This window comes from Tateyamaria sp. GN1-10, assembly GCF_055693845.1.
In genome coordinates this window covers 882537-939136 of record NZ_JBVFUR010000004.1, presented here as the reverse complement: position 1 = coordinate 939136, position 56600 = coordinate 882537, and the positions used below count along the sequence as shown (strand labels likewise).

The window sequence follows — 56600 nt, the reverse complement described above, 5'->3', positions numbered from 1 at the left end:
CATCCAATAGCGCGCCATGTTCTGCGGCAGCTTGCGGTCCTCCCACCCCGTTTGAGTGAAGAAGAAGGCCAGAAAGAACAGGGCCAAACCCGCCATGAACAGGGAAAAGATCAGATCCCCCCGCCCGCGCCGGAAATCGGTGATGTCGCTGACATTGATCTTGCTGTCTGGCGGGCAGGCACTGGCAAAGGCGCGCCCCGTGGTGTCTGACCGTAAGGGCAGCACCACCGTTGCGCTGCGCGGCGCTGGGGATGCTGACCGTGACTTCACGCCACCTCGGCCATGGCCTTCAGGCCGGTTTCGGTGGCGGACAGTATTTTCTGTACGTGCCCCGCATCGATGACCAAGGGCGGTGAGAAGATGGCGTTGTTGCCTGACACCCGGATCATCACACCGTCCTCATAGGCCGCCTTCTGAAACACCAAAGGCAACGCCTTGCCAATCGGGGTCTTGTTGCCTCGGTCGCTCACCAGCTCGATGGCGCACATCAAACCTTCGCCCCGCACATCCCCGATGTGATCATACCGTTCCGACAAAGCGTTCAATCCGGCCTTTAGCTCCGGCCCGCGCGCCCGCGCATTCTCCCACGGTCGAATGCGCATTGTCTCTTCCACCGCTGCAACAGCAGCCGCTGCGCCAACCGGGTGCCCCGAATAGGTATAGCCGGAATCGACGGACCCGACCCCGCTTTCATCATCTTCAAACACAGCCGCGACATGATCAGCGATCATCACGGCCCCGAAAGGAAAGTAGCCATTTGTGATGGCCTTGGCCGTGCACATCAGGTCCGGCTGCACGCCCCAATGGCGCGATCCTGTCTCATCCCCTGTGCGCCCAAAGGCGGTGATCACCTCATCCGCGATCAAGAGTACACCGTGCTTGTCGCAGATGTCGCGCACCATGGGCATGAAACTGGGGTGCGGCGGGATCACACCGCCCGCGCCCTGCACCGGCTCCATCACAAAGGCAGCAATGGTGTTGGCACCCTGAAAGGCGATCTCACGCTCCAACATCACCGCACTCAGGTGCGCGAGTTCCGCGGGATCGTCCGTGCCAAACGGATTGCGATACAGGTAAGGCCCGGGGATGTGGTAGCACCCTGCCATGAGCGGCTCATAGGAATTGCGGAACTTTGCATTCCCATTGACCGATGCCCCACCGAAATGCGTGCCGTGATACCCTTTGTCGAGGCTGATGAACTTGGTCCGCGCACCCTCGCCCCGGATGCGGTGGTACTGGCGGGCCAGCTTTAGCGCGATCTCGATACTGTCCGACCCGCCACTGGTGAAAAAGCTGCGCGTCATGCCATCGGGACGAAAGAAGTCGGCCAGCAAATACGCCAACTCAATCGCCTTGTCGTTCGACGTACCTCGGAACGTCGAATAGTAGGGCAGCGCATCTAGTTGCCCTGCAATCGCGTCCTTCACCGGTTGGCAGGAATAGCCCAGATTGACGTTCCAGAGGCCGCCAACGGCATCAATGCTGCGGTGACCGTCCACGTCGGTGATGAACACCCCATCGCCCCCCGTCAGGATCGTGGGTGGGTTCGCCATGCTGTCGGCGGGGTGCGCCATGGGATGCCAGAACTGGCGAGCGTTGTGTTCCTTCAGAAAGTTGCTGTCCTTCATGACGCGGCCCTTTCCTGTGCCGGTGTCCAAAGCTGGACGATATGGGATGGCACGGAGCCGCCCAGGGCCTGACTGATCTCTTCCCCGCGCGCCATGAGCAGACGCGCCAAATGCGCCTGGGTCGCCTTGCCGCCGCGACCCGTGGGATAGGCAATGGAACAGGTGGCAAAAGCCCTGCTGGCAGCGTCAAACAACGGGATGGCAACCGACGACACGCCGAGGCGCAAGGCATCGCGATTGCGGGCATATCCACGCTGCGCGATCTGCTTCAATTCCCCCTCGACCTCCATCCGGTTCGGCGCCGGCGCGCCCGGCAACTGCGTGCGTGGGTCAGCCAGGGCAAGGTCCAACAGCCCGCCCGGGGCAAAGGCCAGATACGCCTTGCCTGACGCTGTCGCAAACAGGGGTGGCAGGCCATAGGCATCGAAACTGACCCGCACTGGATGATTGTGTTCCTCGGCGTGGTGCACATGGACCAGGTCAAAGCCCTGCAAACGACTGACATGCACCAACTCACCTGCATCGCGGCTAAGATCGTCAATGACGCTGCGCAGCATCTCGACCTCGGGCACGGTGCGCACGCGCACCCCCGCCAGCCGGGTCAAAGCAGCTCCAAGGCGGTAGGCCCGCGTGCTTGTGTCCTGCTCAAGAAACCCCGCCTGCTCAAGCGCTACAAGGTGACGATGCACCGTCGCCTTGTCCCGCCCGGTCAGGCGCTGCACGTCGGACAACCCCAAACGGGGCCGGGCATCACTGAACAGGTCCAACAGACCCAAGGCCTTGGCGATGGTCGACATGGGATGAAGCTTGACGCACCTGCCATCCCCTTGCAATATATTTTTGCATCCATCGGTTCACTATGTGAACCAACAAGAAGAAAGAAAGCATGTCAGCGCTGCACGACAACATCGCAAATCTGGCCCCACACCTGACCCGGATCGGGGAAACGGGCATCCTGAACCATATCAACGGACAGGCCGTTCCCGCCGCATCCGGAGCATGGTTCGACACGACATCACCCGTGGATGACAGCATGATCGCCCGTGTTGCCCGCAGTGATGCGCAAGACATCGACGCAGCCGCCCAAGCGGCCAAAGCCGCTTTCCCCGCATGGCGCGACATGCCTGCCGCTGACCGCAAGCGCATCCTGCACGCCATCGCCGACGGGATCGAAGCCCGCGCCGGAGAAATCGCACTGTGCGAATGCTGGGACACAGGCCAGGCCCTGCGCTTCATGTCCAAAGCCGCCCTGCGCGGCGCCGCCAATTTCCGCTTCTTCGCCGACCGTGCACCAGCGGCCCGCGACGGGCAGGCGCTTCCCTCGCCCACACTGATGAACATCACAACCCGCGTGCCAATTGGTCCTGTGGGCGTCATCACCCCGTGGAACACGCCCTTCATGTTGTCCACTTGGAAGATCGCCCCAGCACTCGCTGCTGGCTGCACGGTCGTTCACAAACCCGCCGAACTCAGCCCCTGGACCGCTCGCATCCTGATCGAGATCGCCGAAGAAGCAGGCTTGCCCCCGGGTGTCTGGAACCTGGTCAACGGGATGGGCGAGGACGCAGGGCGCGTCTTGACCGAACACCCGGACATCAAGGCCATCGCCTTCGTGGGCGAGTCGAAAACCGGGTCCGCCATCATGGCCCAGGGTGCGCCCACCCTGAAACGTGTGCACTTCGAACTGGGCGGCAAAAATCCCGTGGTGGTCTTCGAGGACGCCGACCTCGACAATGCGCTCGATGCCGCAATCTTCATGATCTACTCGCTCAACGGCGAACGTTGCACCTCATCCTCGCGTCTGCTGGTGCAAGACACGATCGCCGACGACTTCGAAGCCAATCTCGCGGCTAGGGCCAAGGCAATCAAGGTGGGCCACCCGCTGGACCCCGCAACCGAAGTTGGTCCCCTGATCCATCGGGGACACAGGGCCAAGGTCATGGCCAGCTTCGACACGGCCAAAGCCGAAGGGGCCACAATCGCAGCAGGCGGCACACGCGTTGGAGACACAGGCCAATTCGTGGCCCCAACCCTCTTCACCAACGCGACAAACGACATGAAAATCGCCCAAGAGGAAATCTTCGGCCCGGTCCTCACCTCCATCCGATTCCAAACAGAGGAGGAGGCCCTGCACATCGCCAACGATACGGCCTACGGCCTGACCGGCTATGTCTGGACCGCGGACGTCACCCGCGCCATGCGGTTCACCGATGGGCTCGAAGCCGGTATGATCTGGGTCAACTCCGCCAATTTCCGGCACCTGCCCACGCCGTTTGGCGGTATGAAAGCCAGCGGCATCGGACGCGACGGCGGCGATTGGTCGTTCGAATTCTACATGGAACAGAAACATATCGGCATCGCCACCGGTGACCCGAAAATCCCCCGGCTCGGCACATGACCCTTCTTCTGGCCGGAAATACCTCAGGGAGTTTGAGGGACAGCGTCCCTCATTCCCCAAAAAATGAATCGCGCGCGGCGCAGCCGCCCCATTTAGGAACAGCCGATGCCGATCCCTCCGCCCGAGCTTTATCCGCCGTTCAACATCGTGCGGCTCAGCCACGTGGAATACCGGGTGGCGGACCTTGCAGCCTCGCGCGCCTTCTACGTGGATACACTCGGCCTGCAGATCACACATGAAGACGATCAGTCGATCTACCTACGCGCGATGGAGGAGCGTGGTCACCACTGCATCATCCTGACCCAATCGGGCAGCGCCAGTGTGGCAAGGCTCGGCTTCAAGCTCTACGACCACCCCGATCTCGACAAGGCTGAGGCGTGGTTCCGCACCCAAGGTCAACCCACTGCATGGATCGACCGCCCCTTCATGGGCCGCGTCCTGCAAACCACCGATCCATGGGGTGTGCCTCTCGAATTCTATGTTCAGATGGACCGCCTGCCGACCATCGCACAGAAATACGCGCTCTATCGGGGCGTCAAACCGCTGCGCATCGACCATTTCAACCTGTTCTCATCCGATGTGGATGGGGCCGTGGCCTTCTACACACAGATGGGGTTCCGCACGACAGAATACACCGAAGATGCAAAGACAGGTAAAACCTGGGCCGCATGGATGCACCGAAAGGGCGGCGTGCATGACATCGCCTTCACCAACGGCACAGGGCCGCGCCTGCACCATTCGGCTTTCTGGGTCCCTACCCCGCTCAACATCATTGACCTGCTCGATCTGATGAGTACGACGGGCTACCGCGAGAACATCGAGCGCGGCCCCGGGCGGCACGGCATCTCGAACGCCTTCTTCCTTTACATCCGCGACCCCGATGGCCACCGGATTGAGATCTACTGCTCGGATTACCAAACCGTCGATCCCGACCACGAACCGATCAAATGGGACCTCAAGGACCCACAACGCCAAACCCTTTGGGGCGCCCCCGCCCCGAGCAGTTGGTTCGAGGAAGGCAGCCTGTTCGATGGCGTGGACACGTCCGCCCCCTTCTCAAAGCACAGCCCATCGTGGCACCCTGACCCCGGCGGAGGACACCTCCGCCTTACCCTCCGTAAGGCGCACGTGCCGTGCGCCCCGCCCGAAAGGACGAGACCATGAGCTGGGACGATTTCGCCAAACACGCCAAGGATGCTGCCGATTGGGGGGTAAACTACCACAACACCCTCCGCGATCGCCCGGTACGCGCGCAAACCAAGCCGGGAGAGATCGCCGCGCAACTTGCAGACGCACCGCCAGAAGATGGAACTGATCTGGCGGCGATCCTGGAAGACTTCGAACGCATCGTGATGCCGGGGATCACCCATTGGCAACACCCACGCTTCTTCGCGTACTTCAACTCGAACGCAGCACCCGCGTCGGTGTTGGCCGAATTTCTGACATCCGTTATCGCGCCGCAATGCATGCTCTGGCAAACCTCGCCCGCCGCGACCGAGATGGAGACGCGCATGATGGACTGGCTGCGTCAGGGTTTGGGCCTGCCGGATGGCTATCAGGGCGTCATTCAGGACAGCGCCTCATCCGCCACGCTCGCCGCCGTCCTGACCATGCGCGAACGCGCGCTGGAATTCCGCGGCAACATCGAAGGGCTGCAAGGACAACCGCAGCTGCGTATCTACTGTTCAGATCAGGTACACACCTCCATCGACCGCGCCATCTGGGTCGCGGGCATAGGCCAGGACAATCTGGTCAAGATCCGCACCACCGGCGATCTGCGCCACATGGACCCGCTGGATCTGGAAGCCGCCATTGCCGAGGACAAACAAGCGGGCCGAATCCCGGTGGGGATCATCGCTGCGACCGGCGCCACCGGCATGGGCGCCAGCGACGACCTTGAAGCGGTCGCCGCCGTGGCCGAAGAACATGGCATCTACACCCATCTCGACGCTGCATGGGCAGGTACGGCCATGATCTGCCCCGAATTTCGTGCCCTCTGGACCGGAGCGGACCGCTTCGACAGCATCGTCTTCAACCCGCACAAATGGCTGGGCGCGCAGTTCGACTGCGCTGCACACTTCCTGCGTGATCCGGATCAACTGCGTCAGACCCTCGCCATCCGCCCTGAATATCTGAAAACCCATGGGGCCGAGGATATCATCGACTATTCCGAATGGTCGATCCCTCTCGGTCGCCGCTTCCGCGCGCTCAAACTGTGGTTCCTCATGCGCCACTACGGGATGGAAGGGCTACGCACCCGCATCCGCAACCATGTCAAATGGAGCCAAGCCTTGTGCGAGCGGCTGCGGGCCGAAGATGATTTCGAAATCGTGACAGAACCTATTCTGTCGCTCTGGACCTTCAAACTCGCAGGCTCAGCTGACGACGACACGCAGCGCCTTGTGGACGCCATCAACGATGACGGCCGCATCTACCTGACGCAAACGCTGGTCGATGGGCAAAAGGTCATCCGCTTTCAAGCCGGGCAGTTCGATTGCGAGGAACGGGATTTCGACACCGCCTTCGACACGATCACCGGGATTGCGAGGAGCCTATGAGGTTCGCTACCTACACCACCGCCGGAAACCAGTACTACGGCGCGGTGGCAGATGACGGGATGATCGCCCTGTCCCCCAACTTTCCGCAGTGGACCACCCTGCGCAACGTGATCGAAAACGACGGCCTGCACGCGCTTGCGAAAGCCGCCCAAGGCCGCACCGCCACGCATCATAGCGTCACCTATGATGTCCCCATCCCCGACCCGGAAAAGATCATCTGCGTCGGCGTGAACTTCCCTGACCGCAATGCCGAGTACAAAGACGGGCAAGAGGCACCGCCCAACATGTCCCTCTTCCCACGCTTCCCACGCAGCTTCACGGGTCACAACCAGCCGGTCATCCGCCCCCCGGAAAGTGAGAAGCTGGACTACGAAGGCGAGATCGCCATCGTGATCGGCAAGGGTGGGCGGCGCATTGCCGAGGCTGACGCCTATGACCACATCGCGGCCCTGAGCCTCTGCAACGAAGGCACCATTCGCGACTGGGTTCGCCATGCCAAGTTCAACGTCACGCAGGGCAAGAACTGGGACGCCTCCGGCGCCATGGGCCCATGGCTTGTCCCCTTCACCGCAGCCGCTCAACTGGACGACATTCGGCTGACAACCCATGTGAACGGCAAGCTCCGGCAAGACGACCGCACCTCTCGCATGCTTTTCCCAATCCGCCGCCAGATCGCCTACATCTCGACCTTCACCACACTGGTGCCCGGCGACATCATCGTGACCGGCACGCCCACCGGCGCAGGTGCACGGTTCGATCCCCCGAAATTCCTGAAACCCGGCGACGTGGTCGAAGTGACCGCCGAGGGCATTGGCACGCTGCGCAGCGAGGTGGCCGATGAAAGTTGAAGACCACAAGGCAGCGGCGGCGGCACTGATCGAGGCCGAGCAAACCGGTCAACAAATTGGCCTTCTGTCCGTTGCGTATCCCGACATCACGATGGACGACGCCTATGCCATTCAGGCTCAGGTCGTCGCCGCCAAGGTCGCCGCAGGTGACCCGGTGGTCGGCTGGAAGATCGGCCTGACCAGCCGTGCCATGCAGATGGCACTGAACATCGACATCCCGGACAGCGGTGTGCTGACCCAGTCCATGCAGTTCGACAGCGGCGCGACCATTCCAGCCGGCCACTTTATCCAACCCCGGATCGAGGCCGAGATCGCCTTTGTCATGTCCTCGGATATCGGGGGCGCAGACGTAACCCGTGACGAGGTACTGGCGGCGACAGACTACGTGGTGCCAGCCCTCGAAATCCTCGACACTCGCATCCGGCGTGCGGACCCGGACACGGGGCAGCCGCGCAAGGTTTTCGATACCATCGCCGATAACGCGGCAAATGCGGGCATTGTCGTTGGCACCCAACGCAACGCGCCGGAAAACCTGCGCTGGGTCGGGGCCATCGTGAAAATGGGCAACACGGTCGAGGAAACGGGGCTTGGTGCGGGTGTCCTGAACGATCCGGTGGAAAGCGTGGTTTGGCTCGCGCGGCGCATGGCGCTCTACGGCAACACGATCAAGGCAGGCCAGGTGATCTTGTCAGGCAGCTTCATCCGTCCAATCGAATGCTCGCCGGGCACCAACATAGAAGCCGATTTCGGCAGCTTTGGACGCGTCGATCTAAGCTTTAGCTGACGCGCGCCAACAACCGCGCGGCGCAGCCGCCCAAAGCGACGGTGTCCGACACGAACAGAAACGCCGGAATACGGGCGAACTGCCCGTCAAAGCTGCTGTCAGCACGCAATGGGGCTAGCACGCGCTCCCGCCGTTCCGGCGCCATCAGGAACTTCGCCAACGACCCGTTGAAGTACAGCCCCGCCCGCGGGAAATAGGAATAGGCCAATTCACGCACCATCAGGCCAAAGGCCTCGGTACAAACCTCAAGCGCTTCGCGGGCACGGGGATCGTCGGACTTGGCCAATTGCTCGGCACTATCGACATCCACACCAATGACATGGGCCAGACGCAACAGGCCAACGCCGGAAAACAGGTTCTCGACACTGTCGAAACGCGCCGTGTCGGGCATATGCGCCTGCAGGATCGACATCACGCTTGACGGCAGACTGGCATGGCCCTGCTCAGACGTGAAAACGGTGCCGCTCTCCATGTTGACGGCAGACACGTTGAACCCCGTACCAAGGCCAACCACCAGCGCCTGCCCGGCGCCGCCAAGAGCAGCGCCGTCGTGCAATGGCTCAACCGCATCGGGTGCAACGGTGGGCACCGCCTGTCCCAACGCCTCAAGGTCGTTGATCAAAACCACCTCGTCAGCACCGAAAGCGGCAGCAAGAGCACCCGCATCGAAATCCCAATTCCGGTCTCGTCAGACGAGCGCGATCGCCTGCCACAGGACCAGCCACCGCAATGACAACATGCGGCGGCGGGGTGCGGCCATCCAGGTAGTGGGTCGCAAGATCAAGAAAGCTGCCGAAATTCGCGTTGGGGCACTTGACCACCGTGTCCGCTATGACTCCATCCCGACCAACAAAGGCCATTCGCGTATTCGTCCCGCCAACATCAGCAACAAGGCCAATAGCCCGATCCTGCCCACCCGCATCCTGCATTACGATCTCGCCCGGCTTCTTACCCAAGATGATCATTCCGAGCAGGTCATCGTCCGTCACGTCGGCAACGTCAACAGTCCCAACCAGCTTTCCGTTTTTCATCACGGACGCGCGGTCACACAGCTCCATCACATCATGGATGTCGTGACTGATCAGGAAGATGCCGATGCCTTCAGCCTTCAACTGCTGGATCAGTTCCGACACCATCTGCGTCTCGTGTGGACCAAGGGCGGCGGTGGGTTCATCCATGATCAGAATGCGCGCATTGAAATACACCGCACGGGCAATCGCCACCGACTGACGCTGACCACCCGACAAGGCACTGACCGGATCCTTGAACTTTTTGAAGTTCGGGTTCAGCCGCGCCATGATCTTGCGGGTCTCGGCCTCCATCGCGTCATCATCGACAAAGCCCATTGACGACACCAATTCGCGTCCCAGAAACAGGTTCGACGCTGCATCAAGGTTATCGGCCAGCGCAAGCGTCTGGTAGATCGTCTCGATGTTGTAGGTCCGCGCGTCACGCGGGTTGTTGATGGTCGCCTTTTCGCCGTTGATACGGATTTCACCCGTGTCCATGGCATAGGCGCCCGACAGGATCTTGATCAGCGTCGATTTGCCTGCACCGTTGTGACCCAGGAGGCCCACAACTTCGCCCGGCTTCAGGTCGACCGACACGTGGTCTACCGCCTTGATCCCGCCAAAGCTGATCGAGATGTCCTTCATTTCGACAAGAGGTGTTGTCATATCAAAGTCCTCCCTCAGACGCCCGCACGGCGGCGATAAACGATGTCGATCCACACCGCGAGCACGAGCACAAAGCCCACCACGATGTTCTGCAAAGGCGCATCGACCCCGACCGAGGCCATGCCCGATTGCAGCGATTGCATGATCAGCGCACCAATGACAGCACCGTAGATCGTACCCGCGCCACCCGACAGGGCAGTGCCCCCGATGACAGCAGCGGCAATCACGCGCAGCTCGTCCAGTGTGCCCAGACCCACGTCTACGGCGTTCAGACGGGCCGATGCGATGATCGACGCGATGCCGGTCAGGGCCCCCATCAGGGCAAAGACCTTGACCGTCAGAAGGCGCGTATCGATGCCCGACAGCGATGCCGCTTCCGGATTACCACCGGTGGCATAGACATAGCGGCCAAAGCGGGTGCGCGTGGCGATGATGGTCATGACGATCGTGACGGCCAGCAGGATCACAACCGGAATAGCGATACCATGGTTCCAGACCATGCCGTCAGTATACTCGATACCGCGCGCTTCGGTCATGCGGCGCATGGCGCCCCGCGGGATCGGATAGCTGTTCATGATCCAGACAAAGGCAATGATCAGACCAGCGGCCATGGCCATCAGGATCCCTTCGGCCCAGACCGGTTTGACGGTAAAGCCGTGGGTCGCCTTGCGACGCCGGCTCAGCAGCATGATGCCAACGGCAACAAGCGCGGCGATGGTGCCGAACACCCAGCTCAGCGTTTCACCCAGCGTGCCCTCGGCGCCGCCACCCAGTAGGCGGAAGACAGGATCAAGCGGCGCTTGGGTTTGGCCCTTGGTGACCCACCACATCGCACCGCGATAGACGAGGAAGCCGCCCAGCGTCACGATGAAGGCAGGCACGGTCAAATAGCCGATGACCCACCCTTGTATCGCGCCCAAGAACGCGCCCATCAAGACTGCGGCAATCACAGCGATGACCCAGATCATAGGATGACCTAGACCCAGCATAGATGGCAGCCACTGGACCTGCAGCGCCGCCACGGTCATACCGATAAAGCCCAAAAGCGAGCCTACGGACAGGTCGATGTTGCGTGTGACGATGACGAACACCATGCCCGTTGCCATCACGGCAACGGATGCTGTTTGAACGCTCACGTTGAAAAAGTTGCGCGGGGACAGAAAGCGCCAGTCGGTAAAGAAACCGAACACGAGCCAGATGACGACAAGCGCCCCGATCATCCCCAAAAGCCGGGCATCAAGGCCCAGCTTGTCCATCATTGATTTGGCCTGGTCTTCCATGCGCCCTGCCCTTTGTTACCCGGTTGCGGTGGCACAATGTCCCCGGCGACAGGCAAGCCTGCCGTCACGATGTGCCGAAATGTGTGGTGAGTGTGGTCATGTGCCGCCCCGGCGCGCAACAGGCGCCGGGACGTAACTTGGTGCGCTCTTATTCGCAGGCGGCCAGCGAGGAGCCCGCGCACAGCGCGTCTTTTTCGATCCAGCCTGCGTCCAGAACAACGTCCAGGTTGTCGGCTGTCACCGGAACCGGCTCAAGGAAGATCGAGGTCATTGTGGTGCCACTGGGCGATGTCCAGTCGGCTGCGCCTGCAACATCTTCGCCCTTGGCCAGGGACACGGCGATCTCGCCTGCTGCCTTGCCAAGCGCACGTGCGTCTTTCCACACGGACACGGTCTGCGTACCGGTTGCAACGCGGTTCAGAGCAGCGTGGTCGCCGTCTTGACCGGACACTGGAATACCTTCCATGCCTTGCGCGGTCAGAGCGGCCACAACACCACCCGCGGTGCCGTCGTTGGACGCGACAACGGCGTCAACTTTGTTGTCGGCTGCGGTCAGGATCTGTTCCATGTTGCGCTGCGCGTTCGCAGGCACCCAGCCATCGGTGTAGGCTTCGCCAACGATGGTGATGTCACCGGCGTCGATGGCCGCTTGCAGCACCTCTTGCTGACCGCCACGCAGGAAGTCCGCGTTCGGGTCGGTGGGCGAGCCCTTGATCATGACGTAGTTGCCCTTGGGCTGCGCGGCCAGAACGGCACGGGCCTGCATGCGGCCAACTTCGACGTTGTCAAAGGTCAGGTAGAAGGCGCGGGCGTCTTCGATCAGACGGTCATAGGCAACGACCGGGATATCTTCGTCGGCAGCGGCTTGCACGGCTGGGCCAATGGAAGATGCGTCCTGCGCCAGAATGATCAGCGCGTTTGCGCCCTGTGCAATCAGGCTTTCGATATCTGCCAACTGCTTGGCCGACGACGATTGCGCATCAGCGGAAATATAGTTTGCACCAGCGGCATCCAGCGCGGCCTTGATCGCGGCCTCGTCAGTTTTCCAGCGCTCTTCCTGGAAGTTCGACCAGCTCACGCCCACGGTCACTGCATGACCGTCAGCCAGAACTGGCGAAGTAAGCATTGTGGCAGCCGCCAGGGCGCCAAGTAGCGTGCGTCGTTTCATAGGTGTCCTCCCAAAGACATGCCCGTCCGTCACGATTTTGCGGCGGGTGACCCATTGTTAGCAACTTAAATTCGAAAAGCAAATTAAATTGGACAGCTTTCAAAAAAACCGGCATCATCATCCTTAAGGGTCGCAGGCATTGACCGCGGCGGGAGGAAAAAAGAGAATAAAATCATGGTATTCGGTCATCAGAAGATCGAAAGCAGACGGCTGCTTTTGCGTGAGATTGCGCAACGCGGGCCCGTCCCACGCATCGATCTTGCGGAACATACCGGCATCAGCCGGGCCACCGTCACGTCCGTCACGGCCGACCTTTTGCGCGGCAGATTGATCGAGGAAGTGCCTCGCGAATCACGTAGTGACGAATCGGCACGCGGACGGCCCCGGGTCGATCTGAAGATCGCCGGCGACGCCCATCTGATCGCCGGCCTCAAGGTGTCGGACAGGTCCATTTCACTGGTTCTGATGCGGTTTGACGGCACCCATGTCGCGGACCACGAATGCCCCATCCCGACAGGACGTCTGACGCCAATCGACCTGGCCACACATATCCGCGATGGGCTAAGGGCGCTGGCTGAAAAGGCGGGCCATGATCTCAGCGATATCTCGGGCGTAGGCGTCGGGCTGGCGGGCGTTGTGGATGCGGATCATGGGCTGGTCTACTGGTCGCCATCGCTGGATCAACGCAACGTCCCCTTCGGCGAAGTGCTGCGCGACGCGCTTGGAGTGGCGGTCTACCTCGACAACGATGCAAACCTTGTCGCAATGGCCGAACTGACCTTTGGCTTGGGCAAATCCCATTCCGATTTCATCGTGATCACTATCGAAAGCGGTGTGGGCATGGGCATGGTGCTGGGCGGCCAACTCTATCGCGGCACGCGCGGCTGCGGGGCCGAATTCGGACACACCAAGGTGCATCTGGACGGCGCGCTCTGCCGGTGTGGGCAGCGCGGTTGTCTAGAAGCTTATGTGGCGGACTACGCGCTCGTGCGCGAGGCCTCCAGCGTCGGAGGCATGAGCCTGACGACACCGACCAGCCAAGCCGTCAGCACCGTGCTGAAAGCGGCCAAAGACGGTGACCCAACCGCACGCACAGTTGTGGAACGGGCGGGCAAGATGTTTGCGATGGGCCTTGCCAATCTAGTGAACATCTTTGATCCCGAACTGGTGATCCTTGCAGGCGAGCAAATGCAGTTCGACCACCTGTATGCAGACACGGTGATCGAGGAAATGCGCAAGAGCATCGTGGAAATCGACAAACCCGCGCCCGAGGTTGTTGTCCATAAATGGGGCAACCTGATGTGGGCGCAGGGGGCAGCAGCCTACGCGCTTGAGTTTGTACAGGATACAGCGGTGGGGGCTCTGGAAGATGCGTGACGAGGCCAGATTTTTCAGAAAGTCTGACGAGGGGTCGGGGCGCGCTGCTGCGCAGCGCGGGGGCCTCGTCGCCTTGCTCTTTGGTTTGGCGACACATGCAACCGCGTCCGAAATCACATTTGAACCGATCAATGTGCCTGAGCATGTCTATGACGGCGGATGGGAACATTTTGTGGGCGGGGGCCTCGCCGTTCTGGACTGCAATGGAGATGCACGGCCCGATCTGTTGGCAGCGGGTGGGTCAAACCCGCCCTTGTTGCTCAAGAATATATCTGACGGCGGGATTGCCTTTGAGCCGATACAGGATCCGGCGCTCGATCTAACGGGCACAACCGGGGCCTATCCGCTGGATATCGACAATGACGGTCATCTTGATCTGGTGATCCTGCGTGTTGGCCCCGATACTATCTTGCGAGGGCGCGGCGATTGCAGCTTTGAACCGATGCCCTTTCACTTCGATGATCGCTGGAGCACGGCCTTTTCGGCCACGTGGGAGGCGGGCCAGACCGCCCCAACACTCGCCTTTGGTCATTATGTAGACCGCAGCGATCCCGACGGGCCGTTCGAAGCCTGCGACATAAACCATCTGTGGCGCCCGGACGGGGCAACCTATGCAGTGACCGACCTCAGCCCGGGGTTTTGTGCGCTGTCCATCCTCTTCACCGATTGGTCCCGCACCGGCCGCGCCGACCTGCGCGTGTCGAATGACCGCCACTATTACATCCGCGACGGCGAAGAACAGCTTTGGGCGATGGAGGATACACCCCGGCTCTACACTGACGAAGACGGTTGGGTGCGCCACATGCTGTGGGGCATGGGCATAGCTGCGCGCGATCTGGACCGCGATGGCCGGGACGAGGTGTACCTCTCCTCGATGGGCGATCAGCGGTTGATGAAACAGGTCGGCGACGGCCCGAGCTTCGAAGACGTGCCCTTTGACATGGGCAGCGCCGCGCACCGCCCATATGTGGGTGGTGATGGGCGTCCGTCGACCGGCTGGCATATCGCTTTTGGGGACGTGAACAACGATGGTCTTGATGATGCCTTCATCGCCAAGGGCAATGTGCAACAGATGCCGGGCAGTGCCATGGAAGACCCCAACAACCTGCTGATCGGTCAGGCGGATGGCAGTTTTGTCGAAGCCGGAGATGCGGCGGGCGTCGCCTCAATGCACCGCGGGCGCGGCGCGGCCCTCGTCGACTTCAACGCGGACGGATTGCTGGACCTTGCCGTCGTCAACCGACGTGCACGGCTAGAGGTGTGGCAGAACGTAACAGAGATAACTGGCAACTGGCTCTCGGTGTCTGTGATCCAGGAAGGAACAAACACCCAAGCCGTCGGCGCGTGGATCGAGGTCGATGATGGCACCGCCGTTCAAGCACGCGAGATCACCGTTGGTGGCGGCCATGCAGGCGGTGTTGCCGGGCCACAGCACTTCGGGTTGGGTGATGCTGAAGCGGTGCGACTACGCGTGCGATGGCCGCATCAGGGTTGGAGCGATTGGCAGGAGGTGCAGGCCAACGCCACGGTTGTGATCGCGCGGTGAGCCAAGGGGCTCTGCCCCTCGGCCTGCGGCCTCACCCCGTCGTATTTGCAGTCAGAAGAAGCCAGGACTTCGGTTACTGATCCACCGGCAGTCCACTTGGCACCGATGCCGGCACGCCAAGCGCGCCACGGATGCTTTGTGGGTCGGTGAGTGCGTTCAGGAAGGCGAGGATGTCATCCACCTCGTCATCCCGAAGCGTGATTGGCGCCAGATCATTGGCTGCTGCGATCCGCTCCACCTCGGCCGGGTCGGACAACACGCGCATGTCGTCTGCGTCAAATCCCGGCATGATCGATTGGGCAATGTCGTAGCTGCGCAAGCTGCTCACCGGGTCAAGATGGTGACGCACCACACCTTCGAGCGTCGCATAGGCACCGCTGTGTCCGTACGGAGCTGTCTGCGCAACATTGCGCAAAGGTGGGGTGCGGAAGGCATACGCATCCTCCGCATCCCCCGTCACCCGCATCCGGCCTGTATCCTGCGCGTGGCTTTCAAACCGGGCGGCCTTGCCGGGCCCGATCTGGGGCATAGCGATGGCGTGGAAATCATGATCCGTCTGAAAGCGGCCGGAATGACATGTTGAACACTGCGCATTGCCATAGAACAGATTCATGCCGCGCATAGCGGCGGTCTCCATCTCGGTGCCGTTGCGCAAGTACAAGTCGAACGGGCTCGCCACTCCGCGCCATTCAAAATCGAGAAACGCGGCCACCGCGTCCGATATGTCAGTAAAGCGGATGGCTTCTTCCCCGATCACCTCATCGAAACGCGCGCGGTATTCCGGGATCGCCTCGATCCGCTGCGACAGCAGATCCCAAGCCCCACCGAACCCGGTGATCAACCCTTGGCGCACGGACTGAGAAATCTCGTTTTCACTATAGTGCCCCGCCATCTCATCCGCGGACAGCACCGGGAACATGGATTGCGCGGACAGGGCCGAGGCAAAGCCCATCTCCATCTCCGACCCCAACGGCGTCCGGATACCCGACGGCCGACTTGAATCCTCCTCCAACCGTCCATCATGGAAAAAGACCGTGAACTCGGTTGCCCCAAGATTGAACAAGGGCGGTGCATTTCGCGGAATGCGTTGCTCCGGCATGTTCTCAGGATCGGCCACACGGTCAGGACCAAGCCCCTTGGCCCCGTCACCAAGGCCAAGCGAAACGCCATCGCCGGTGGCAAATTTCGGATGGTGGCAGGTGGCGCAGCTGACCGTTTTCGACCCAGACAGGATCGGATCGTAGAACAGCAAACGGCCCAACTCGACCTGCGCGCTGTCAACCTCCGGAAACACTGGCTCGTCAAACGGCAAATCGGCGGCCCACACCGGGGCCGCCATCACCGCAAAGGCAAGCGCCTTAGACGAAACGCGAGACATAGTTCTCCAAAATCTCTTGCCGACCCGAATGGGGCTGCGGTTCGATCCCGTCGGCAATCACCCGGTCGGAAATCGACGCCAGATCGCTGCCCAGCATCGCTTGCGCCTCCGCTGTCTCCCACCCCGCATAACGCGCCTTCAACGCATCGTCCAAACCACCGTCCTCGATCATCGCAGCCGCAGATTTCAGACCCCGGGCACAAATGTCCATGGCACCGACATGGGCAGCAATCAAATCCTCGGCATCGAGGCTCTGACGACGCAGCTTGGCGTCGAAATTCGTGCCGCCATTGCCCAGACCACCGGCTTTCAGAATGTGGTAGTAGCACAGCGCCACCTCGGGCAAATTGTTGGGGAACTGATCGGTGTCCCAGCCCGATTGGTAGTCGTTGCGGTTCATGTCGATGGACCCCAGCATCCCGTCGGACGCGGCGACGGCAATCTCATGCTCGAACGAATGACCAGCCAGGATGGCATGCCCCTGTTCAAGGTTCAGCTTCACCTCATCCTCAAGTCCATACTTGCGCAGGAACCCGATGCAGGTGGCCGCATCGAAATCATACTGGTGCTTCGACGGCTCTTGCGGCTTCGGCTCGACCAGGATCTGGCCCTTGAACCCAATCTTGTGCTTGTATTCGACAACCATCGACAAAAAGCGGCCCATATGGTCCAGTTCCTGCCCCATATCGGTGTTCAGCAGTGTCTCGTAGCCCTCGCGACCGCCCCAAAGCACGTAGTTCTGCCCACCCAGCTTCAGGGTCGCATCCATGCAGCCCTTCACCGTTGCGGCCGCATAGGCAAACACATCCGGATCCGGGTTGGTCGACGCCCCTGCCATCCAGCGGCGGTGCGAGAACATGTTGGCGGTGCCCCAGAGCAGGCCCACGCCCGTCTCTTCCATCTTGGGGCCAAAGTAATCCGTGATCTCGTTCAGCCGGTCCAGGCTTTCGGCAAAGGTCGCACCCTCTGGCCGCACATCCGCGTCATGCCAGCAGAAATAGGGTACGCCGAGACGCGCGAACATCTCGAACGCAACATCGGCCTTCATCTTGGCGCGGCCCATATCGTCCTGCGGGTGCCACGGACGGATGAAGGTCTGACCGCCAAAGGGGTCACCGCCTTCCCAAGCAAAAGAATGCCAGTACGCAACAGCAAAGCGCAGGTGATCTTCCATCCGCTTGCCCATGACCATTTCGCCCGGGTTGTAGTGGCGGAAGGCCATCGGGTTGGTGCTGTCCGGGCCTTCGAATGTGGTGGGCGGGACGGCGTCAAAGAATCCAGTGGTCATGGCATGGCTTTCAGTTTGGGGTAAGCGCCTGAAAAGGCAGAGTAAGCATCGTCATAGGCAGCGACGAGGTCGGCCTGTGGGTGTATCACATCAGCGACGGGCGGCTTGGTCATCACGCTGGCCGGATCGGCACCGGTGTCACCGCACATGGCAATCCGCGCTGCCCCCAAGGCCGCACCAAACGCGCCCTCGTCGGGCCGCTCCAGCGGAATGTTCAGGGTCGTCGCCAGCATCCGTGTCCAATAGTCGGACCGGCTGCCGCCCCCGATGGCAAGGGCCGAGGGCAGTTGCGCCCCCGTTGCCTTCAGCGCCTCAAAGCTGTCGCGCAGGGCAAAACTGACCCCGCTCATCACAGCGTGGGTCAAGTCCTCGGGGCCAGACGCAATATCGAGGCCGGTAAACCCGCCGCGCACCTGCGCGTCATTGTGCGGTGTGCGCTCACCCGAAAGGTAGGGATAAAATTTCACGTCACTTGGCGCAGCGAGCGTATTGCCCAAAGCGGATGACAACTCACCTGCCCCCTGCCCGGTGATACGGCTCAGCCAGTTCAGACTGTCAGTTGCAGCCAGAACCACGCCCATCTGATACCAACGCTCCGGCACCGCATGACAGAATGTATGCACGGCACTGCCCGCATCCGGCGCGTAACTGCCCCGACCAGCCAACACGACACCCGAGGTGCCCAGCGACACAAAGCCATCGCCCTCACCTAATGCACCAACACCACAGGCGGCCACCGCATTATCCGCTCCGCCCGCAACAACCTTGCATCCTGCAGGCAGACCCAGATCAGCCCGCGCGGCCTGCACCTCACCGACAACATCCGTGCCTTCCAGCAAGTCCGGCATCTGCTCGCGCGACATACCCCCAAGCGCCAGCAGGCCATCCGACCACTCCCGCGCTCCCACATCCAGCCACGCCGTACCCGCCGCATCCGACATCTCGGTCGCATAGCGGCCCGTCAGCCACCACAGCAGGTAGTCCTTGGGCAACATGACCCGCGCCACCCGGGCAAATATGTCGGGTTCATTCTTCGCCACCCAGGCCAGCTTGGGTGCAGTAAAGCCAGGGAATACGATGTTTCCACTGACAGCGCGCGCTATCGGGTCGGCATCCATGGCTGCCGCTTCGACGTGACTGCGCGTGTCATTCCACAGAATGCATGGGCGCAACACGGCGCCTGCGCCATCAACCATGACCGCGCCATGCATATGACCGGAAAAGGACAGCGCCCTAATGGCGCCATACGCTGACGGATGCTCTTGCCGCAACGACGCCAGAACAGCGCTTATACCCGCGACCCAATCGGCCGGGTCCTGTTCGCTCCACCCCGCATGCGGGTTTGACACGTCATAGGTCGCATCAGCACTGCCAACGGCGTGGCCATCGCCATCCACCAACAATGCCTTCACGCCCGACGTGCCCAGATCAAGTCCGAGATACATCGAAGTCCTCCCTTGAATATACATTTGCCCCATTTAATTCGATTGTCAAACTAATTATGATGTACGCCCCTCAGTTTCTAATTAACACGGAAATACACCCCCAAATCGCAAATCACCGAAGGCGGTGTACCCCCACCCGGTCCACCTTCCCTGTTTCAAAAAATCCTCCCCGAAGGGCCCCTTCCCACTGGGCCGCCGGACCGATATATCGCATCCAAACATGCAAGGAGCCTGGCATGACCTTCGACCGCTCGATCAAGATCGCCCCCTCTATCCTCGCCGCCGATTTCGCCAATTTCGGCGCGGAATGCACAGCCGTCGAGGCGCAGGGCGCAGATTGGATCCACGTCGATGTGATGGACGGACATTTTGTGCCCAACATCACCTTCGGCCCCTCGACCTGCGCCGCGATCCGCCCGCATATCAAGGGCGTGATGGACGTGCACCTGATGATCGCGCCCGTTGATCCCTACATACAGGCCTTTGCAGATGCAGGTGCTGATGTGCTGACGGCCCATGTGGAGGCTGGACCTCACATCCACCGGACGCTCCAGGCCATCCGTGGGGCGGGCATGAAGGCCGGCGTTGCCCTCAACCCCGGCACCCCCGCCGCCGCGGTCGAAGAGTTGATCGGCATGGTCGATTTGATCTGTGTGATGACCGTGAACCCCGGATTTGGTGGGCAAAAGTTCATCGACATGACGGCCAAGATCCAAGCCTTACGTGCGATGATCGGCGATCGCCCCGTGCACATCGAAATCGACGGCGGTGTCGATCCGACCACGGCTCCGCTGGTGGCAAAGGCAGGGGCGGACGTGCTTGTCGCAGGCTCTGCCGTGTTCCGGGGTGGTTCCGTCGATAATCCGGGTCCCTACGGAGAGAACATCCGCAGCATCCGTGCGGCTGCGGAAGGAGTCCGGACGTAGCCGCTTTTCGGCACGTCAGATCAGCTGGTTCGCAAAGGTCTCGATCAGCTTGTGCTTGAGAATCTTACCCGTTGGAGCGGCCGGTAGCTCGGTCGCCAGTATATAGCGTGCCGGTCGTTTGTACCCCGCAAGCCTATCCTTGACGAAGGTCCGCAGATCCTCTTCGGAAAGGGCGCTGCCAACCGGCACTTGCACAAAGGCCAGCACCTCTTCGTCCCCACCCTTCGAGCGCCCGACAACAGCAGCTTGCACGACGTCAGGATGATCGTTCAACGCCGCCTCGACTTCGGGCGGAAAGACATTGAACCCGCCGTGGATGATCAACTCCTTGGCCCGGCCCAAAATGTGCAGCTTGCCCTCTGCATCGATCTGCCCAAGGTCCCCTGTTCGCAACCATCCATCGTCATCCAACACCTTGGCCGTCTCATCGGGATTGCGGCAGTACCCCTTCATCACGTGGGGTCCGCGGGTCAGCACTTCGCCGCCCGGCACGGTGTCGTCAATCGCGATTTCGATGCCCGGCAAAGCGGGACCAACGGAGGTATCGGGGTCGCCAATCATGTTGCGGGTCGCTGCCGTCCCGGCAGTGCTTTCCGTCATGCCATAACCATTCTGGATCGCCACGCCATAGAACGCCTCGGCCTCACGCTTCCACGTGGGATCAAGCGGCGCCGCGCCCGAAGAAACATAACGGAGCGTGTCTGACCCGAGTGCCGTTTCCCCAAGTGACTTGGCGTGGGCCATCAGAAGGGCGTGCATCTGCGGCACGGCCGAGAAAAGAGTGATGCCATCTCGCAAAGCGTCGAACACGTCGGCCACCACAAAACGGGGCACCAACCGCACCGGGGCACCGGCATGGATGGCGGCGACGACAACCGAGCAAAGGCCGAAGACGTGGGTGGTGGGCAGCACGCCGTAGATCAGATCGTCATGCGTCATACCTCGCAGCTCGGCGCTGGTCCTGCCACCGAAGCGGACGTTGGAATGGGTGAGCATGACGCCCTTGGGATCGCCTGTCGTTCCGGTGGTATAGAGGAGGACGGCGACATCCTTGTCCCCGGGAAAACTGTCCCCGCGGGGACAGTGTAGCGACAACCGCCCCCACACCCCGGATACTGTGCCGGGTTCTATATGTGCTTCGGAGTTTTGTGTATTTTTGTCGTGGTTGATTGCATCCGCAGATACCTGTGTGGTGAAGAACACTGCCTTTGGTTCTGCATGGGCGTCCACACGGGCCAGTTCAGCCGGGGTTTGGCGGGCGTTGATCGGGACGGCGGTCGCGCCCAAGCGCCAAGTGGCGAAGAGAGCGGCGATCTTGGCAGCGCAGTTTTCGGAGACGATCATCACGCGATCGCCGGAGGCGACGCCATTGGTCTTGAGAACCTCGGCAATCTCGTCAGCGGCAGCGCTCAGCTGAGCGTAGGTCAGGTGAGCGCCGGTTGAATCCTCTACAGCCAGTGCATCAGGCCGTGTGGCAACCTGATGAGCGAGAAGACTATAGACGCTATCCACCCCGCACCCGTTTGTAGACGCCCGTGGATGTCGCAAGGACGGTGCCATTTTCATCCTCCAACCGCCCTTCGGTAAAGATGGTGTTGCGCCCGCCACCCGACACTTCGCCCGTCGCCACAACCACCCCGCCGCGCGCGGGGGCGAGATAGTTGGTGGTCATGGTAAGTGTCGCCACTTTGGTGTCGCCGTTGTCATCACCTGTCCGCGCCGCTGCGAAACCCATCGCGTTGTCGAGCATGGCGGACATAATGCCGCCGTGCAGACCGCCATGGCGGTTGCCGTGCTGTGCGCCGATGTCGAGCCAGCAGCGCGACACGCCGTCCGCTTCCCGGATGTCCACGACGTAACCGAGCAGCGTTTGTGCGCCGGTTTCGTCGCGGATGATGCCCGGTCCGTCAGGCGGCAGAGAGGGCAATGAACCGCTCCAGGTGGTAGTCCGTGTCGCCGAAGCGGTGGTCCGCCATCACGATCCGCTTGGCGATGTGGGCAAGCTCGTATTCCTGCGTCATGGCAATGCCGCCATGCATCTGGATCGCTTCCTCGGCCACCAGACGGCCAATGCGCCCGATCAGGTTTTTGGAAGCCGACAGATGCAGGTCGGCGTCCTTATCATCGGCGTAGCCTGCGGCGTTGATAACGGCAGAGCGTGCCTGTTCCATCTCGATCAACAGGTCGGACATGCGGTGGGCCAGCGCCTGGAACGTGCCGATGGGTCGCCCGAATTGCTTGCGCGTCATCAGGTAGTCCTTGGTGAGCGCGGTGGCGGTTTCCATGGCGCCAAGCGCTTCGGCGCATTGCGCGATGATTGCGAGGCGGTTGGCGGCCTCAAAGTCGGTGAGCGTCAGATCGAGCGGCGCACCGGGCGTGTTGTCGAGGGTGACTTCGGCGGCGCGGCCACCGGCAAGAAGTGGGTATCCTTGGATGTCGAGGCCCTGCGCGCCCTTGTCCACGAGGTAGAGCGTGATGGTGTCGCCATCCTTGGCTGAGATAATCAGGTGATCTGCCGCCTCGGCATTCATCACCACAGCCTTGCGGCCCGTCAGCTTGTTGTCTGTAGCCGTCGTGTTGACGTGGTCCAGATCATAGCGGCTGTCGGGTTCGCCATGAGCGACGGCGAGATGGATCGCGCCGCCGATAACCTGTTCGACCATATCCGCCTTGCCTGCAGCGGCCAGCAGCCGCCCCCTAACAAGGCGGAGTCCAGCACCGGCTCGACCACGCCTGCGCGGCCCAGTTCTTCGAACACCACCGCGATGTCGAAGCCCGCGCCGCCAAAGCCGCCCTGATCCTCGGTGAAAAGTGCACCAAGGACACCAAGTTCTGCCAGTTCGGCCCAGATGTCGGCCGAGAAGCCGGTGTCGGAGGCCAGGATCTCGTTCCGTCGTTCGGTACCGTACTGTTCACGCAGGTAGCGCCGCAGCGTGTCCTGCAGCATCTGCCGTTCTTCGGTCAGGTTGAAGTCCATTACGCGCCTCCGCTCATAGTTACTTTGGCGATGATACCGCGCTGGATTTCGTTGGATCCGCCGAAGATCGAAAGCTTGCGATTATTGAAATACTGGCCTGCCACCGGCCCTGCATCAAGCGGGTCCGGGATACGGTCATTGGCCCCTTCGACCGCTTCGGATGCAAAGGGCATGGCGTAAGGACCAACGGCGCGACGTGCGAGGTCGTTGATTTCCTGGCGTAGAATGGAGCCTTTGACCTTGAGCATGGACGCTTCCAGCCCCGGCGCTTCACCCGCGGCAGCCTTGGAGATGATGCGCAGGTTGGTCGTGGCCATGGCGCGCAGGTCAATCTCCACCTGTGCGACGCGGGCCGCGAAGTGCGGGTTTTCGATCAGCGGCTTGCCGTTGTGATTGGCGGCCTTGGCGATGCGCTTGACGGCCTTCAGCCCTGCCTCGCTTGAGCCGACGCCGCCCAAGCCAGTACGTTCGTGGGTCAGCAGATACTTGGCGTAAGTCCAGCCCTTGTTTTCCTCGCCCACGAGGTTTTCGACCGGCACTTTGACGTCCGTGAACCAGACCTCGTTCACCTCATGGCATCCATCCAGCAGGATGATGGGACGCACCTCAACACCGGGGGTGTCCATATCGATCAGCAAGAAGCTTATGCCTTCCTGCTGCTTGGCCTCCGCATCAGTCCGGACAAGACAGAAGATCATGTTGGCGTACTGGCCCAGCGTCGTCCACGTCTTTTGCCCGTTGACAATGTAGTGGTCGCCGTCGCGCACCGCCTTGGTTTTCAGCGAGGCGAGGTCAGACCCGGCACCGGGTTCGGAATAACCCTGGCACCACCAGTCGGTGCCGTCGAGCATGCGCGGCAGCCAGTGGTCTTGCTGTTCCTTGGACCCGAATTTCTGCAGGACGGGGCCAAGCATCGAAAAGCCAAAGGGGACGATGCGGGGGGCGTGGGCAGCGGCGGCCTCGGTGTCATAGATGTGCCGTTGCACCGCCGACCATTCCGCACCGCCAAATTCCCGGGGCCAGTTCTGGGCCAGCCAGCCGCGCGCGTTCAGGATCGCGTGCCAGCGTTCCATGTCATCCTTGGTCAGGTCCCCATCAAGCCGGACCTTTTCGGCGATGTCTTTTGGAAGATCGTTCTGCAGGAATGTGCGTATCTCTTCCTGGAAAGCCAGTTCTTCGGAGGAATAGCTCAGGTCCATATCTCAGCCCTTTTTGTTCAGGTCATCGAAGGTTTTGTTTTCGGCCACCAGCTGTTCGAGCAGCGGCGCCGGTGCCCAGAAGTCAGGATCTTCTGTGGCATAGGATTTGATGTCGTTCAGCAGGGGTCCGAGCCCCATGATGTCCGCCCATTTAAGCGGCCCGCCCCGGTAGCGCGGGAAGCCGTAGCCAAAGAGCAGCGTCATATCGACGTCGAGGGGACGGCGGGCGATGCCTTCGCCCACGACCTTGGCGCTTTCGTTGACCATGGCGGCCATGTAGCGGCGCACGATTTCCTCATGCGTGAAGTTCCGGGGCGTGATGCCCAGCCGTGCGCGGTCAGCTTCGATCATCGGCAGCACGTCGGGGTTGGGCACGCGCGCCTTGGGACCAGCGGCGTAATCGTAGTAGCCCTTGCCCGTCTTCTGACCGAAATGGCCCTGCTCACAGAGCGTGTCAGCATAGGTGGCATCGCGCTTGGGGGCGTGTCCCTCAGCCCGTTTGCGCTTGCGCACGGCCCAGCCGATATCGAGGCCCGCAAGGTCAGCGACAGCGAAGGGGCCCATGGCAAAGCCAAAATCCTCAAGGGCCGTGTCGATCTGGTAGGGCGAGGCACCGTCCAGGATCATCTGGTCGGCAGCGGTGCGATAGGTGGCAAGGATGCGATTGCCGATGAACCCATCGCAGACACCTGCGCGCACGCTGATTTTACCCAGCATCTTACCCAACGCGAAGCCGGTGGCAGTGACATCGGGCGCGGTGGCGTCGCCCACAACAACCTCAAGCAGCTTCATCACATGCGCTGGCGAGAAGAAGTGGAGTCCCAGCACGTCAGCGGGCCGCGAAGTGGTGGCGGCGATTTCATCGATGTTCAGATACGACGTGTTGGAGGCGAGGATAGCGCCGGGTTTGCAGACGCGGTCCAGCTCGGCAAAGACCTTTTTCTTGACCTCCATGTCCTCGAACACGGCCTCAATCACCAGATCGACGTCCTGTAACTTGTCGTAGTTGGTCACAACCACAAGCGTGTGGGTCAGGATCTGATCGTGCTGGTTGGGGGTGATCTTGCCCCGCTTCACGGCCCCCGACAGGTTGCGTTCGATCCGGTCGCGGGCGGCTTGGCCTGCCTCCGCGCTCATTTCCAGCAGCGTCACTTCCAACCCGGACAAGAGAGCTGCGGTGGCAATTCCGGCCCCCATCGTGCCGCCACCGATCACACCAATGTGCTGGATTGCCCTCGGTTTGACCTCTTTCAACTCTGGCAGGTTGCCCACCGCACGCTCTGAAAAGAACGAGTGGATCATGCCCTGCCGCTGATCCGTTTGCATGAGGTCGTAGAAAATCTGACGCTCGGCCTTCAGCCCTTCGGCAAAGGGTTTTTCGACTGCGGCCTGCACGGCACGCACGCACCAGGCAGGCGAAATCTGCCCCCGTCCCTTGGCAAGAATGGTCTCGAACGCCCTGTCCCAATCGATTGCGGCGGGCGGGTCCATTTCAGACACCGGGCGGCGGTTGGCACCTCCATCCAGCAGCTGCTGGGCATAAGCGATACCGTTGGCCTTCGGATCACCATCTTCGATCACATCGATGATGCCCAGTTCATGCGCCTTGCCAGCGCCGATATGCCGACCAGTGGTCATCACATCCAGTGCCGCCTCAACACCCGTCAGGCGCGGCAAACGCTGTGTCCCTCCTGCGCCGGGGATCAAACCCAGATGCACTTCGGGCAAACCCACCTTGGCCGAGGGGACGGCGATGCGGTAGTGGCATCCCAGCGCCACCTCGAGCCCGCCACCCAGACTGACGCCGTGCATGGAGGCCACAACGAGAAGCGGCGATGCTTCGATCCGGTTGATCAGGTCAGGCAGGTGCGGCTCAAGCGGGGGTTTGCCAAATTCGGTGATGTCGGCACCGGCAAAGAAGGCACGTCCCTCGCCCACGATAAGAACGGCGCGCACACCATCATCTGCCTCGGCCTGCTCCATCCGGTCCCAAAGGCCTTGGCGCACGGCATGACTGAGCGCGTTCACGGGCGGGTTCTGGACCGTCAGGATGGCGATGTCGCCTTCTCTGGAATAGGCAATCTTGTCGCTCATGGGTCCTCCGCTGGTTCTGAAACACGCGCATGGATCCACCACCTTGCGCATGTTTCAGCCTAGGCGTGCACAGAAAAAGGGCAAGCGATTCAAAACACGCCGCAACGTCACTTGGCGCTGATCCGCCTCTTCATCTTGCCAGATAAACTTTCCCCGAAGGGCCGCTATCGACCAGGTTGCCGGTTCCCTAGCTGTCGCGTCGGTAGATGAAACAGCGGCCCTGAACCGCGCCATCCGGCAGCGGCTGTTCGACCAGATTGTCAAAATACATCCGGTCTGACGACACCATCAAACCGCCAACCGCCATCAGCGGGGCAATGATTGGCGACACGTTCTGGGCAAAAAGATCGTTCTTTTGCGCGTTGTGACCACCAAGGTCTGCGTGGATCAAAACCGCCGAAGGTCCAAAGCGTTCAAGGGCCTGCGGCAAGGTCTCAAAGACATCACCGAGCAAAACCATGTCCTCGGGCGGCGTGCTGTCAGGGTGCGAGGCCACCGCCCGTTCGAACACATAGATGTCACGGTCCGGCATAATGTGCCGCATGTGATGGTAGGTGCGCCCATTGCCCAAACCAAGTTCGAACACCGGCCCCTCCATGTCCGCGATGACTTTCGCTGCGTGATCCAGACAGGCCCGTTGGGACACCATACGGTCGACAAAAAGGTCAAGACGGCTTTGTTGCATGATCATTTCCTTTGCTTTCGCTCTAGATGGGGCAAAAAGTGATCAAGCGGTAGCACATTTGCGCGACTTTCCCGTGTATGGACGTGTTGGATGGAATCGGGTTCACTGATTTCAAGACCTGCGCGCGAAAAAAGGACCATGAATGCCCCCGCTTCTGGAAGTGAAAAATCTGTCGATCGGTTTTGGCTCGGCCCCTCCGGTCGTGGCGGGTGTCAATTTTTCGGTCGCATGCGGGGAAACGCTGGCGCTGGTTGGCGAGAGTGGGTCCGGCAAGACGCTGACCTGTCGATCTGTCCTCCGCATACTGCCCAAAACGGCGCAATTGCGTCAGGGATCAGTGATGTTCGGTGAGGGTGAGGCGCGTACTGATCTGCTGACCCTGCCGCCCCGCCTGATCCGGGGCATTCGCGGCGACCGCATTTCGATGATCTTTCAGGAACCCATGCGATCCCTGTCGCCCCTGCACCGCATCGGCGACCAAGTGTCCGAGGTTCTGACCCTGCACCGCAACATGTCGGCGGCAGAGGCCAAGCAGGATGTGTTGGCAACATTCGAACGCGTCGGGTTCGCGGACCCCGAGCGCGCCTTCCGGGCCTATCCGTTCGAGATGTCAGGCGGGATGCGGCAACGCGCCATGATTGCCATGGCGATGGTGGCCAAGCCGGACGTGCTGATCGCGGATGAGCCAACCACTGCGCTGGACGTGACCACGCAGGCGCAGGTTCTGGGTCTGATGAAGGATTTGCAGCGCGACACGGGTATGGCGATGATCCTTGTCACCCACGATCTGGGCGTCGTCGCCAACATGGCCGACAGCGTGGTCGTGATGAACAAGGGCCACGTGATGGAAAGCGGTCCGGCCCCCGTTGTTCTGGGTGACCCGGGTCATGGATATACCCAGAAGCTGTTTGCCGCCGCCCCAATGATCCCAAAGGACCCCAAACCGGCAGAGCCTTTGCCAGCAGAGGATCTGATCCTTGAGCTGAATAATGTCTGCAAGACATACACGGTGCGTGCCGGGGGCTGGCGCGAGAAAAAGAAGGTTCATGCCTGCATCGACGTGAACCTGAAGCTGCCCCGAGGCAAGACATTGGCTGTCGTTGGCGAAAGTGGGTCGGGCAAGACGACCTGCGCCCGCATCGCGCTTGGCGCCGAGGTGCCGGATGAAGGGTCGGAAGTGCTGTTTCGTCCTGAGCTGGATGCCGATCCCATCTGCATCAACGCACTGAGCCGTTCCGACAAGGTGGCCTTTCAGCGGCAGGCACAGATGGTGTTTCAGGATCCCTATTCATCCCTGTCCCCGCGCATGCGCGTGCAGGAGGCCCTGACCGAACCGATGGAGATCCATCGCATCGGCAACAGGATGGCCCGCCGCGACAAGGCTGCAGAGATGCTGCGCTGGGTGGGACTGAACCCCGATATGCTGATGCGCTACCCGCATGCCTTTTCAGGCGGACAGCGCCAACGGTTGTCGATTGCCCGGGCGCTGACCCTTGATCCTGTGCTGCTCGTCTGTGACGAGCCGACCTCGGCCCTCGATGTGTCGGTGCAAGAGCAGATATTGAGCTTGCTGGAGCGCATACGGGACGGGATGGGGTTGAGCTATCTGTTCATCAGCCACGATCTGGCCGTTGTCGCCCGCATCGCTGACGAGGTGGCCGTGATGCGTCAGGGGGTCGTGGTTGAGCAGGCCCCGCCGGAGACGCTGTTTTACAACCCGCGGCATCCCTACACCAAGGCCTTGATCGCCGCGCAGCCCGAGCCGGATGTGCAACGTCCCATTGACTTGGCCGAGGTGTCGCGTGGCGCCGGATCGCCTGCAAGCTGGCCGGACATGTTCCGTTTCGAGGGGCTTGCGGCCCCTGACCTCATCCAGATCGAACCCGGACACAAGGTGCGCTGCCATGTCTAGAGTTTTTCGAATGCGCCGCTTGGTCGGTGTCGTTTTTGCTGGGCTGATGGCCCTGCCTGCCCTGGCCCAGCCCGTCGTGCAAGAGAGCACGTTCTGGGCGCCAGAGGTGAAGAAAGGGCAGATGGACCCGGCGGTAAACCGCATTCCGGACGTGCCCCTTGTTGTCGATCTTGAGGCCAAGGGTCGGAAATTCGGGACGCAGGGCGGCACGTTGCGCACCATGGTCACCCGCACCAAGGACGTGCGTCAGATGGTGGTCTATGGCTATGCCCGGCTGGTGGGCTATGACCACGATTACCAGCTGAAGGCCGATATCCTGCGCGATGTCGAGGTGGAAGAGGGGCGTATTTTCACCCTGCATCTGCGGCCCGGTCATCGCTGGTCGGATGGCGCGCCTTTTACCTCGGCCGATTTCGAGTACTGGTGGAAACACGTGGCCCAGAACGCGGAACTGAGCCCGAACGGTCCGCCAGAAATCATGCGCATGGGCGAAGAGATTGCCACGATGACCTTCCCCGATGAAACAACGGTGGTGGTCGAGTTTCCCGAGGCGAACCCGAACTTCCTGCAGATGCTGGCACAGGCCAGTCCGCCGTTCATCTACAGGCCCGCGCATTACCTCAAACAGTTCCACGTCGCGTTCAACACCAAGGACGCAATGGAGGAGATGATCGACGCCAAGCGCGTGCGCAGCTGGGCTCCGCTGCACAACAAGCTCGACAATATGTACAAGTTCGACAATCACGAATTGCCGACCTTGCAGCCGTGGAAACCCGCCTCGACCGGGGCGGCCATGCGGCACCTGTTTGTGCGCAACCCCTATTTCCACCGCATCGACGCGCGCGGCGTGCAGTTGCCCTATATCGACGTTGTCGAGATGGACATCGTGGGCTCGGGCCTTGTGGCGGCCAAGACCAATGCGGGCGAATCTGATTTGCAGGCCCGGGGGCTGGATTTCCGCGATGTGTCGATCTTGAAGAAGGGCGAGGCAGATGGCGCGCCCTACCGCACCTATCTGTGGTCCAATGGTGCAGCCAGCCAGATCGCCATCTATCCCAACCTGAATTTCGCTGACCCGGTGTGGCGCGAGGTCATGCGCGATGCGCGGTTCCGGCGCGCCCTGTCGCTGGGCATCGACCGACGGATGATCAACCGCGCCCTGTATTTTGGGCTGGGCAAGGAAGGGGGCATGACGGCACTGGCCAAAAGCCCGCTGTTTGATCCGGCGCTGCTGACCCAATGGGCCATCTACGACCCGGACACGGCCAACGTGATGCTGGACCAGATGGGCCTGAACCAGCGCACACCGGCAGGCATTCGCTTGCTGCCGGACGGCCGCCCGATGGAGTTTGTGATCGAAACCGCCGGAGAGCGGCAGGAGGTCGAGAACGCGCTGGCCATCATCACAGACACGTGGCGGGACATTGGCATCAAGCTGATCATGCGCCCGCTCGACCGGGACATTCTGCGCAACCGCGTCTTTTCCGGTGTAACCATGGCGTCGGTCTGGTTTGGCTGGGACAACGGGTTGCCCCAGCCAAACACGCCGCCCTCCTACCTTGCGCCAACAGATCAGGTATTCTTTGCCTGGCCTAAATGGGGTCAATATTACCAGACACATGGCGCGGCGGGTGAGCCGGTGGACCTTGAGCCAGCCAAGCGCCTGATGGCGCTCAGCAAGGCGTGGCAAAACACCGATGACCCCGAGGAACACCGATCGATTTGGCGCGAGATGCTGAAAATCCACGCTGACAACCAGTTCGGCATCGGTATCCTGAGCGAGGCCCCACAACCGGTTATCGTCTCTGACCGCCTGCGGAACGTGCCTGAACAAGGCAAATGGGCCTGGGACCCCGGCGCGCATTTCGGCGTGCACCGGATTGATGAATTCTTTTTCTCTGATGCCGAGCAGATCGCGCAGGTGAGCGAATGATGTTCATCCGTTACGCAGCCTACCGGCTGCTGACGATGGTGCTGACGTTGATCGTCGTTTCCATCCTGATCTTCATCATCATCAACCTGCCCCCCGGCGACTACCTGTCGAACCAGATTGCAGAACTGCGCGCCACCGGTCAGGCCGAAGGCGTCGCCAAGGCCGAATTTCTGCGCACCGAATACGCGCTCGACCGTCCCTTGTGGGAGCAATATCTGATCTGGGCGGGCGTGGCGCCGGGCCCGCAGGGATTTTCGGGGCTGTTACAGGGCGATTTTGGCTGGTCATTCGAATTCGATGCACCCGTGGCTGACATTGTCGGGGATGCGCTTTGGCTGACCGTTCTGGTGAACCTCGCCGCCGTCTTGTTTGTCTATCTTGTTGCCCTGCCCCTTGGCGTGCTGGCTGCTGCCCGGTCGGCCACGTGGGTGGATTACACCACCGCCTTTGTTGGGTATCTGGGCCTTGCCACGCCAAACTTCCTACTGGCGCTGATCCTGTTCTATTACGGGCACAAGTATCTGGGCCTGCCCATCGGCGGCCTGATGGCGCCAGAGTTTGAGGGCGAGCCGATGTCGCTTGCCAAGGTGCAAAGCGTGCTTGTGCACCTGATCGTGCCCACCTTTGTCATTGGGACATCAGGCGCTGCTGCGATGATGCAACGCCTGCGGGCCAACATGCTGGACGAGCTGTCGAAACCCTATGTCGAAACGGGGATGGCAAAGGGTTTGGCCCCGGCCAAGCTGCTGACTAAATACCCGCTGCGCATGGCCTTCAACCCGTTTGTGGCCGACATTGGCAACCTGCTGCCCGCCATGGTTTCGGGGTCGGTTCTGGTGTCCGTGGTGTTGGGATTACAGACCATCGGCCCCGCCTTGCTGACCGCGTTGAAGTCGCAGGACCAGTTTCTGGCCGCTTTTGTGTTGATGTTTGTGGCGCTACTCACCCTCATCGGCACGATGATTTCAGACCTGTTGCTGGTGCTGCTTGATCCACGCATCCGCTACGGCGCACGGGAAGGATAAGACCATGAGCACCCTGCCCGACGGCCGTTTCATTGATGATGCCCCATACGATCCGAACGTGGACCTGTCCGCGCCCGAACGGTCAGACATGGACGCCCCGAACTGGGTGCTGGTCTGGCGCAAGTTCCGCAAGCACCGGCTGGGCCTGATTTCAGGCATCTTCCTGCTGCTGGCTTACATGGCAATCCCCTTTGCCGGGTTCATCTCGCCCTATACGCCCAACGAGCGCAGCGCGGATCACCTGTATCACCCGCCGCAGGCCATCAAATTCTGGCATGAGGGGCAGTTTGTTGGGCCTTTTGTCTATCCCACCATCGGTTCTGCCGACCTTGAGAACTTCCAGTGGGTGTACGAGACGGACACCTCGCGCCCGATGCCGTTGCAATTCTTTTGCGAGCGGACCGAGTACAAGCTGTTCTTCCTGATCCCTGCCGATCGCCACCTGTTCTGCGCACCCGAGGGGGCGACGGTTTTTATCTTTGGCTCGGACCGGCTGGGACGTGACGTGTTTTCCCGGATTTCCTATGGCGCGCAGCTGTCGCTGACCGTGGGCCTGATTGGCATCACCGTGTCCTTTATCCTGGGCATCGGGTTCGGGGCCATCGCGGGTTATTTCGGCGGTTGGATCGACTGGGTTGTGAACCGCGCCATCGAGATTTTGCGGTCCTTGCCGGAGTTGCCCTTGTGGCTGGCCTTGTCCGCAGCCGTGCCATCGAATTGGGGGCCGGTGTCCGTCTTCTTCATCATCAGTATCATCCTTGGGCTACTAGATTGGCCGGGGTTGGCAAGGGCAGTCCGAAGTAAGTTCCTCTCGCTGAGAGAGGAGGAGTATGTACGGGCGGCAGAGATGATGGGGGCGAAGCCGTCGCGCGTCATCCGGCGGCATTTGTTGCCCAACTTCATGTCCCACCTGATTGCCTCGGCCACCTTGTCGATCCCGGCGATGATTTTGGGTGAGACCGCTTTGTCTTTCCTCGGTCTGGGTCTGCGGGCGCCTGCGGTGTCGTGGGGCGTGATGCTGAACGATGCACAGAACCTGGCGAGCATCGAGATCTATCCGTGGACGGCCATTCCGATGTTGCCGATCATCATTGTCGTTCTGGCCTTCAATTTCCTTGGCGACGGGCTGCGCGACAGTCTGGACCCCTACACCAGCTGATGCGGATTGAACGGATCAAGGCGCGGGCGGTGATGGCACCGCTGGCGGTGCCAATCACGACGGCACAAGCGTCGATCCCTGCAGCGCCCTTGGTGCTGGTCGATGTGGAGACGGATGAGGGTGTCAGCGGAAGCGCCTATATCTTTGGATATACACCCCTGATGCTGAAGCCGCTGGTGACCTTTCTCACGGATTTATCGGAGACGCTGGTGGGGTCCCCGGCCCATCCGGCGGATGTGGATCGACAGACCGCATCGCAGTTCAGGCTGCTGGGGCGGCAGGGAATGGTGGGCATGGCGCTGGCCGGTTTGGACCTTGCGTTGTGGGATGCACAGGGCAAGGCGGTGGGTCAGCCGGTCTGCGCGTTGTTCGGTGCCGCGCCGCGCCCCTTGCCGTGCTACGACAGTCAGGGCCTGTTTGTACCCGGTCGGGATGAAAGGCTGATCGAAGCATCGCTGGCGCGTGGGTTCAAGGCCATCAAGGTCAAGCTGGGTTTTCCGACAGTGGCGGAGGATGTGGCCGCGTTGCGCGTTGTGCGCGACATGATCGGGCCGGAACGGCTGTTGATGCTAGACTACAATCAGGCCTTCGCTGCGCCTGAAGCGATTGCCCGCATCCGAGCCCTTGAAGAGGCCGGGTTGGACCTGACATGGGTGGAGGAGCCCGTGCCAGCCGAAGATCTGGCGGGCTACCGATCCGTCCGTGCCGCTGTGTTCACCGCCATTCAATCGGGCGAGAACTGGTGGCATCCGGCGGATGCGGCGCGCATGGTCGGGGCCACGGATTACGCGATGCCCGACATGATCAAGATCGGCGGGCTGAGCGGCTGGTTCCGCGCCGCTGCCATCGCAGAAGCCGCGGGTGTGCCCGTCTCAAGCCATCTTTTTGTCGAAGCGTCGGCCCATGCCTTGGCCGCGACGACCAACGCGCATCTGCTGGAATGGCTGGATGTGGCGGGCGGTGTGATGACCGAACCGTACAGTGTGGAGGACGGGTGCGTGACGGCGCGCGGTCCCGGCCTTGGCATCACCTGGGACGAGGACAAGATCGCCCGACATCTGGTGCATTGACTCCGCGCACACCTGAAACAATCGATTAAATTACTGCCTAAAGTCGCCATACTCTCAACAAATTTGCCCCCTATCGCTGTGCCCAACACAAGGCGTGAGAGGGCGAAATGGACGCTTTTTATGAACTTCTGGACGGGTTTACCGGGTTCCTGTTTGACTGGAATTCGCGTCTGGCATTGCTCTATCTCTGCCTGACGGTCGCATTGGTCTATGTGATCTGGAGGGTACGTGGGCGCCCCACATCGTTCACTGCGTTCCTGCTGCCGCGCGCGGTCTATACGCACAAATCGAACCTCGTTGATATCCAGATCTTCCTGTTCAACAAGCTGCTGACGGTCTCGGGTTTCTTTGCCGCCGTGACGCTAACGCCCGTTGTCACATCGGGCCTCTTGACCATGATGCTGGACGCCACCGGCGGGGACCTCGCCCCGGCAGTGGGCGAGGGGGACTGGGGCAAGCTGGCGCTCGCTACGCTGATCATGATCCTGACGCTGGATTTCTGCAAATACTGGGCGCATCGCCTGCACCATGAAAACGCGCTACTTTGGCCGTTCCACGCCCTACACCATTCGGCAGAGGTGCTGACCCCCCTGACTGCGAACCGCAATCACCCTGTGTTCGTGGTGATCCGTCTGCTGATTTACGCTCTGATTATCGGGGCTGTTCAAGCGCTGATGCTGTTCCTGCTGATGGGTAAGATCGACGTGCTGACCATTGGCAGCGTGAATGCGGGCTACTTCCTGTTCAACGCCTTCGGGGCCAACTTGCGCCATAGCCATGTCTGGCTGAGCTATGGGCGCGTGATGGAGCATATCCTGATCTCACCGGCACAGCACCAAGTGCACCATTCCAACGACCCAAAGCATTACAACAAGAACTATGGCGAGGTGTTCGCCTTCTGGGATCTGATGTTTGGTTCGCTTTATGTACCCAAGGAGCATGAGATCCTGAGCTTTGGCCTGTCGGACGAAAACGGCGTTCCCATCGAACAACCACACCCGACCCTGCGCGCCGCCTTGCTGCACCCATTTGCCGAGGCATGGCAGACACTGACCCAGGGCACGACCGAAGATCCTGCATCGCCCCAGAACCGCGAGACTGCGCAGTGACACGTGGTCTGTCCCTTTGGTTAGATGCGCTGCGAGTGGCCGCCACCCTGATCGTGGTGTTTTCCCATGTGGCCTATGCGCGTTTCACGCGCGGGGACTACGAGTTTGTCCGCGAGTTGAATGTCGGCAGTGATGCCGTCATCGTCTTCTTTGTCATTTCTGGCCTGGTGATTGCCTTTGCTGCCGAACGGGACAAGACGTTTGGCACCTATGCGTTCAACCGAATGACACGGCTGCTGTCCGTGCTGCTGCCAGCCATCCTTTTGACCTTTGTGCTGGACCGGATGGGCCGGCCCATAGACGTATCGGCCTACCCCAACAGCTTTTACCAGCACCTGCCGCTGTGGGAGATGCTGGTGCGCGGTCTCACTATGTCGAACGAATGGGGCCTGTTCGAGCGGGTCCGGCTGGGCACGAACGGCCCGTTGTGGTCGCTGAGCTATGAGGCGGCGTATTACGTGCTGTTTGGCGTCGCGGTGTTTTGCACGGGCGCGCGGCGGCTTGTGTTGCTGGCCGCGCTTGGCGTTGTCTTTGGCCCGCGCATCCTGCTGCTGATGCCCGCGTGGTTGATGGGCGTTGCCGTCTGGCACTACGTCAAATCCGGTCGTGCGGCACAGATGACAGAGGGTGTTGCGCGCAGTCTCGCGTGGGGCGGCCCCTTGGCATATGTCTTGTGTCAGGCCTTCAACGTCCCGGATATGCTGGCGCAAGCCACGGCAGAGGCATTTGCACCCGCGCACTATCGCTACATTCTGGTCTTTTCGGACGAGTTCGTCTGGAATGGCATGATCGGCTTGATGACTGCACTCCACGTCATTGGAATGGCGCGTCTGGCACAGAATTACCGCGGCGCGCACCCGCATCTGCGCTGGTGGGCCGGGGCAAGCTTTTCGATCTATGTGGTGCACTATCCCGTGCTGCACCTGATCGACGCCGCATTCCCAGCCGAGACAGTGTCGCGCGATGCGCTGTTGTTCTTTGGGTCCGTCGCCGCCGGTCTGGTGTTTGCGCAGGTCTTTGAACGCCCAATTGGGGCGATCCGCAACGCGGTGCGCGGCATTGCAGCGCGGTCACACATTACCGGTCGTCGGCAAAGTCAGCCGCATCCTCAAGCAACTCTTCTTCCAGAGACGCCTGCGCAGCAGCGGTAATCGCCTTGCGGTCTTCTTCGCCAAGCTCATCCGCCTTCTGCCCCTCCGCAAGGCGCACCGTCACCTCGCGGTGGGCAAACTTGATACCTTCACGTTCAAAGAGTGCGCGGATTTCTTCATAGACCTTCTTGCGCACCAGCCACTGATCCCCCGGCTTGGTCATGAACTTGACGCGGATGATCATGGCGCTGTCCTGCATCTCGATCACACCCTGAGACTTCAGGGGTTGGATGAAGTTATCGCCGATGACCGGATCATCCAGTAGCGCGATCCCTAGGTTCTTGATCAGTTTGCGCACCTTTTCCACATCGGTGTCATAGGTCACGCGCAAAGGCAGCTTCATAATCACCCAGTCACGGGAATAGTTCGTCAGCACCTGAATTTCGCCGAAGGGGATGGTGTGCAGTGCGCCCAGGTGATGGCGCAGTTGGAAGCTGCGAACGCTAATGCTTTCCACCGTCCCCTTGACCCCACCCACGTCGATGTATTCGCCCTTGCGGAAGGCATCGTCGAACAGGAAAAACGCACCAGAGAAAATGTCGCGCACCAGCGATTGCGAGCCAAAGCCAACGGCCACCCCCACGATACCGGCACCGGCAAAGAGCGGGCCGACATTCACCCCCATCTCCATCAACATGATCAGAAGACCGGTCAGGACAATGACGATCAGCACGAAGTTGCGGAACAGCGGCAGGAGCGTGGCCAAACGCGAGGCGGACGAGCCGCCGCCCTCGTCCCCCAGTTCGACCTCTTGCACATCGCCCTGTTCTTCCCGGATCTTGTTGTCGATCCAGATGCGGAATGCGTTGTAAGCAATGTAGCCAATGAACAGGATCACGATGATGTCGAGCAGCCGATCGGTCCAGCTGTCGCCCATCATGGGCGCTTCGGGGCTCCAGATCGTGACGAAGGCATAGATGCCGGCGACAAAAGCGAGGATGCCTGCAATCCTTTGCGCCAGATCTTCGAATGTGCTGATCCGAGGACCCGTCACAACAGGCGGGAGCGCCGGATCGGGGTCCGGATCGGCCTCTGTTGCCACGTTGTGCTCTCTAACAAGGCGCGCGCGGGCAAAGCTGCGTTCGATAAAGAAATTGATGACCCCGTAGACCACGATGATTGTCGTCAGGATGCCCCAGGCCGCCGCAAGCAACGGCACGCCCAGCGGGTCGCCAATGACCAGGTGATAGGTCTGTTCCCCCCACGCAAACAGGAAATAGAACACCGCCAGCGGCGCCCATGCCCGCGCGAGCGTGCGCAGAACCCATGTCGAATCCGACGGTGCCTTGCCGTTCAGGATCGCCCCGGTGATCGCGCGACCGTTGGCAATCACCAACATAATGTTCAGGAACATCACCAACAGGCTGAGCAGAGAGAAGAGGAAAACGTAGACCTCGTTGTTCAGGCCTAACTCCTCGATCCAGACTCCGAAGAGGATGGCAAAGAAGCCGAAGGCCGCGACCCCGGACAGCCAAAGATGCAGTTTGCGCGCATCGCCGTCGCTGAACAGCGGGATGCGATATTGCGGCAGGTATGGCGACAGGATCATCCGCCACAGCCCGGCCACAACACGGGCAAGGAAGTACCCGATATTGATCAAGGTCACCGTGAACTGCATGGCCGGATCTTCCAGGGGGCCAAAGATGATGGCGCCAAGCAGATAGGCCACAGCCATGGAGACCAGCGTGCCCACCACCCCCATGAAGAAGCGAAACACGAGGAATGGCATCTTTTCGACATAGCCGTCCGGCGCGTCATGGATGCGGGCCACCACGAAGCGTTTCGCGATGCGTTTCCCGAACACTTGCGCCTCGAACACCATACCCACTGCGAACAGTGCCATGCTGATCAGAAGGGCCTGCACATAGGCAAAAATCGTGCCATCCGGGCTGGTTGCGCGCAGGATGTATGCGACCTCGTTGAACGCCACTGGCAGGTTCAAAAGCCGGTCCACCAAAGCCGTTCGGAAGGCAACCGCGTCGTCTTGGATCGCCATAAGCGTGGTGCCGCTGCCGGGCGCATCGCTGTCTGTGGATGGGGTTCCGGTCTGGGTGATCACGCGGCCATCGCTGTCGATGACAATAACGTTGACGCCATTCTGCGCGGCGCTTTCCATTATATCTGTGATGTCACCCGGGGCCGTTTCGGCAGTGCCAGCGCCGGGCAACAGACTGCCCAAACCCTGGGCATGCGACAAAGCCGGAAACAGGAGCGCGATGCTAATCAGGATGGGCAGCAAGAGGCGGAAAAGGGAGTGTGTCATATGCGATGTCGCAGAACTTTCAGATTTCAACGACGCTACGCGACCGCAGGTGCAATGACAATTGCGTCTACCAGGACGTGAACTTCCGCGATCTGTCCGGTAAGCGCTGATTTTACAAAGCGTTCCATTTTTGCGATAGCGCGGGCAGAGGTGTTATCCTGACCGGCTGTTGCTATCTTGGGGAACGCAAACTCTGTGCTATACGCGCCAGAGGGATTCTCTGAGCGTCAAGGATGGTGACGTCCGTGAGGAGACGGGGAAAAGAAGACGACGATGACCCATTCCACTCCTGTTTCGCCAACTGCGGTTGGTGCCCGCCCGGGTCGCGTTGTGCTGTACAGCCACGATACGTTTGGCTTGGGCCATCTGCGGCGCAGCCGTGCGCTTGCATCGGCGCTGACCGAGTCCGGTGTCGCTGAAAGCGCCATCATTCTCACCGGCAGCCCTGTTGCCGGGCGTTTCACATTCCCTCCTGCCGTGGATCACGTCCGCCTGCCCGGTGTGAAGAAACTGGCCGATGGCAACTATATCAGCCAGACCGAAGGCATGGATATCGAGGCGACGACGGCGCTGCGATCTGCATTGATCGATTCAACCATTGACCAATACGAACCTGACCTGCTGATCGTCGACAAAGAGCCGACCGGCTTTCGAGGTGAACTGCTCGACACCCTCAAGCGTCTGCGCGAAGGCAGCAAGACCCGCATCGTTTTGGGTCTGCGTGACGTGCTGGACGAGCCGGACGTGCTGGCCGCCGAATGGGCCCGCAAGGGCGCCGTCGAGGCCACTGAGTCCTTCTATGATGAAGTATGGGTCTACGGCGTGCGCTCGGTCTATGACCCGACCCAAGGCCTGCCTTTGTCGCCCGATGTCCGCAATAGGACGGTCTGGACCGGCTACTTGCGGCGCAGCATCGTGGATGCCGCTGAAGTGCCAGATACGCCATACATCCTTATCACACCCGGTGGTGGTGGCGATGGGGCGGCCATGGTTGATCTTGTCCTGTCGGCATATGAACAGGACCCTGATCTGCATCCCCACGCGGTTCTGGTCTATGGCCCATTCTTGTCCGGCGAGGTGCGCGAACGGTTCGAAACGCGCGTCGAAGCGCTTGGCGGTCGCGTCACCTCAACCGGGTTCGACAGCAAGATCGAACCGCTCTTTGCAGGGGCCGAAGGCGTGATTAGCATGGGCGGCTATAACACATTCTGCGAACTTCTGTCCTTTGATCAACGCGCCGTCATCGTACCCCGTACGAAACCACGCCTTGAACAGTGGATCCGCGCCCATCGGGCTGAGGAACTTGGGCTGGTCCGCAACCTGGATCGCTTCCGCGAAGGGTTGACCACCGATGCAATGGTTGCGGCCATCCGCGCCCTGCCTCACCAGAAACGCCCGTCCGAGGCGGGGGCCGATGGCCTTCTGGATGGTTTGGACGTGGTCAATGCGCGCGCGCAGGCCCTTATGCAGCATTCGTTGACCGACGCCGCAGAATGACATCCAGATCGCCCCGCTTGGCCATAGCCGTCAAAGGCTGGCCGCGCCTGTCCGAGACCTTTATCGCGCAGGAACTGGTAGCGTTGGAGGAGGCCGGGATTGATTTTGCCATATGGTCGCTGCGCCATCCGACGGACACCAAAACCCACCCGTTGCACGATCAGCTCAAAGCCGAGGTTCGCTATCTGCCGGAATACCTGGGCGATGAATCTGTCCGCGTACTGCGCGGTCTGTTTTCAGTCATGGGGCATCGCACGTTCTGGCCAGCTTTGCGTCAGTTTCTGCGCGATTTTTCACGCGACAGAACCAGAAACCGCATACGTCGATTTGGACAAGCTTGCGTTATGGCGCGAGAATTACCCGCTGGCACTTCAGCCCTCTATGCCCATTTTCTGCACACACCATCGTCAGTCGCACGTTACACTGCGATGCTCAGGGGTGTGCCATGGTCTTTTCAGCCCATGCCAAGGACATCTGGACCTCACCGGAATGGGAACTGCGGGACAAGCTGAATACTGCAACGGCGGGTGCCGCTTTTGGGGCCACCTGCACTGCATTCGGAGCCGAGCACTTGAACGGCCTGTCCACAGATACGCCGATTGATCTTGTCTATCATGGTCTGGACCTGTCACGTTTTCCGCCCGCTCCCGACCAACCGGTGCGCCAGCTTTCCGATCCGTTTCATATGCTGTCTGTGGGCCGCCTGGTCGAGAAAAAAGGGTTTACCCGCCTGCTGGACGCGGTCGCGCTGCTGCCTCCAGACGTTGATTGGCATTGGACCCATATCGGAGGTGGTGCCCTGAAACAGGTATTGCAGGACCAAGCCACGCAGTCCGGCCTTTCGGACCGCATCACCTGGCGCGGTGCATGCGACCAACCAGAGGTAATTGCAGCAATGCAAGCCGCTGATTTGTTTGTATTGCCCAGCCGGGTCGCCGCCGACGGTGACCGCGATGGTCTGCCCAACGTCCTGATGGAAGCCGCCAGTCAGAAACTGCCAATACTGAGCACGGCCGTCTCGGCCATACCCGAGTTCATCGACAATGGTGTGCACGGTATCCTGAGTGACGACGATCCGGCGGAACTGGCCGACGCAATGATGCGTGTCGCACGCAACCCCGCACTGGGCGCGACTATGGCTGATGCCGCCCATACCCGCCTGCATACGGATTTCACCATGCAACCGGGTATTGCGCATCTGGCACGGCGGTTGCGCGCCATCATGGACGCTGCGTGACCGTCGCTTTCTACGCTCCGCTCAAGGCACCGGATCATCCGATGCCATCCGGTGACCGGACCATGGCCCGCGCGCTGATAAAGGCACTGGACCATGCCGGATTGGCAATGACTGTCGCATCTGACTTGCGCATTTATGACCGCGCGGGTGACGCGGCTTTGCAGAAGGAACTGATCGGGCAGGCAAAGAAAGAAGTTGCGCGCCTTCTGTCTGCGCCCGCGGCCGGAACATGGCAATGCTGGCTTACCTATCACAACTACTACAAGGCCCCGGACTTGATCGGGCCACCGGTCGCCCGCGCCCTGAACATTCCCTATGTACAGGTCGAAAGCACGCGCGCGCGCAAACGTCTGTCCGGGCCATGGGCCCGCTTTGCCGAAGCCGCAGAGGCGGCCAGTGACCAGGCGCACACCATCTTCTACGTGACAGCGCGTGATGCCGAAACGCTGCGCCGCGATGCGCCCGCTGGTCAGGTTCTAACCCATCTGCGTCCGTTCCTTGATCGCGCAGAGTTGCCCAGACAGTCGGACTATTCCGGTGCCATGCTAAGTGTCGGGATGATGCGGGCCGGGGACAAGCTGGGGTCCTACAAGCTGATCGCTGACACGCTGGCGCTGCTCAACCCCGCACTGGAGTGGCAATTGGACATCGCAGGCAGCGGCCCAGCGGAGGCAGAGGTCACGACCTTGATGGCCCCGTTCGGCGCGCGGGTCCGCATGCTGGGTGCTTTGCCTGCAGGTGAACTTCAGCACTGTTATGAAAGAGCATGCCTGTTGTTCTGGCCAGGTGTGAACGAGGCATTCGGCTACGCCTATCTTGAGGCGCAGGCGGCAGGATTGCCCGTTGTGGCTCAGGACCGCCCCGGGGTGCGCGACGTTGTCGCCGGGATGCAGCCTGCCGTGGCCGACGGGCCGCATGCCATGGCCGCACGTTTGACCGATATGCTGACCAATCGCGCCCTGGTCGAAGACTTGGGCGCTCAGGCCCGCGCTCAAATTGCCCAACACCATCTGCTGCCCGCTGCCGCTGGAACACTGCGCACAGCAATCGAGGGCATGATATGATCACTCTTGCCTTATTGCGTCACGGACACACCGCATGGAACCGTGAGGGCCGCTTGCAGGGGCGCAGCGACATTCCCCTTGATGACACGGCACGCCGCGACCTGGCCGGGTTCCGACTGCCCGATGATTTCAAGGACGCCGATCTGGTGTCGAGCCCACTGGCCCGCGCCACGGAAACCGCCGCTTTGGTGGCAGGGCGTGCGCCACGTGTCGAACCTTGTTTGATCGAAATGAACTGGGGCGACTGGGAAGGGCGCTATGGCACGGAGCTGTCCGCCGACGCGACCAGCGGATTTCGCCATATCGAAGATTGGGGATGGCACTATTGCCCATCGGGCGGTGAAAGCCCGGACAGTCTGCGGGCACGTTTGCAGCCATGGCTGAACACACTGACCCGGGACACCGTGGCCGTCTGCCATATCGGCACGATGCGCGTATTGATGGCGATGGCCACCGGCTGGGATTTTGACGGACCCGCGCCATTTCGGATCAAGCGCAATCGCTTGTTTATCCTCCAAGTCGACAAGGGAGCACTGACCCTGATGCCCGACGTCCCACGGTTGGAGGCGCGCTGATGCAAGTCACGATTGTTGCCACGCATTTGCTGGGAACCGGGCATCTAGCGCGTGCGCTGACCCTTGGCCGCGCTTTTGTTGCGGCGGGTAATGCGGTGACGGTTATCAGCGGAGGTAAACCCGTTCCGCATTTCGACAGCACTGGCCTGACCCTTGTGCAATTGCCGCCGTTGCAGTCGAACGGCACTGATTTCTCGACGCTTCTGACCGACACAGGTGAGATCGCCAGCGAGGCGTATCTGGTCGCGCGACAGTCGGCACTTGTTGATCACGTCGCGCAACAGAAGCCCGACGTGTTGATCACCGAACTGTTCCCGTTTGGCCGCCGCATACTGAAGGCTGAGTTCCAAGCTTTGCTTGAAACTGCAGATGGCTTGCCGTCGCGCCCCCTGGTCCTGTCATCCATTCGCGACATCCTCGCGCCACCGTCCAAGCCAGCCAAAGTCGCTTTTGCCGACCAGCTTGTGAACCACTTTTATGACGCCGTTCTGGTTCACTCTGACCCCGAAGTTGTGCCACTGGACACAAGCTGGCCCGTGTCGGACATGCTGCGGACCAAACTGCGCTACACTGGTTTTGTTGCGCCCCAAGCACCCGATGTAAACGCGCCTCGTCACAACGAAATCCTTGTCAGCGCAGGTGGCGGTGCCGTTGGAGACACAGTCTTTGAGGCTGCATGCGACGCAGCGACACTGGATGCCGCGCGTCTGTGGCGTTTCCTCGTTGGTGGCGATGATGCTCGCCGCGCGCATTGGGCAAACCGCGCGCCCGCCAACGTGACGGTCGAAGGTCCACGCCCCGACTTTCGCAACCTGCTTGTGGGCGCGACTGCGTCGGTGTCGATGTGTGGGTACAACACGGCCCTCGATGTCCTCCAGACTGGCGTTCGGGCTGTGTTTGTCCCGTTTGACGATGGCGGTGAAGTCGAACAAGGGTTACGCGCAGATGCCCTGACCACCTTGCCTGCGGTGTCCGTGTTGCGACAGACCGACCTGTCCGGACCGACCTTGGCAGATGCCATCAACAAGTTGATGCAACAGGACCGGCGCGACCCTCGAACAACCGGAATGGACGGCGCAAGCGCAAGCGTGGACATCGTGCGTAGCCTATTTGCAGAGGCATCACATGCAGATTGACTGGACCCCCCTGCGCACGGAATTAGCCGCATGCCGCCGCGACGGATTACCCGTCCCATTCTGGTGGCGGGACGATGATGCGATTGCCCTCACAGCAGAGTTGGAGCAACTTGCAACGCTGGCTCAAGCCACTGAATTACCTGTCCATTTGGCGATCATACCGGCCCATGCGACCGCTGAACTGGCGGGATGCGTGGATGGAAAGCAATTGATCCCGGTCGTTCATGGATGGGCGCATCGGGATCATAGCGGGCCTGATGAAAAGAAGAACGAGTTCCTGACCGATCGGCCAGACATGGCCGACGACAGCGCACTTGGACTGGCCCGCATGCGCGACCTGTTTGGCACGCAGTTGCGGCACATGTTCGTGCCACCGTGGAACCGGGTTCATCCGGCACTGCTCCCCAAACTGCGTGATCAAGGGTTCGATGCCATATCCACATTCGGGCCACGCAAAAGCGTTAATGCAGTGCCGGGGCTGATCCAGATCAATACCCATATCGACCCAATATGGTGGAAAGGCACGCGCGACCTCATCGCGCCTGAAACGCTTGTCGCAACGGCGGCGACACATTTGACCGCACGGCGACAAAGCACTGAAGATGCACGGGAACCTTTCGGCCTTTTGACCCATCACCTTGTTCACACTCCTGCGATCTGGGCTTTTACCGAGAGCTTTGTAAACGAAATGCTGTCTGGCGGTGCAACGCCGTGGACGATGGAGACAACGACATGAGCAGACTGGAATCGATGCGGCGGCGGTTGAGCGCGCAGATCGATGGGATCAACTGGGCGGCAAAAAAGATCGCGCATCTTGATGGCGACGTATTGGAAATGGGGTTGGGCAATGGCCGGACCTACGATCACTTGCGCCAGGAATTGCCCGATCGCCGCATCTGGGTGATCGACCGGATGCTGAAATGCCACCCAAGCTGCGTTCCGCCGACCGAGGATTTTCTGGAAGGCGAGGCAGAAGCCATGCTAACCCGATTGGCCAGCAAAGGGCGTAAGATGGCGCTCGCGCATTACGATTTTGGCTACGGCATCAAGGAAAAGGATGTTGAAGAGGGGATGCGCCTGAGCCCCCTGATCGCAGCACTCATGCAACCTGGCGGTCTGATCCTGTCTCAACAACCGCTTGTTGGCCTTGAACAGGTCTGCGGGCCAGACACAATTGCCCCGGATCGATACCTTTTCTACCGTGCCGTGTAGTCTCAGGGCGATTTGATCACGATTCCGCTCGCTCCTGTTGTCAGCCACGGACAAGGCCTTTTAAGGTCACAGTGATTCAAGGCCGCGCCAAAAGCGGTCGGGACCAACGGGAGTATCAAATGAAGATGTTCAAGACGGTCGCTCTGGCCGCCACAACAATCGTGTCGGCGACAGCCACCCTTGCAGCCCCCCTCAAACTGACGCCAGCCGATCCGCAACCATCTGGTCTGAACCAGGGGCTTGCGGTGAAATATTACTTTGACAGCGTGCGCACACTCAGCGAAGCCGAACGCGCTTATTCCAAAGCAAAGCCCGGCAAACCATTGGCTGGTTTAGACTATCGCGACACGGCTGAAGGTGATGAAACCTTGACCTCAGGCAAGGCGCACAAGGTTGTTGCCGTGATCGAGGGATATGTACGCTTTGATGAGCCGGGTACGTACAAAATCGACTTCATGAGCAATGACGGATTACAGATGAAGATCGGTGGCGCGGAAGTTGTCTATTTTGACGGCGTACATGGGTGCGACCCCAGCGAACAGGTTGAAGCTGTTGTACCGGAAGCAGGCTGGTACGCATTGGAAGCGCTCTATTTCCAGCGCAAGGGCACAGCATGTCTTTTGATGCGCGCCGGAATCGGAACACCTGAATGGATGGAAGACGAGTCCTTCGGCTACAATTGACGGTCTGGTGCCCAGCAGTCGCAGTGGCACCATCGCAGTGATGCGGACGCTTTCCTGTTTTTTGGGAACGCATGAAAAGGACCGGAGTGCCAGCGCCGTGGCGGTTGTCCGCACGGGCGAAAGCACTCCGTATGCGAATGTCGGGTCGGTGGCTGGCGTTACGTTCTAAACCGGCTCAGCCCATGCCCGTAATTCGCCGCTGCACCACCCATGTGACTGGGAAGGCCGCGACGAAGCCGATGGCGGCCGCAATCAAGATGGGTCCGACTGTGCCATAACCCAGCGACAACGCCGCGATAACACCGGAACCGGCCATCGTTGCGCCGATGAAAATGTGCAGGAAAAAGAACAGCATGAACCGCTGCATAAGGGGCCTCCGTTACTTGTCTGCGCAGAATGTGCCCGGGTTTGCCAGAAGGCGCATTGATGTCGGTCAAAACGACGGGGCGATTTGAACGGAACACAACGTTCAGTAAGCGGAGAACCCTTATGGTGGCGGCGACAGGGCAAAGAACGCCCTTCGCGAATGTGGAGATAGTGAGTGGGGTGGTGTTCAGACAACGAAAAGGCGCCAGGTGCGCGAACCGAAATCCGTGCCGTGCCCGAGGGCACACCCTGACGCCTCGTTGAACCTCATCATCCCCCCAGAGGGCGACATGTTGGCCCAGCTTGCTCGTGGCGTTACCGCCGTTCGCCGAGACTGCCTGACCGAAGTCAAACCGCCTCTCGCATCGACCCTGCTGACACCGCCCTTTCGTCACACCCCTTTCAGGGCCACACGATCCGACCTGCATCCGGTTGCCCGTTGATGTCCAAGCTAAACCTTGCGGTCCGTCCTGATCATCCCGTTGCCTCCGGGGCATTTGCGTCCACCGCGTCGTTCAAGGAACTCTGCGCCGGTAAAGAGAGGTTGGGCCAGGATGGGTGAGTCGTGCAAAGGAAAAATGACGGTTTGGCGAAATTTCTTGGGGATAAGCTGTTGATATCGCTTGTGGATTTCTTGTGGAGAAGCTGGGGATAAGGCGGGAATGTATAGGGGTGGTAGGGGGTTAGATTGGGTCAGGATTGGTGTCGTAGGGCGGGGTTTCGACACACCGGCGCCGTTGGAGTTCAAACACCGTTAACCATGACCCGCGCATGATTACCCATGCCAAATTACCGCCGACCCAAGATCACCGGAGCGTCCATCTTCTTCACCGTCGCCTTGGCGCAGCGTGGTCGGACGGTTTTGGTAGATGAGATTGATGCATTGCGCGACGCCGTGCGAAGCACCAAGGCCGAACGTCCATTTCATATTGATGCGTGGGTGGTGTTGCCAGACCATTTGCATTGCGTTTGGACGTTGCCCGTCGGAGACCGGGACTATTCAACGCGGTGGAGCGCGATCAAGGCGCGGTTTACGCGAACCGTTCGCGACAACGGTAGGGTGGGTTTTCAACCCACCCATGCGAAGCGTTTGGGACATGCGGTGGGGTGGAACCCCACCCTACGACGTTCGGCAAGCAAGATCGCGAAGGGGGATGCGGGGGTTTGGCAACGGAGATTTTGGGAGCACCATATCCGCGATGAGGCCGATTACATCGCCCATGTGCGGTATTGTTGGTTGAACCCGGTGAAGCATGGGTTTGTGGAACGGCCCGCGGATTGGGCGTATTCGAGTGTGCATTGGGATGCGCGGTTTCGGGTGGGGATGGATTTGGTTTTGTAGGGTGGGGTTTCAACCCTCCGGTTCCGTTGGTTCAACAGAGGGCGAGAAACCGCACCCTAGTTAGGTTGTTCGAACAAGTTGTCTTGATCATCTGAACTTTCGATAACGGAATAAACCTTCGTTATCAGCTCTTCATTTTCAAGTAGATTTCCTCGTGCATCGTACACGTTCCGAACCAAAATTCTGACTCGTAAGGCGTCACCGGGCTTTATTGGAAACGCGCCAGACCGGAACTCTTCCAACCACTCATCGTCAACGATCTTGTAGCTAGGGTCAGGATTCATAACCAATAGATTACGGTCGCTGCGAGAGCGATTGCGGACAGGAAGACCTTGGGGCACCTGTCGTAGCGTGTCGCCACCCGCCGCCAGTCCTTGAGCCTGCCGAACATGATCTCAATCCGGTTACGCCGTTTGTATCGGCGTTTGTCGTACTTCACGGTAGTCTTGCGTTGCTTTCGACCCGGGATGCAGGCGCGTATGCCTTTGTCTTTTAACGCATCTCGGAACCAGTCGGCGTCATAGCCGCGATCACCGAGCAGCCAGTCCACATTTGGTACGCTGTTCAGTAGCGCTCGCGCGCCGATGTAGTCACTGACTTGACCAGCGGTGACAAAAAGGCTGAGCGGCCGCCCTTGGCTGTCACAGATAGCATGCAGTTTGGTGTTCATGCCGCCCTTGGTTCGACCAATCAGGCGGCCACGCCCCCCTTTTTCGCGGCCATGCTGGTCGCGGTACGGTGTGCTTTCAGATAGGTCGCATCAATCATCACGGTCTTTTCCTCGCCGTGTTCGGCAGCCAGGCCGACCATCATCTGGGCGAAGATACCTTTCTCGCTCCAACGTTTCCACCGGCTGTAGAGCGTCTTGTGCGGCCCGGAGGCCTCAGGCGCATCTCGCCATCGTAACCCATTGCGGTTGATGAAGATAATCCCGCTCAACACCCTTTTGTCATCGACCCGTGGCCTGCCGTGCGACTTCGGGAAGAAAGGGGAAAGCTTGGTCATCTGCTCGTCGCTCAGCCAGAAAAGGTCGCTCATGTCACCGCTCCGTTTTCCAAGCCGTGAATCATGCAGCGCACTGAAAATCAATGCATCCTGACCCTAGTGACTTTAAGTCAGCTTCTTTAAGCGCTTCGTCAGGCACATCCTCCAAAACACTCCGAATGAAAATCTTTAAACTAGGTTTCTCGAGATCCTCAACGATAAGTGCCGTTGATAACTGTGGATGAATTGATTGCAGCAGTACTCGATCAAGCTGTTCCATTGATCGGATTAGCTCGGCTGCTATCTCAAATGCGTGGGCTGCAGAGTTATTTCGCTCAGCATATTTAATCTTTAGGATAATATCTGCGTCGGCTGTTGGCGCATCATCTGTTACTGCAACACTCAAAATCATTACCTTCAATTTCGCCCTGAAGTTGAGATATGTATGTCACTGGCTCTCAGCACTGTCGAGTACCTCATAGAACAAAATAGTTTAACAACAGATGGATTTACTGCAGTCTCAGATTTCTCTCTGACAATATCCAAACGAGACTGGGGCTTTTCTCGCCCGTTCCCCGACAATGTGGCGAGGTGCCGCTCCCGCGATCCTTTGCGGTTTACAAAACCCTACGGCGCACAGTCACACAAAAATGACAATCCGGAGTTGACGCCGGGACTGTCATTCACCCCATCCATCTTGGACGGGCTGACACGCTATAAGCTGCAACTGGGTGCCGCTACGCGCATCGCTGCGCGATACGACTTTCGCGCACTGGCATTCCTCAGCGCCCAAAATGGTCGGCTTTAGCCGTCCATTTTGAGTGCGCTGATGAATGCCTCCTGCGGAATATCAACCTTTCCAAACTGGCGCATCTTCTTCTTCCCGGCCTTCTGCTTGTCCAGCAGCTTCCGCTTCCGCGTCGCGTCCCCGCCGTAGCATTTCGCCGTCACGTCCTTGCGCATGGCGGAGAGAGTCTCGCGCGCGATGACCTTGCCGCCGATCGCCGCCTGGATCGGGATTTTGAACATGTGACGGGGGATCAGGTCTTTGAGTTTTTCGACCATGGCGCGCCCGCGCATCTCGGCCCGGTCGCGGTGGACCATGATCGACAGGGCATCCACCGGCTCGTCATTCACGAGGATCGACATTTTGACCAGATTGTCCTCGCGGTAACCCGTCAGCTGGTAGTCGAAGGACGCATAGCCCTTGGTCACCGATTTCAAGCGATCATAGAAGTCGAACACCACCTCGTTCAGCGGCAGGTCATAGACGACCATGGCGCGGGAGCCGGCGTATGTGAGGTCTTCTTGTATCCCGCGCCGGTCCTGGCATAGCTTCAGCACATCGCCGAGGTAGTCGTCGGGCACAAGGATCGTCGCTTTGATCCGCGGCTCTTCCATGTGGTCCACGATGGACAGGTCGGGCATGTCGGCGGGGTTGTGCAGCTCCATCATCGTGCCGTCGCGCATGTGGACATGGTAGATGACCGATGGGGCCGTGGTGATCAGTTCGATGTTATATTCGCGCTCGATCCGGTCGCGGATCACTTCGAGGTGCAGGAGCCCGAGGAACCCGCAGCGGAAGCCGAAGCCGAGGGCGGCGGAGGTTTCCATTTCGAAAGAGAAGGAGGCGTCGTTGAGGGCGAGTTTGTCGATGGCATCGCGGAGGTCTTCGAATTCGGCGCTGTCCACGGGGAAGAGACCGCAGAAGACAACCGGTTGGGCGGGTTTGAAGCCCGGCAGCGGTTCAACCTCTTTGCGTTCGTGGGTGATCGTGTCGCCGACGCGGGTGTCGCGGACCTGTTTGATGGAGGCGGTGAGGAAGCCAATCTCGCCCGGGCCGAGGCTGTCCACCATCTCCATCTGCGGGCGGAAGACGCCGACGCGGTCCACGTGGTGGACGGTTTTGTTGGACAGGAACTTGATCCTTTCGCCCTTCTTGAGCCGCCCGTCGATGACGCGGATCAGGACGATGACGCCAAGGTAGCTGTCGTACCACGAGTCCACCAGCATGGCCTTGAGGTCGGCGTCGGGGTTGCCCTTGGGCGCGGGGAGTTCGGTGACGATGGCCTCCAGCGTCTCCATGATCCCCTCGCCCGTCTTGGCGGACACGGCGATGGCGCCCGAAGCGTCGATGCCGATGACGTCTTCGACCTGTTCGGCGACGCGGTCGATGTCACTGGCGGGCAGGTCGATCTTGTTGAAGACCGGCACGATTTCATGGTCAGCGTCGATGGCCTGGTAGACATTGGCGAGCGTCTGCGCCTCGACCCCTTGCGTTGAGTCCACGACCAGAAGCGACCCTTCGACGGCGCGCATGGAGCGGCTGACCTCGTAGGCGAAGTCCACGTGGCCGGGAGTGTCGATGAGGTTCAGGACATAGTGCTCGCCATCCTTGGCGGTGTAGTCGATGCGGACGGTGTTGGCCTTGATCGTGATGCCCCGCTCGCGTTCGATATCCATGCTGTCGAGCAGCTGTTCCTTCATGTCCCGGTCGGCCACGGTGTTGGTGGACTGGATGAGCCGGTCGGCGAGGGTCGATTTCCCATGGTCGATATGCGCGACGATGGAGAAATTGCGGATATGTGAGAGCGGTGTCATGGTTGGGATATGTAAGGGTTTTGGGGGTTGGTCAATGGGGGTGGTGTCGCAGGTGTGAGTGAGGAAATTTTTTTTGGCGCAAACCAATCTAAAGTATGGTTTGAAAATGTGACCCCCGAAATGCGGGGCGTGGTAGCCTGTCGAGCGGGCTTGCGGGTGATACCCACAGTAACCGCGTTCGAACACCCCCGCAAAGACATCATTGCGCTATCAATGCTGCGAGCGGCCCTTACCACGCTGTGCCGAAGCCGCGGCGGAGCCAACGAAACAGATCAGCTCCCGTCAAATACTTTCATTTCTAATTATGTCACTTTGGCTGCACAGTGGCCGACCGAAGTGGCTGCTCGATCGGATTACTCCGCCCCAGAAAGAGTATCCGCCGAAGCGGTAAATGATCTGCTTTATGCGTTTGGCGGAGTTCCTTACTCTTTCGATCAACCTGGAACAGCAGCAAATGCGGTAGTGAAATTCGCCAAATTAGCGACGGCCTCAAGTGAACTAGTCGATGCAGTGTCATACGACGCTAAAGTATCCAAAGATCTCGCTGTTTAGCATTCCACTCTGGCGAAGAACTCAACCTCCAGGAGACTTGCTCAAGGTAAATAAACTGTGGCTAAATTTCCTGCAAAGTAACCCCAGTTGGGCATTTTGGTATCGGTGGTATTGCGAGATTTTAGATGGCTCATTTGACGATTGGTTTTTCGCCGTCGAGATTTCCAAAATCAATGAACAATCATGGAAAGGCAGGGACGCAGTCGCCAAGATTGCTGAGGCGATCCGGGAGATTGAGGCCAGACGGACGCTAGGTCCTCACATCAGAGCAATGCGAAGTGCTGAGGCACACGTTGCACATGAATCTCTCATACCTCCCCGTGGCCACAACAACCCGCCAGAATTGATTAACGAGCCGCAACTGGTCGAGGGTGTCGAAATCGTTTGGACTGCCCTGGACACCCTCGAACAAGAATCTGAGGCAGAGACGCCGGATAAAGGCAAGGCGCTGCGGGCATTGGTGATTGTTCGAGACTGGTTTTTTGCCGCTTGCGCTTATGTCGGACGCAAGGCTGACCTGATGATCGACACGACGATCAAATGGGGAGTTCCCGTTTTGGGCAGTGGCTATTTAGCGACGCATCCCGAAAAATTGCAAAAGATCATAGAGCTTGCCGAAATCTGGTTGAAGCCCTGAGGGCCGCGCCCGAGCCTGGGCGGGCGCATGCAACCTTGCGGCGACGCAATGCACTGGATGTGCGCAAATCATAGGTTCGGAGCGAGGCGTCCCCAATGCGCCCTCCCGGGGGGAGGGTCGGGCGCGGCCCGGCGGTACCGCCAGGCGGGACGGTTCGAACGGAGATGTTTTACCTTAATTTCGTCTGCGCAGTAAAAGGCCCCGTGTCGGCAGGCCCTGGGCTGTCGATCCAACCTTTGTGCTGCAGCACTTTATGGCCGCCAAGTACATCTTCCGGTTCACCGAAGCACCAAGACCAGCCAAATCGACAGGCCGTGGGAGGGCCTGCCGATGCGCGGCGGGCTTGCGCCCTTGATTCCGCGCTGTGGTGCTTTGTGGATATGTCGCAGGCGATGTTTGGTCGGGGCTTGGCGGGCTGAAGCCCGCCCTACAGGGTTGCGCCAGTACCCACGCTTTCCCCTGTCGTGCGTCGGCTACGCCGATACCCTGTCGGGGTGACGCGCACCGCTTGGCGGTGCGCTTAAATCGCCCGGTCTACCGCGTCCGCTGCGCGCGTAATGTCGCGCCCGACGCCCTTGGCGGTTTCACAGGCTGCAAGTGCGGTGGCAGCAACGACTGCCAACAGGATCAAACGGGTGCGGTTCATTCTGCTCTCCGATCTTTTGCAAGTCACATAAACAGACGGGCCTGTCTGGTCAAATCAACTGCCCGCGCATCGGCGGGTTTTTCCTTAGAAGGCTTGGGAATTGGCGTGACCCAAGGCCGGGATGTGCTGCGGGCCGAAAAGGGGCAAGGGATAGGCGCTGATCCTCTCGTGCATCGGCTGGCGCCGATACCCTGCCGGGCGACGCGCGCGGTCCACGGCTGCACGCTTGTTCGTGAATTGCCCTTGTCCTATGTTTACGGCATAGTTTGCACATTCAGAGCGGGCCAACCCGTCACAGCAGAGACGAGCAGAGATATGAAACTCTCGACCACGATCATTGCCGGGGCCGCGGCCCTTGGACTGGCCGCTTGTGGCGGCGGATCTTCCTATTCCAGCGCGCGGGCCGTTCCCACGACCCCGGTGCTGTTTGCGACCGGCCCGATCTATTCCGCCTGCCGAAGCGGGGGACGGGATCAGGCCAGCCGGGCGCGCTGTGGCTGCGTGCAGGCCGTTGCCAACCAATCGCTGAGTTCGGCGGACCAAAGCCGTGGCGCGGGGTTCTTCAGCAACCCGCAACAGGCACAGGAAGTGCGCGTATCCGATCGCTCAACGGATGAACGGTTCTGGCGCCGTTGGAAGGACTACAGCGACAGCGCCGCGCGGCAGTGCAGCTGAGCTAAAAGTCCTTGATCCAGAACTGCAGCGGTTTTTCCGTCTCGGCCCCCTGATCGACGTCCTTCCAGGAGAAATGGGCGACAACACCGGGCATCCGTCTATATCCACGCCCTTCCCAAAAAGGATCCAGGGGGCGGTACGCGCTGGGGCGCAAGGGGTGGTCCGGTGGTCGCAGGACCGAGGCAAAGCACATACTTTTGTAGCCCAAGTCGCGTGCATGGGCCTCGCGCATGTCAAAAAAGCGGTGGCCTAGCCCACGGCCACGAAAGCGCGGCAGCAACACGCTTTCTCCACAATAGAAGCAAGAGTTTACACTGAAATTCGCGCCGTCAAACGCGTCCGAGAACGCATCAGCATGTTCCACGAGGGGCGCCGCTGTCGCCGCCCCCACCATCCAGTCGCCATCGTAAGCCGCAACGACGACCGCGCGGTCGCTTTGTTCGTAAACCTCGAGGTAACGACGTTCATACGCGGCATCGCCTTCATAGAGATACGGCCAGTCCCGAAAGACCGCGAGGCGCAGTTTTGCCACATCATCCAGCGCTTCGGTCAGGGCTGGCCCGGTCAGTGTCTCGATCCTCATACCCCGACCTGTCGCACCCAATCCGCAAGGTTGTAATAGGTGGTGACGCGGGCGATTTTACCGTCCCGAATGTCAAAGAAGGACCCGGCGGGCAGGCAATAGGTTTGACCGCGCGCCTCGGGCAGCCCTTCATCCGTTTGCAGGTAGGTGCCATTGACGGTGTATTCGGCTGCGGCGCGGGTGCCACCTTGGGCCGAGAACACCACCATGTCGGTGAGCCTCTCCGCGTAGCATTGGTTCATATGCGTGCAAAACGCCCGGAACAGGTCCTTGCCTTCGCGCACCCGCCCTTCGTTCACATGGTGGGCCACGTCCTCGGTCAGGCAAGCCAGCATGCCCTCGACATTGCCCGCATTGAACGCTTCGAAATAATCAATCACGATCTGCATCAGTTGCCCTCCCTGGCCGGCCCCCACCGCTCAACAAGGCGGGTAATGATCTGGTCGCGGGCGGCGCGGTAGCTTTCCAGCTTCGCCTCGCGCGTCTCACCCAGACCGGTCGGGTCGAGGATCGGCCAGTATTCGACCTCAAGATGATAGTAGCGCGTCAATTCCAGTGCACGCCGTTGACTGGCCGGGCTGAGGGCCACAACCAGGTCGAAGGACGACAGGTCGTCGCCCCAATCCTCCATCTCGTCAAAGCTGCGCGAGCGGTGGCGGCTCAGTTCCACATCCAGTTCCTGGCACACGGCGATGGAAAAGCCATCGATCTCCATGTCGTTCTTGACGCCGACGGATTGGACATAGGTGCCGGTGCCATAGAACTTCTTCATGATCCCCTCTGCCATGGGGGACCGAACCGCGTTGTGATCGCAGCAGAAGAGGATGGATTGCGGCAGCGTTTCGGTCATCTATCCGCCGAAATGCAGCACGCAGATCAGGGTAAAAAGGCGGCGGGCGGTGTCGGTGTCGACCTCTGCCTTGCCTTCCAGCCGTTCCTGAAGCACCCGGCTGCCCTCGTTGTGGATGCCGCGGCGGGCCATGTCGATGGTCTCGATCTGGCTGGGAGGTAGCTTCTTCACCGCCTCGAAATAGCTTTCGCAGATCTGGAAATAGTCCTTGACCACTTGCCGGAAGGGGCCGAGGGACAGGTGAAACTCGGCCGCCTTCTCGTCAGCTTCGGTGGCAACGTCAAAGACCAGACGCTTGTCGCGAATGGACAGACCTACATTGTAGGGCCCCTGCGGTACCGGGCGGCCATCTCGGCCCGGCAGGACAAAGGTATTGTCCTCGAGCAAATCAAACATCGCCACTTTGCGTTCCTGTTCGATCTCGGGTGTGGGGGGCGGTAGGTTGGCATCATCCAACATGATGCGGGCAATTCGGGTCATGGCGCGGGGCCTTCGGCAACGAAACAATCTTTCGCAATGCTTAGGGTCTGGAACCGCGCAATACAATGCCACAATGCCGCGCACCGCATTTCATGTCCAAGCGCGGGGATGCCCCTTCTTCTGGCTGAAAATACCTCGGGGGGCGGCGCAGCCGGGGGTTGGCCCCCCTCTACCCGTTCAACTTGCGCAAACGCGCAGTCACGGACAGCCCGTGCGCCTCAAGGCTTTCAGAGGCGGCCAACCGTTCTGCGCCCGGACCAATGGCGCGCAGCGCATCAGGCGTCATCTGCGCCAGCGTGGTCCGCTTGACAAAATCCATGACCGACAGGCCGGACGAGAACCGGGCCGAGCGGGCTGTGGGCAACACGTGATTGGGACCACCGATGTAGTCCCCAATCGCCTCGGGCGTCCATTGGCCCAGGAAAATAGCCCCGGCATGGGTGATACTTTCCGACAGCGCCGCAGGGTCCGCGACACAGAGCTCAAGGTGCTCGGGCGCGATACGGTCCGACAGCTGTACCGCAACATCAAGGTCCGGCACGGTGATGATTGCACCGAAGTCCCGCCAGCTGGCGCCCGCGATGGCGCGGCGCTCCAGCGTTT

General features: G+C 60.4%; 52 protein-coding genes and 4 pseudogenes (2 of these 56 cut by a window edge). 28 read left to right on the top strand and 28 right to left on the bottom strand.

Annotated elements, in window-relative coordinates; translation table 11 throughout:
* The 3 genes in view from ACZ1HN_RS06405 to ACZ1HN_RS06395 are tightly spaced (each overlapping or abutting the next) and all read right to left on the bottom strand, a layout consistent with a single transcriptional unit that may run on beyond the window.
* On the bottom strand, positions 1–270 hold the 5' portion of the coding sequence (locus ACZ1HN_RS06405) for a tripartite tricarboxylate transporter TctB family protein (RefSeq protein WP_472726890.1). 471 nt of this gene lie to the left of the window's left edge; only the first 270 of its 741 coding nucleotides appear in the window; the start codon lies at positions 268–270; its stop codon lies beyond the left edge, outside the window.
* Positions 267–1628, bottom strand: coding sequence for an aminotransferase class III-fold pyridoxal phosphate-dependent enzyme (locus tag ACZ1HN_RS06400; RefSeq protein WP_472726889.1), 1362 nt, complete (start codon positions 1626–1628; stop codon positions 267–269). The genes ACZ1HN_RS06405 and ACZ1HN_RS06400 overlap by 4 nt, the downstream gene beginning before the upstream one ends.
* On the bottom strand, positions 1625–2425 hold the full coding sequence (locus ACZ1HN_RS06395) for an IclR family transcriptional regulator (RefSeq protein ID WP_472726888.1): 801 nt from the start codon (positions 2423–2425) through the stop codon (positions 1625–1627). The genes ACZ1HN_RS06400 and ACZ1HN_RS06395 overlap by 4 nt, the downstream gene beginning before the upstream one ends.
* A gap of 89 nt (positions 2426–2514) precedes the next feature.
* Here ACZ1HN_RS06395 and hpaE point away from each other — a divergent pair, with 89 nt between their 5' ends.
* The 5 genes and pseudogenes from hpaE (at position 2515) to hpaH (ending at position 8216) form a co-directional block, all read left to right on the top strand.
* Positions 2515–4026: a 5-carboxymethyl-2-hydroxymuconate semialdehyde dehydrogenase gene (gene hpaE, locus ACZ1HN_RS06390; RefSeq protein WP_472726887.1), complete on the top strand. Its 1512-nt coding sequence runs from the start codon at positions 2515–2517 to the stop codon at positions 4024–4026.
* A 105-nt stretch (positions 4027–4131) separates the two neighbouring features.
* Positions 4132–5111: pseudogene (gene hpaD / locus ACZ1HN_RS06385) on the top strand (3,4-dihydroxyphenylacetate 2,3-dioxygenase).
* Positions 5112–5186: 75 nt separating this feature from the next.
* A complete protein-coding gene (locus tag ACZ1HN_RS06380; protein WP_472726886.1) occupies positions 5187–6584 on the top strand; it encodes a pyridoxal phosphate-dependent decarboxylase family protein in 1398 nt (465 codons plus the stop codon).
* On the top strand, positions 6581–7432 hold the full coding sequence (locus ACZ1HN_RS06375) for a fumarylacetoacetate hydrolase family protein (protein WP_472726885.1): 852 nt from the start codon (positions 6581–6583) through the stop codon (positions 7430–7432). The genes ACZ1HN_RS06380 and ACZ1HN_RS06375 overlap by 4 nt, the downstream gene beginning before the upstream one ends.
* The gene (gene hpaH, locus ACZ1HN_RS06370; protein WP_472726884.1) at positions 7422–8216 is read left to right on the top strand and encodes a 2-oxo-hept-4-ene-1,7-dioate hydratase; all 795 of its coding nucleotides are present in this window, start codon (positions 7422–7424) and stop codon (positions 8214–8216) included. Before ACZ1HN_RS06375 ends, hpaH begins: the two co-directional genes overlap by 11 nt.
* Here hpaH and ACZ1HN_RS06365 read toward each other — a convergent pair.
* The 5 genes and pseudogenes from ACZ1HN_RS06365 to xylF all read right to left on the bottom strand — a co-directional run bounded on the left by ACZ1HN_RS06365 (position 8209) and on the right by xylF (position 12298).
* Positions 8209–8838: a glucokinase gene (locus tag ACZ1HN_RS06365; protein ID WP_472726883.1), complete on the bottom strand. Its 630-nt coding sequence runs from the start codon at positions 8836–8838 to the stop codon at positions 8209–8211. The two genes, hpaH and ACZ1HN_RS06365, sit on opposite strands and share 8 nt — an antisense overlap.
* A gap of 10 nt (positions 8839–8848) precedes the next feature.
* Positions 8849–9145 (bottom strand): glucokinase, encoded by a 297-nt coding sequence (locus ACZ1HN_RS06360; RefSeq protein WP_472729287.1) that lies wholly within the window; start codon positions 9143–9145, stop codon positions 8849–8851.
* 12 nt (positions 9146–9157) lie between these two features.
* A pseudogene (locus tag ACZ1HN_RS06355) lies at positions 9158–9892 on the bottom strand (ATP-binding cassette domain-containing protein); the annotation flags it as partial.
* A 14-nt stretch (positions 9893–9906) separates the two neighbouring features.
* Positions 9907–11172 carry a sugar ABC transporter permease gene (locus ACZ1HN_RS06350; RefSeq protein ID WP_299602237.1) on the bottom strand — a complete coding sequence of 422 codons (1266 nt, stop codon included), beginning with the start codon at positions 11170–11172 and terminating at the stop codon, positions 9907–9909.
* 148 nt (positions 11173–11320) lie between these two features.
* Complete coding sequence (xylF, locus tag ACZ1HN_RS06345) at positions 11321–12298, bottom strand: D-xylose ABC transporter substrate-binding protein (RefSeq protein WP_472729286.1); 978 nt, start codon at positions 12296–12298, stop codon at positions 11321–11323.
* A 216-nt stretch (positions 12299–12514) separates the two neighbouring features.
* Between xylF and ACZ1HN_RS06340 the strand changes: the two genes are divergently transcribed.
* Positions 12515–13717 carry an ROK family transcriptional regulator gene (locus ACZ1HN_RS06340; RefSeq protein WP_472726882.1) on the top strand — a complete coding sequence of 401 codons (1203 nt, stop codon included), beginning with the start codon at positions 12515–12517 and terminating at the stop codon, positions 13715–13717.
* Complete coding sequence (locus ACZ1HN_RS06335; protein ID WP_472726881.1) at positions 13710–15263, top strand: CRTAC1 family protein; 1554 nt, start codon at positions 13710–13712, stop codon at positions 15261–15263. The genes ACZ1HN_RS06340 and ACZ1HN_RS06335 overlap by 8 nt, the downstream gene beginning before the upstream one ends.
* A gap of 73 nt (positions 15264–15336) precedes the next feature.
* Here ACZ1HN_RS06335 and ACZ1HN_RS06330 read toward each other — a convergent pair whose 3' ends face one another.
* The 3 genes from ACZ1HN_RS06330 to xylB are packed head-to-tail and all read right to left on the bottom strand — an operon-like array spanning position 15337 to position 19374.
* On the bottom strand, positions 15337–16641 hold the full coding sequence (locus ACZ1HN_RS06330; RefSeq protein ID WP_472726880.1) for a cytochrome-c peroxidase: 1305 nt from the start codon (positions 16639–16641) through the stop codon (positions 15337–15339).
* On the bottom strand, positions 16622–17929 hold the full coding sequence (xylA, locus tag ACZ1HN_RS06325) for a xylose isomerase (protein WP_472726879.1): 1308 nt from the start codon (positions 17927–17929) through the stop codon (positions 16622–16624). The genes ACZ1HN_RS06330 and xylA overlap by 20 nt, the downstream gene beginning before the upstream one ends.
* The gene (xylB, locus tag ACZ1HN_RS06320; RefSeq protein WP_472726878.1) at positions 17926–19374 is read right to left on the bottom strand and encodes a xylulokinase; all 1449 of its coding nucleotides are present in this window, start codon (positions 19372–19374) and stop codon (positions 17926–17928) included. The genes xylA and xylB overlap by 4 nt, the downstream gene beginning before the upstream one ends.
* A gap of 236 nt (positions 19375–19610) precedes the next feature.
* Between xylB and rpe the strand changes: the two genes are divergently transcribed.
* On the top strand, positions 19611–20300 hold the full coding sequence (gene rpe, locus ACZ1HN_RS06315) for a ribulose-phosphate 3-epimerase (RefSeq protein WP_472726877.1): 690 nt from the start codon (positions 19611–19613) through the stop codon (positions 20298–20300).
* Positions 20301–20315: 15 nt separating this feature from the next.
* Here rpe and ACZ1HN_RS06310 read toward each other — a convergent pair whose 3' ends face one another.
* From ACZ1HN_RS06310 to ACZ1HN_RS06285, 6 genes and pseudogenes are all read right to left on the bottom strand, one after another.
* The gene (locus ACZ1HN_RS06310; protein WP_472726876.1) at positions 20316–21812 is read right to left on the bottom strand and encodes a class I adenylate-forming enzyme family protein; all 1497 of its coding nucleotides are present in this window, start codon (positions 21810–21812) and stop codon (positions 20316–20318) included.
* Positions 21805–22227: a PaaI family thioesterase gene (locus ACZ1HN_RS06305; protein WP_472726875.1), complete on the bottom strand. Its 423-nt coding sequence runs from the start codon at positions 22225–22227 to the stop codon at positions 21805–21807. The genes ACZ1HN_RS06310 and ACZ1HN_RS06305 overlap by 8 nt, the downstream gene beginning before the upstream one ends.
* Positions 22208–23277, bottom strand: a pseudogene (locus tag ACZ1HN_RS06300) (acyl-CoA dehydrogenase family protein). Before ACZ1HN_RS06300 ends, ACZ1HN_RS06305 begins: the two are co-directional and overlap by 20 nt.
* Positions 23277–24476, bottom strand: a complete 1200-nt coding sequence (locus ACZ1HN_RS06295) for an acyl-CoA dehydrogenase family protein (RefSeq protein WP_472726874.1) — start codon at positions 24474–24476, stop codon at positions 23277–23279. Before ACZ1HN_RS06295 ends, ACZ1HN_RS06300 begins: the two are co-directional and overlap by 1 nt.
* Before the next feature lie 3 nt (positions 24477–24479).
* Positions 24480–26570, bottom strand: a complete 2091-nt coding sequence (locus ACZ1HN_RS06290; RefSeq protein WP_472726873.1) for a 3-hydroxyacyl-CoA dehydrogenase NAD-binding domain-containing protein — start codon at positions 26568–26570, stop codon at positions 24480–24482.
* 187 nt (positions 26571–26757) lie between these two features.
* On the bottom strand, positions 26758–27261 hold the full coding sequence (locus ACZ1HN_RS06285; protein ID WP_472726872.1) for a class I SAM-dependent methyltransferase: 504 nt from the start codon (positions 27259–27261) through the stop codon (positions 26758–26760).
* A gap of 136 nt (positions 27262–27397) precedes the next feature.
* Between ACZ1HN_RS06285 and ACZ1HN_RS06280 the strand changes: the two genes are divergently transcribed.
* The 7 genes from ACZ1HN_RS06280 to ACZ1HN_RS06250 all read left to right on the top strand — a co-directional run bounded on the left by ACZ1HN_RS06280 (position 27398) and on the right by ACZ1HN_RS06250 (position 36614).
* Complete coding sequence (locus tag ACZ1HN_RS06280; RefSeq protein ID WP_472726871.1) at positions 27398–29167, top strand: ABC transporter ATP-binding protein; 1770 nt, start codon at positions 27398–27400, stop codon at positions 29165–29167.
* 10 nt (positions 29168–29177) lie between these two features.
* Positions 29178–31100 carry an ABC transporter substrate-binding protein gene (locus ACZ1HN_RS06275; RefSeq protein WP_472729285.1) on the top strand — a complete coding sequence of 641 codons (1923 nt, stop codon included), beginning with the start codon at positions 29178–29180 and terminating at the stop codon, positions 31098–31100.
* Positions 31097–32125 (top strand): ABC transporter permease, encoded by a 1029-nt coding sequence (locus ACZ1HN_RS06270; RefSeq protein ID WP_299205651.1) that lies wholly within the window; start codon positions 31097–31099, stop codon positions 32123–32125. Before ACZ1HN_RS06275 ends, ACZ1HN_RS06270 begins: the two co-directional genes overlap by 4 nt.
* A 4-nt stretch (positions 32126–32129) precedes the next feature.
* Positions 32130–33284, top strand: coding sequence for an ABC transporter permease (locus ACZ1HN_RS06265; protein ID WP_299205673.1), 1155 nt, complete (start codon positions 32130–32132; stop codon positions 33282–33284).
* A complete protein-coding gene (locus ACZ1HN_RS06260) occupies positions 33284–34354 on the top strand; it encodes an enolase C-terminal domain-like protein (protein WP_472726870.1) in 1071 nt (356 codons plus the stop codon). Before ACZ1HN_RS06265 ends, ACZ1HN_RS06260 begins: the two co-directional genes overlap by 1 nt.
* A gap of 107 nt (positions 34355–34461) precedes the next feature.
* Positions 34462–35463 carry a sterol desaturase family protein gene (locus ACZ1HN_RS06255; RefSeq protein WP_472726869.1) on the top strand — a complete coding sequence of 334 codons (1002 nt, stop codon included), beginning with the start codon at positions 34462–34464 and terminating at the stop codon, positions 35461–35463.
* Positions 35460–36614 (top strand): acyltransferase family protein, encoded by a 1155-nt coding sequence (locus ACZ1HN_RS06250; protein ID WP_472726868.1) that lies wholly within the window; start codon positions 35460–35462, stop codon positions 36612–36614. Before ACZ1HN_RS06255 ends, ACZ1HN_RS06250 begins: the two co-directional genes overlap by 4 nt.
* On the opposite strand, the gene ACZ1HN_RS06245 is transcribed toward ACZ1HN_RS06250, so the two are convergent.
* Positions 36541–38877, bottom strand: a complete 2337-nt coding sequence (locus tag ACZ1HN_RS06245; protein WP_472726867.1) for a mechanosensitive ion channel family protein — start codon at positions 38875–38877, stop codon at positions 36541–36543. The genes ACZ1HN_RS06250 and ACZ1HN_RS06245 overlap by 74 nt on opposite strands.
* A gap of 273 nt (positions 38878–39150) precedes the next feature.
* On the opposite strand from ACZ1HN_RS06245, the gene ACZ1HN_RS06240 reads away from it, so the two are divergent.
* The 9 genes and pseudogenes from ACZ1HN_RS06240 to ACZ1HN_RS06200 all read left to right on the top strand — a co-directional run bounded on the left by ACZ1HN_RS06240 (position 39151) and on the right by ACZ1HN_RS06200 (position 46450).
* Positions 39151–40374, top strand: coding sequence for a glycosyltransferase family protein (locus tag ACZ1HN_RS06240; RefSeq protein ID WP_472726866.1), 1224 nt, complete (start codon positions 39151–39153; stop codon positions 40372–40374).
* Positions 40371–41611 (top strand): annotated as a pseudogene (locus tag ACZ1HN_RS06235) (glycosyltransferase family 4 protein). Before ACZ1HN_RS06240 ends, ACZ1HN_RS06235 begins: the two are co-directional and overlap by 4 nt.
* Positions 41608–42675, top strand: coding sequence for a glycosyltransferase family 4 protein (locus tag ACZ1HN_RS06230; protein ID WP_472726865.1), 1068 nt, complete (start codon positions 41608–41610; stop codon positions 42673–42675). Before ACZ1HN_RS06235 ends, ACZ1HN_RS06230 begins: the two are co-directional and overlap by 4 nt.
* Entirely contained in the window at positions 42672–43250 is a 579-nt protein-coding gene (locus ACZ1HN_RS06225; protein ID WP_472726864.1) for a histidine phosphatase family protein, read from the top strand. Before ACZ1HN_RS06230 ends, ACZ1HN_RS06225 begins: the two co-directional genes overlap by 4 nt.
* Positions 43250–44386, top strand: a complete 1137-nt coding sequence (locus tag ACZ1HN_RS06220; RefSeq protein WP_472726863.1) for a glycosyltransferase family protein — start codon at positions 43250–43252, stop codon at positions 44384–44386. Before ACZ1HN_RS06225 ends, ACZ1HN_RS06220 begins: the two co-directional genes overlap by 1 nt.
* The gene (locus tag ACZ1HN_RS06215) at positions 44376–45122 is read left to right on the top strand and encodes a polysaccharide deacetylase family protein (protein WP_472726862.1); all 747 of its coding nucleotides are present in this window, start codon (positions 44376–44378) and stop codon (positions 45120–45122) included. The genes ACZ1HN_RS06220 and ACZ1HN_RS06215 overlap by 11 nt, the downstream gene beginning before the upstream one ends.
* Positions 45119–45598, top strand: a complete 480-nt coding sequence (locus tag ACZ1HN_RS06210; protein WP_472726861.1) for a class I SAM-dependent methyltransferase — start codon at positions 45119–45121, stop codon at positions 45596–45598. Before ACZ1HN_RS06215 ends, ACZ1HN_RS06210 begins: the two co-directional genes overlap by 4 nt.
* 119 nt (positions 45599–45717) lie before the next feature.
* A complete protein-coding gene (locus ACZ1HN_RS06205) occupies positions 45718–46281 on the top strand; it encodes a PA14 domain-containing protein (RefSeq protein WP_472726860.1) in 564 nt (187 codons plus the stop codon).
* 40 nt (positions 46282–46321) lie between these two features.
* The gene (locus tag ACZ1HN_RS06200; RefSeq protein ID WP_299602179.1) at positions 46322–46450 is read left to right on the top strand and encodes an RbsD/FucU domain-containing protein; all 129 of its coding nucleotides are present in this window, start codon (positions 46322–46324) and stop codon (positions 46448–46450) included.
* Positions 46451–46456: 6 nt separating this feature from the next.
* On the opposite strand, the gene ACZ1HN_RS06195 is transcribed toward ACZ1HN_RS06200, so the two are convergent.
* Positions 46457–46648 carry a CTP synthetase gene (locus ACZ1HN_RS06195; RefSeq protein ID WP_299704222.1) on the bottom strand — a complete coding sequence of 64 codons (192 nt, stop codon included), beginning with the start codon at positions 46646–46648 and terminating at the stop codon, positions 46457–46459.
* 780 nt (positions 46649–47428) lie between these two features.
* Between ACZ1HN_RS06195 and ACZ1HN_RS06190 the strand changes: the two genes are divergently transcribed.
* Positions 47429–47989, top strand: coding sequence for an REP-associated tyrosine transposase (locus ACZ1HN_RS06190; protein ID WP_472726859.1), 561 nt, complete (start codon positions 47429–47431; stop codon positions 47987–47989).
* 280 nt (positions 47990–48269) lie between these two features.
* On the opposite strand, the gene ACZ1HN_RS06185 is transcribed toward ACZ1HN_RS06190, so the two are convergent.
* From ACZ1HN_RS06185 to lepA, 3 genes are all read right to left on the bottom strand, one after another.
* Positions 48270–49027 (bottom strand): IS5 family transposase gene (locus ACZ1HN_RS06185; protein ID WP_472726858.1). Its coding sequence is split into 2 segments (ribosomal slippage): positions 48270–48703 and positions 48703–49027, totalling 759 coding nucleotides; the frame shifts between segments, so codons are not numbered across the junction.
* Between the two features lie 28 nt (positions 49028–49055).
* Positions 49056–49379, bottom strand: coding sequence for a hypothetical protein (locus ACZ1HN_RS06180; protein ID WP_472726857.1), 324 nt, complete (start codon positions 49377–49379; stop codon positions 49056–49058).
* Between the two features lie 398 nt (positions 49380–49777).
* Entirely contained in the window at positions 49778–51574 is a 1797-nt protein-coding gene (gene lepA / locus ACZ1HN_RS06175; protein ID WP_472726856.1) for a translation elongation factor 4, read from the bottom strand.
* A gap of 54 nt (positions 51575–51628) precedes the next feature.
* On the opposite strand from lepA, the gene ACZ1HN_RS06170 reads away from it, so the two are divergent.
* Both ACZ1HN_RS06170 and ACZ1HN_RS06165 read left to right on the top strand, forming a co-directional pair.
* Complete coding sequence (locus ACZ1HN_RS06170) at positions 51629–52126, top strand: hypothetical protein (protein ID WP_472726855.1); 498 nt, start codon at positions 51629–51631, stop codon at positions 52124–52126.
* Positions 52127–52163: 37 nt separating this feature from the next.
* The gene (locus ACZ1HN_RS06165) at positions 52164–52763 is read left to right on the top strand and encodes a hypothetical protein (protein ID WP_472726854.1); all 600 of its coding nucleotides are present in this window, start codon (positions 52164–52166) and stop codon (positions 52761–52763) included.
* A gap of 520 nt (positions 52764–53283) precedes the next feature.
* Here ACZ1HN_RS06165 and ACZ1HN_RS06160 read toward each other — a convergent pair.
* Positions 53284–53409, bottom strand: coding sequence for an EcnA/B family entericidin (locus ACZ1HN_RS06160; RefSeq protein ID WP_299205730.1), 126 nt, complete (start codon positions 53407–53409; stop codon positions 53284–53286).
* A gap of 315 nt (positions 53410–53724) precedes the next feature.
* Between ACZ1HN_RS06160 and ACZ1HN_RS06155 the strand changes: the two genes are divergently transcribed.
* The gene (locus ACZ1HN_RS06155; protein ID WP_299745682.1) at positions 53725–54084 is read left to right on the top strand and encodes a hypothetical protein; all 360 of its coding nucleotides are present in this window, start codon (positions 53725–53727) and stop codon (positions 54082–54084) included.
* Between the two features lies 1 nt (position 54085).
* On the opposite strand, the gene ACZ1HN_RS06150 is transcribed toward ACZ1HN_RS06155, so the two are convergent.
* From ACZ1HN_RS06150 to hisD, 5 genes are all read right to left on the bottom strand, one after another.
* Positions 54086–54667 carry a GNAT family N-acetyltransferase gene (locus tag ACZ1HN_RS06150; RefSeq protein WP_472726853.1) on the bottom strand — a complete coding sequence of 194 codons (582 nt, stop codon included), beginning with the start codon at positions 54665–54667 and terminating at the stop codon, positions 54086–54088.
* Positions 54664–55056, bottom strand: a complete 393-nt coding sequence (locus ACZ1HN_RS06145; protein WP_472726852.1) for a ketosteroid isomerase-related protein — start codon at positions 55054–55056, stop codon at positions 54664–54666. The genes ACZ1HN_RS06150 and ACZ1HN_RS06145 overlap by 4 nt, the downstream gene beginning before the upstream one ends.
* The gene (locus ACZ1HN_RS06140; RefSeq protein WP_299205765.1) at positions 55056–55517 is read right to left on the bottom strand and encodes an arsenate-mycothiol transferase ArsC; all 462 of its coding nucleotides are present in this window, start codon (positions 55515–55517) and stop codon (positions 55056–55058) included. Before ACZ1HN_RS06140 ends, ACZ1HN_RS06145 begins: the two co-directional genes overlap by 1 nt.
* Complete coding sequence (locus ACZ1HN_RS06135; RefSeq protein WP_299205767.1) at positions 55518–55997, bottom strand: UPF0262 family protein; 480 nt, start codon at positions 55995–55997, stop codon at positions 55518–55520.
* A 169-nt stretch (positions 55998–56166) separates the two neighbouring features.
* On the bottom strand, positions 56167–56600 hold the 3' end of the coding sequence (gene hisD, locus ACZ1HN_RS06130) for a histidinol dehydrogenase (protein WP_472726851.1). 868 nt of this gene lie beyond the right edge of the window; only the last 434 of its 1302 coding nucleotides appear in the window; the start codon falls outside the window, past its right edge; its stop codon occupies positions 56167–56169.

What these genes read in the sequence shown, in the direction of transcription:
- ACZ1HN_RS06135 (WP_299205767.1), bottom strand. Translation starts at nt 55,997, where the DNA reads ATGACCCGAATTGCCCGCATCATGTTGGATGATGCCAACCTACCGCCC.
- ACZ1HN_RS06375 (WP_472726885.1), top strand. Translation starts at nt 6,581, where the DNA reads ATGAGGTTCGCTACCTACACCACCGCCGGAAACCAGTACTACGGCGCG.
- ACZ1HN_RS06245 (WP_472726867.1), bottom strand. Translation starts at nt 38,877, where the DNA reads ATGACACACTCCCTTTTCCGCCTCTTGCTGCCCATCCTGATTAGCATC.
- ACZ1HN_RS06140 (WP_299205765.1), bottom strand. Translation starts at nt 55,517, where the DNA reads ATGACCGAAACGCTGCCGCAATCCATCCTCTTCTGCTGCGATCACAAC.
- ACZ1HN_RS06380 (WP_472726886.1), top strand. Translation starts at nt 5,187, where the DNA reads ATGAGCTGGGACGATTTCGCCAAACACGCCAAGGATGCTGCCGATTGG.
- ACZ1HN_RS06265 (WP_299205673.1), top strand. Translation starts at nt 32,130, where the DNA reads ATGAGCACCCTGCCCGACGGCCGTTTCATTGATGATGCCCCATACGAT.
- ACZ1HN_RS06275 (WP_472729285.1), top strand. Translation starts at nt 29,178, where the DNA reads ATGCGCCGCTTGGTCGGTGTCGTTTTTGCTGGGCTGATGGCCCTGCCT.
- ACZ1HN_RS06400 (WP_472726889.1), bottom strand. Translation starts at nt 1,628, where the DNA reads ATGAAGGACAGCAACTTTCTGAAGGAACACAACGCTCGCCAGTTCTGG.
- ACZ1HN_RS06200 (WP_299602179.1), top strand. Translation starts at nt 46,322, where the DNA reads ATGCGGACGCTTTCCTGTTTTTTGGGAACGCATGAAAAGGACCGGAGT.
- ACZ1HN_RS06260 (WP_472726870.1), top strand. Translation starts at nt 33,284, where the DNA reads ATGCGGATTGAACGGATCAAGGCGCGGGCGGTGATGGCACCGCTGGCG.
- xylA (WP_472726879.1), bottom strand. Translation starts at nt 17,929, where the DNA reads ATGACCACTGGATTCTTTGACGCCGTCCCGCCCACCACATTCGAAGGC.
- ACZ1HN_RS06210 (WP_472726861.1), top strand. Translation starts at nt 45,119, where the DNA reads ATGAGCAGACTGGAATCGATGCGGCGGCGGTTGAGCGCGCAGATCGAT.
- ACZ1HN_RS06330 (WP_472726880.1), bottom strand. Translation starts at nt 16,641, where the DNA reads ATGTCTCGCGTTTCGTCTAAGGCGCTTGCCTTTGCGGTGATGGCGGCC.
- ACZ1HN_RS06335 (WP_472726881.1), top strand. Translation starts at nt 13,710, where the DNA reads ATGCGTGACGAGGCCAGATTTTTCAGAAAGTCTGACGAGGGGTCGGGG.
- rpe (WP_472726877.1), top strand. Translation starts at nt 19,611, where the DNA reads ATGACCTTCGACCGCTCGATCAAGATCGCCCCCTCTATCCTCGCCGCC.
- ACZ1HN_RS06160 (WP_299205730.1), bottom strand. Translation starts at nt 53,409, where the DNA reads ATGAACCGCACCCGTTTGATCCTGTTGGCAGTCGTTGCTGCCACCGCA.
- lepA (WP_472726856.1), bottom strand. Translation starts at nt 51,574, where the DNA reads ATGACACCGCTCTCACATATCCGCAATTTCTCCATCGTCGCGCATATC.
- xylB (WP_472726878.1), bottom strand. Translation starts at nt 19,374, where the DNA reads ATGTATCTCGGACTTGATCTGGGCACGTCGGGCGTGAAGGCATTGTTG.
- ACZ1HN_RS06295 (WP_472726874.1), bottom strand. Translation starts at nt 24,476, where the DNA reads ATGGACCTGAGCTATTCCTCCGAAGAACTGGCTTTCCAGGAAGAGATA.
- ACZ1HN_RS06220 (WP_472726863.1), top strand. Translation starts at nt 43,250, where the DNA reads ATGCAAGTCACGATTGTTGCCACGCATTTGCTGGGAACCGGGCATCTA.
- ACZ1HN_RS06240 (WP_472726866.1), top strand. Translation starts at nt 39,151, where the DNA reads ATGACCCATTCCACTCCTGTTTCGCCAACTGCGGTTGGTGCCCGCCCG.
- ACZ1HN_RS06255 (WP_472726869.1), top strand. Translation starts at nt 34,462, where the DNA reads ATGGACGCTTTTTATGAACTTCTGGACGGGTTTACCGGGTTCCTGTTT.
- ACZ1HN_RS06350 (WP_299602237.1), bottom strand. Translation starts at nt 11,172, where the DNA reads ATGGAAGACCAGGCCAAATCAATGATGGACAAGCTGGGCCTTGATGCC.
- hpaE (WP_472726887.1), top strand. Translation starts at nt 2,515, where the DNA reads ATGTCAGCGCTGCACGACAACATCGCAAATCTGGCCCCACACCTGACC.
- ACZ1HN_RS06145 (WP_472726852.1), bottom strand. Translation starts at nt 55,056, where the DNA reads ATGCAGATCGTGATTGATTATTTCGAAGCGTTCAATGCGGGCAATGTC.
- ACZ1HN_RS06215 (WP_472726862.1), top strand. Translation starts at nt 44,376, where the DNA reads ATGCAGATTGACTGGACCCCCCTGCGCACGGAATTAGCCGCATGCCGC.
- ACZ1HN_RS06190 (WP_472726859.1), top strand. Translation starts at nt 47,429, where the DNA reads ATGCCAAATTACCGCCGACCCAAGATCACCGGAGCGTCCATCTTCTTC.
- ACZ1HN_RS06285 (WP_472726872.1), bottom strand. Translation starts at nt 27,261, where the DNA reads ATGATCATGCAACAAAGCCGTCTTGACCTTTTTGTCGACCGTATGGTG.
- ACZ1HN_RS06395 (WP_472726888.1), bottom strand. Translation starts at nt 2,425, where the DNA reads ATGTCGACCATCGCCAAGGCCTTGGGTCTGTTGGACCTGTTCAGTGAT.
- ACZ1HN_RS06155 (WP_299745682.1), top strand. Translation starts at nt 53,725, where the DNA reads ATGAAACTCTCGACCACGATCATTGCCGGGGCCGCGGCCCTTGGACTG.
- ACZ1HN_RS06205 (WP_472726860.1), top strand. Translation starts at nt 45,718, where the DNA reads ATGAAGATGTTCAAGACGGTCGCTCTGGCCGCCACAACAATCGTGTCG.
- ACZ1HN_RS06270 (WP_299205651.1), top strand. Translation starts at nt 31,097, where the DNA reads ATGATGTTCATCCGTTACGCAGCCTACCGGCTGCTGACGATGGTGCTG.
- ACZ1HN_RS06340 (WP_472726882.1), top strand. Translation starts at nt 12,515, where the DNA reads ATGGTATTCGGTCATCAGAAGATCGAAAGCAGACGGCTGCTTTTGCGT.
- hpaH (WP_472726884.1), top strand. Translation starts at nt 7,422, where the DNA reads ATGAAAGTTGAAGACCACAAGGCAGCGGCGGCGGCACTGATCGAGGCC.
- xylF (WP_472729286.1), bottom strand. Translation starts at nt 12,298, where the DNA reads ATGCTTACTTCGCCAGTTCTGGCTGACGGTCATGCAGTGACCGTGGGC.
- ACZ1HN_RS06290 (WP_472726873.1), bottom strand. Translation starts at nt 26,570, where the DNA reads ATGAGCGACAAGATTGCCTATTCCAGAGAAGGCGACATCGCCATCCTG.
- ACZ1HN_RS06280 (WP_472726871.1), top strand. Translation starts at nt 27,398, where the DNA reads ATGCCCCCGCTTCTGGAAGTGAAAAATCTGTCGATCGGTTTTGGCTCG.
- ACZ1HN_RS06195 (WP_299704222.1), bottom strand. Translation starts at nt 46,648, where the DNA reads ATGCAGCGGTTCATGCTGTTCTTTTTCCTGCACATTTTCATCGGCGCA.
- ACZ1HN_RS06150 (WP_472726853.1), bottom strand. Translation starts at nt 54,667, where the DNA reads ATGAGGATCGAGACACTGACCGGGCCAGCCCTGACCGAAGCGCTGGAT.
- ACZ1HN_RS06225 (WP_472726864.1), top strand. Translation starts at nt 42,672, where the DNA reads ATGATCACTCTTGCCTTATTGCGTCACGGACACACCGCATGGAACCGT.
- ACZ1HN_RS06360 (WP_472729287.1), bottom strand. Translation starts at nt 9,145, where the DNA reads ATGCAGGATGCGGGTGGGCAGGATCGGGCTATTGGCCTTGTTGCTGAT.